51 protein-coding genes, 1 pseudogene and 1 riboswitch (2 of these 53 cut by a window edge) are annotated in these 57,522 nt (G+C 71.4%); of the genes and pseudogenes, 38 read left to right on the top strand and 14 right to left on the bottom strand.

Features of this window, described 5'->3' with window-relative positions:
* The 4 genes from OG607_RS12570 to OG607_RS12555 form a co-directional block, all read left to right on the top strand.
* Window positions 1-584 carry the final stretch of a YifB family Mg chelatase-like AAA ATPase gene (locus OG607_RS12570; RefSeq protein WP_405722571.1) on the top strand. The gene continues 1,024 nt to the left of window position 1, outside the view, so only the last 584 of its 1,608 coding nucleotides appear in the window; its start codon lies off the left edge, out of view; it ends in the stop codon at window positions 582-584.
* Window positions 584-1,828, top strand: a complete 1,245-nt coding sequence (dprA, locus tag OG607_RS12565; protein WP_405722569.1) for a DNA-processing protein DprA — start codon at window positions 584-586, stop codon at window positions 1,826-1,828. Before OG607_RS12570 ends, dprA begins: the two co-directional genes overlap by 1 nt.
* Before the next feature lie 307 nt (window positions 1,829-2,135).
* The gene (gene whiG / locus OG607_RS12560) at window positions 2,136-2,972 is read left to right on the top strand and encodes an RNA polymerase sigma factor WhiG (RefSeq protein ID WP_329311831.1); all 837 of its coding nucleotides are present in this window, start codon (window positions 2,136-2,138) and stop codon (window positions 2,970-2,972) included.
* 86 nt (window positions 2,973-3,058) lie between these two features.
* Complete coding sequence (locus OG607_RS12555; RefSeq protein WP_405736714.1) at window positions 3,059-3,616, top strand: TetR/AcrR family transcriptional regulator; 558 nt, start codon at window positions 3,059-3,061, stop codon at window positions 3,614-3,616.
* On the opposite strand, the gene OG607_RS12550 is transcribed toward OG607_RS12555, so the two are convergent.
* Window positions 3,606-4,196, bottom strand: a complete 591-nt coding sequence (locus tag OG607_RS12550) for a murein hydrolase activator EnvC family protein (RefSeq protein ID WP_405722567.1) — start codon at window positions 4,194-4,196, stop codon at window positions 3,606-3,608. The genes OG607_RS12555 and OG607_RS12550 overlap by 11 nt on opposite strands.
* A 301-nt stretch (window positions 4,197-4,497) precedes the next feature.
* On the opposite strand from OG607_RS12550, the gene rpsB reads away from it, so the two are divergent.
* The 9 genes from rpsB (at window position 4,498) to OG607_RS12505 (ending at window position 12,972) form a co-directional block, all read left to right on the top strand.
* On the top strand, window positions 4,498-5,415 hold the full coding sequence (gene rpsB, locus OG607_RS12545; RefSeq protein WP_405722565.1) for a 30S ribosomal protein S2: 918 nt from the start codon (window positions 4,498-4,500) through the stop codon (window positions 5,413-5,415).
* A gap of 120 nt (window positions 5,416-5,535) precedes the next feature.
* Window positions 5,536-6,372 carry a translation elongation factor Ts gene (gene tsf / locus OG607_RS12540; RefSeq protein WP_405722562.1) on the top strand — a complete coding sequence of 279 codons (837 nt, stop codon included), beginning with the start codon at window positions 5,536-5,538 and terminating at the stop codon, window positions 6,370-6,372.
* A 176-nt stretch (window positions 6,373-6,548) separates the two neighbouring features.
* Complete coding sequence (gene pyrH, locus OG607_RS12535) at window positions 6,549-7,283, top strand: UMP kinase (protein ID WP_329311827.1); 735 nt, start codon at window positions 6,549-6,551, stop codon at window positions 7,281-7,283.
* A 113-nt stretch (window positions 7,284-7,396) separates the two neighbouring features.
* The gene (frr, locus tag OG607_RS12530) at window positions 7,397-7,954 is read left to right on the top strand and encodes a ribosome recycling factor (protein ID WP_329321898.1); all 558 of its coding nucleotides are present in this window, start codon (window positions 7,397-7,399) and stop codon (window positions 7,952-7,954) included.
* Between the two features lie 65 nt (window positions 7,955-8,019).
* Window positions 8,020-9,003, top strand: a complete 984-nt coding sequence (locus OG607_RS12525; RefSeq protein ID WP_405722560.1) for a phosphatidate cytidylyltransferase — start codon at window positions 8,020-8,022, stop codon at window positions 9,001-9,003.
* Window positions 9,004-9,049: 46 nt separating this feature from the next.
* A complete protein-coding gene (rlmN, locus tag OG607_RS12520; RefSeq protein ID WP_405722557.1) occupies window positions 9,050-10,156 on the top strand; it encodes a 23S rRNA (adenine(2503)-C(2))-methyltransferase RlmN in 1,107 nt (368 codons plus the stop codon).
* 49 nt (window positions 10,157-10,205) lie between these two features.
* Window positions 10,206-10,325: riboswitch (TPP riboswitch) on the top strand.
* The gene (locus tag OG607_RS12515; RefSeq protein WP_405722555.1) at window positions 10,318-10,890 is read left to right on the top strand and encodes an ECF transporter S component; all 573 of its coding nucleotides are present in this window, start codon (window positions 10,318-10,320) and stop codon (window positions 10,888-10,890) included. (Overlaps the previous riboswitch by 8 nt.)
* A 13-nt stretch (window positions 10,891-10,903) precedes the next feature.
* Window positions 10,904-12,250: an ABC transporter ATP-binding protein gene (locus OG607_RS12510; RefSeq protein ID WP_405722553.1), complete on the top strand. Its 1,347-nt coding sequence runs from the start codon at window positions 10,904-10,906 to the stop codon at window positions 12,248-12,250.
* Complete coding sequence (locus OG607_RS12505; protein ID WP_405722550.1) at window positions 12,247-12,972, top strand: energy-coupling factor transporter transmembrane component T; 726 nt, start codon at window positions 12,247-12,249, stop codon at window positions 12,970-12,972. The genes OG607_RS12510 and OG607_RS12505 overlap by 4 nt, the downstream gene beginning before the upstream one ends.
* Before the next feature lie 10 nt (window positions 12,973-12,982).
* On the opposite strand, the gene OG607_RS12500 is transcribed toward OG607_RS12505, so the two are convergent.
* From OG607_RS12500 to OG607_RS12485, 4 genes are all read right to left on the bottom strand, one after another.
* Entirely contained in the window at window positions 12,983-14,014 is a 1,032-nt protein-coding gene (locus OG607_RS12500; RefSeq protein WP_405722549.1) for a hypothetical protein, read from the bottom strand.
* Window positions 13,996-14,739: an ABC transporter ATP-binding protein gene (locus OG607_RS12495; RefSeq protein WP_405722547.1), complete on the bottom strand. Its 744-nt coding sequence runs from the start codon at window positions 14,737-14,739 to the stop codon at window positions 13,996-13,998. Before OG607_RS12495 ends, OG607_RS12500 begins: the two co-directional genes overlap by 19 nt.
* Window positions 14,740-14,827: 88 nt before the next feature.
* Window positions 14,828-16,192: an aspartate aminotransferase family protein gene (locus tag OG607_RS12490; protein WP_405722545.1), complete on the bottom strand. Its 1,365-nt coding sequence runs from the start codon at window positions 16,190-16,192 to the stop codon at window positions 14,828-14,830.
* Window positions 16,193-16,194: 2 nt separating this feature from the next.
* Window positions 16,195-16,689: an Lrp/AsnC family transcriptional regulator gene (locus tag OG607_RS12485; RefSeq protein ID WP_405722543.1), complete on the bottom strand. Its 495-nt coding sequence runs from the start codon at window positions 16,687-16,689 to the stop codon at window positions 16,195-16,197.
* Window positions 16,690-16,871: 182 nt separating this feature from the next.
* Between OG607_RS12485 and OG607_RS12480 the strand changes: the two genes are divergently transcribed.
* The 3 genes from OG607_RS12480 to OG607_RS12470 are packed head-to-tail and all read left to right on the top strand — an operon-like array spanning window position 16,872 to window position 19,199.
* Complete coding sequence (locus tag OG607_RS12480; protein WP_405722541.1) at window positions 16,872-18,308, top strand: gamma-aminobutyraldehyde dehydrogenase; 1,437 nt, start codon at window positions 16,872-16,874, stop codon at window positions 18,306-18,308.
* A 32-nt stretch (window positions 18,309-18,340) separates the two neighbouring features.
* Window positions 18,341-18,667 carry a hypothetical protein gene (locus OG607_RS12475; RefSeq protein WP_405722539.1) on the top strand — a complete coding sequence of 109 codons (327 nt, stop codon included), beginning with the start codon at window positions 18,341-18,343 and terminating at the stop codon, window positions 18,665-18,667.
* 43 nt (window positions 18,668-18,710) lie between these two features.
* Window positions 18,711-19,199 carry a hypothetical protein gene (locus OG607_RS12470; RefSeq protein ID WP_405722537.1) on the top strand — a complete coding sequence of 163 codons (489 nt, stop codon included), beginning with the start codon at window positions 18,711-18,713 and terminating at the stop codon, window positions 19,197-19,199.
* Window positions 19,200-19,315: 116 nt separating this feature from the next.
* Here OG607_RS12470 and OG607_RS12465 read toward each other — a convergent pair.
* From OG607_RS12465 to OG607_RS12455, 3 genes and pseudogenes are all read right to left on the bottom strand, one after another.
* Window positions 19,316-20,347, bottom strand: a pseudogene (locus tag OG607_RS12465) (serine hydrolase domain-containing protein); the annotation flags it as partial.
* A gap of 118 nt (window positions 20,348-20,465) precedes the next feature.
* Entirely contained in the window at window positions 20,466-21,131 is a 666-nt protein-coding gene (locus tag OG607_RS12460; RefSeq protein ID WP_405722535.1) for a response regulator, read from the bottom strand.
* Window positions 21,128-22,276: a sensor histidine kinase gene (locus tag OG607_RS12455; protein ID WP_405722533.1), complete on the bottom strand. Its 1,149-nt coding sequence runs from the start codon at window positions 22,274-22,276 to the stop codon at window positions 21,128-21,130. The genes OG607_RS12460 and OG607_RS12455 overlap by 4 nt, the downstream gene beginning before the upstream one ends.
* Before the next feature lie 85 nt (window positions 22,277-22,361).
* On the opposite strand from OG607_RS12455, the gene OG607_RS12450 reads away from it, so the two are divergent.
* A complete protein-coding gene (locus OG607_RS12450; protein WP_405722530.1) occupies window positions 22,362-23,519 on the top strand; it encodes a spermidine/putrescine ABC transporter substrate-binding protein in 1,158 nt (385 codons plus the stop codon).
* Here OG607_RS12450 and OG607_RS12445 read toward each other — a convergent pair.
* Together OG607_RS12445 and OG607_RS12440 are read right to left on the bottom strand one after the other, a co-directional pair.
* On the bottom strand, window positions 23,461-24,204 hold the full coding sequence (locus OG607_RS12445) for a glycerophosphodiester phosphodiesterase (RefSeq protein ID WP_405736711.1): 744 nt from the start codon (window positions 24,202-24,204) through the stop codon (window positions 23,461-23,463). The two genes, OG607_RS12450 and OG607_RS12445, sit on opposite strands and share 59 nt — an antisense overlap.
* Window positions 24,183-25,223 carry an adenosine deaminase gene (locus OG607_RS12440; RefSeq protein ID WP_405722528.1) on the bottom strand — a complete coding sequence of 347 codons (1,041 nt, stop codon included), beginning with the start codon at window positions 25,221-25,223 and terminating at the stop codon, window positions 24,183-24,185. Before OG607_RS12440 ends, OG607_RS12445 begins: the two co-directional genes overlap by 22 nt.
* 125 nt (window positions 25,224-25,348) lie before the next feature.
* On the opposite strand from OG607_RS12440, the gene OG607_RS12435 reads away from it, so the two are divergent.
* The 3 genes from OG607_RS12435 to OG607_RS12425 are packed head-to-tail and all read left to right on the top strand — an operon-like array spanning window position 25,349 to window position 28,648.
* Window positions 25,349-26,539: a DUF4352 domain-containing protein gene (locus OG607_RS12435; RefSeq protein ID WP_405722526.1), complete on the top strand. Its 1,191-nt coding sequence runs from the start codon at window positions 25,349-25,351 to the stop codon at window positions 26,537-26,539.
* Window positions 26,540-26,582: 43 nt separating this feature from the next.
* Window positions 26,583-27,203, top strand: a complete 621-nt coding sequence (locus OG607_RS12430) for a TetR/AcrR family transcriptional regulator (RefSeq protein ID WP_405722524.1) — start codon at window positions 26,583-26,585, stop codon at window positions 27,201-27,203.
* Window positions 27,200-28,648: an MFS transporter gene (locus OG607_RS12425; RefSeq protein WP_405722522.1), complete on the top strand. Its 1,449-nt coding sequence runs from the start codon at window positions 27,200-27,202 to the stop codon at window positions 28,646-28,648. Before OG607_RS12430 ends, OG607_RS12425 begins: the two co-directional genes overlap by 4 nt.
* Here the strand turns inward: OG607_RS12425 and OG607_RS12420 are convergent.
* A complete protein-coding gene (locus tag OG607_RS12420; protein ID WP_405722520.1) occupies window positions 28,585-30,216 on the bottom strand; it encodes a PucR family transcriptional regulator in 1,632 nt (543 codons plus the stop codon). The genes OG607_RS12425 and OG607_RS12420 overlap by 64 nt on opposite strands.
* Window positions 30,217-30,463: 247 nt before the next feature.
* Between OG607_RS12420 and OG607_RS12415 the strand changes: the two genes are divergently transcribed.
* The 8 genes from OG607_RS12415 (at window position 30,464) to OG607_RS12380 (ending at window position 39,821) form a co-directional block, all read left to right on the top strand.
* Window positions 30,464-31,969 (top strand): gamma-aminobutyraldehyde dehydrogenase, encoded by a 1,506-nt coding sequence (locus OG607_RS12415; RefSeq protein WP_405722517.1) that lies wholly within the window; start codon window positions 30,464-30,466, stop codon window positions 31,967-31,969.
* Window positions 31,970-31,989: 20 nt separating this feature from the next.
* A complete protein-coding gene (locus OG607_RS12410; RefSeq protein ID WP_405722515.1) occupies window positions 31,990-33,219 on the top strand; it encodes a spermidine/putrescine ABC transporter substrate-binding protein in 1,230 nt (409 codons plus the stop codon).
* 33 nt (window positions 33,220-33,252) lie between these two features.
* Window positions 33,253-34,434 (top strand): ABC transporter ATP-binding protein, encoded by a 1,182-nt coding sequence (locus OG607_RS12405; RefSeq protein WP_405722514.1) that lies wholly within the window; start codon window positions 33,253-33,255, stop codon window positions 34,432-34,434.
* Window positions 34,434-35,378, top strand: a complete 945-nt coding sequence (locus OG607_RS12400; RefSeq protein WP_405722511.1) for an ABC transporter permease — start codon at window positions 34,434-34,436, stop codon at window positions 35,376-35,378. The genes OG607_RS12405 and OG607_RS12400 overlap by 1 nt, the downstream gene beginning before the upstream one ends.
* Window positions 35,378-36,178, top strand: a complete 801-nt coding sequence (locus OG607_RS12395) for an ABC transporter permease (RefSeq protein ID WP_329311804.1) — start codon at window positions 35,378-35,380, stop codon at window positions 36,176-36,178. Before OG607_RS12400 ends, OG607_RS12395 begins: the two co-directional genes overlap by 1 nt.
* 60 nt (window positions 36,179-36,238) lie before the next feature.
* Window positions 36,239-37,633: an NAD(P)/FAD-dependent oxidoreductase gene (locus tag OG607_RS12390; RefSeq protein ID WP_405722507.1), complete on the top strand. Its 1,395-nt coding sequence runs from the start codon at window positions 36,239-36,241 to the stop codon at window positions 37,631-37,633.
* A gap of 105 nt (window positions 37,634-37,738) precedes the next feature.
* Complete coding sequence (locus tag OG607_RS12385) at window positions 37,739-38,224, top strand: hypothetical protein (RefSeq protein WP_405722504.1); 486 nt, start codon at window positions 37,739-37,741, stop codon at window positions 38,222-38,224.
* Between the two features lie 91 nt (window positions 38,225-38,315).
* On the top strand, window positions 38,316-39,821 hold the full coding sequence (locus OG607_RS12380; protein ID WP_405722501.1) for a CoA-acylating methylmalonate-semialdehyde dehydrogenase: 1,506 nt from the start codon (window positions 38,316-38,318) through the stop codon (window positions 39,819-39,821).
* On the opposite strand, the gene OG607_RS12375 is transcribed toward OG607_RS12380, so the two are convergent.
* Both OG607_RS12375 and gabT read right to left on the bottom strand, forming a co-directional pair.
* Window positions 39,793-40,377, bottom strand: a complete 585-nt coding sequence (locus tag OG607_RS12375) for a phosphatase PAP2 family protein (RefSeq protein ID WP_405722499.1) — start codon at window positions 40,375-40,377, stop codon at window positions 39,793-39,795. The two genes, OG607_RS12380 and OG607_RS12375, sit on opposite strands and share 29 nt — an antisense overlap.
* Window positions 40,378-40,746: 369 nt before the next feature.
* The gene (gabT, locus tag OG607_RS12370; RefSeq protein ID WP_405722496.1) at window positions 40,747-42,078 is read right to left on the bottom strand and encodes a 4-aminobutyrate--2-oxoglutarate transaminase; all 1,332 of its coding nucleotides are present in this window, start codon (window positions 42,076-42,078) and stop codon (window positions 40,747-40,749) included.
* 214 nt (window positions 42,079-42,292) lie between these two features.
* Between gabT and OG607_RS12365 the strand changes: the two genes are divergently transcribed.
* The 10 genes from OG607_RS12365 to OG607_RS12320 all read left to right on the top strand — a co-directional run bounded on the left by OG607_RS12365 (window position 42,293) and on the right by OG607_RS12320 (window position 57,144).
* Window positions 42,293-44,395 (top strand): ATP-binding protein, encoded by a 2,103-nt coding sequence (locus tag OG607_RS12365; RefSeq protein ID WP_405722494.1) that lies wholly within the window; start codon window positions 42,293-42,295, stop codon window positions 44,393-44,395.
* Between the two features lie 251 nt (window positions 44,396-44,646).
* Complete coding sequence (locus OG607_RS12360; protein ID WP_405722492.1) at window positions 44,647-46,173, top strand: PucR family transcriptional regulator; 1,527 nt, start codon at window positions 44,647-44,649, stop codon at window positions 46,171-46,173.
* A gap of 128 nt (window positions 46,174-46,301) precedes the next feature.
* A complete protein-coding gene (locus tag OG607_RS12355; RefSeq protein WP_405736709.1) occupies window positions 46,302-47,762 on the top strand; it encodes an aldehyde dehydrogenase family protein in 1,461 nt (486 codons plus the stop codon).
* Between the two features lie 164 nt (window positions 47,763-47,926).
* A complete protein-coding gene (locus OG607_RS12350; protein WP_405722490.1) occupies window positions 47,927-49,840 on the top strand; it encodes an acyl-CoA dehydrogenase family protein in 1,914 nt (637 codons plus the stop codon).
* Between the two features lie 50 nt (window positions 49,841-49,890).
* The gene (gene dxr / locus OG607_RS12345) at window positions 49,891-51,156 is read left to right on the top strand and encodes a 1-deoxy-D-xylulose-5-phosphate reductoisomerase (protein WP_405722487.1); all 1,266 of its coding nucleotides are present in this window, start codon (window positions 49,891-49,893) and stop codon (window positions 51,154-51,156) included.
* Window positions 51,153-52,478, top strand: a complete 1,326-nt coding sequence (locus OG607_RS12340; RefSeq protein ID WP_405722485.1) for a M50 family metallopeptidase — start codon at window positions 51,153-51,155, stop codon at window positions 52,476-52,478. The genes dxr and OG607_RS12340 overlap by 4 nt, the downstream gene beginning before the upstream one ends.
* A 99-nt stretch (window positions 52,479-52,577) precedes the next feature.
* Window positions 52,578-53,732, top strand: coding sequence for a flavodoxin-dependent (E)-4-hydroxy-3-methylbut-2-enyl-diphosphate synthase (gene ispG / locus OG607_RS12335; protein WP_405722483.1), 1,155 nt, complete (start codon window positions 52,578-52,580; stop codon window positions 53,730-53,732).
* A gap of 257 nt (window positions 53,733-53,989) precedes the next feature.
* Window positions 53,990-54,835: a GNAT family N-acetyltransferase gene (locus tag OG607_RS12330; protein WP_405722481.1), complete on the top strand. Its 846-nt coding sequence runs from the start codon at window positions 53,990-53,992 to the stop codon at window positions 54,833-54,835.
* 14 nt (window positions 54,836-54,849) lie between these two features.
* Window positions 54,850-55,383, top strand: a complete 534-nt coding sequence (locus OG607_RS12325) for a GNAT family N-acetyltransferase (RefSeq protein ID WP_405722479.1) — start codon at window positions 54,850-54,852, stop codon at window positions 55,381-55,383.
* Between the two features lie 72 nt (window positions 55,384-55,455).
* Complete coding sequence (locus OG607_RS12320; RefSeq protein ID WP_405722477.1) at window positions 55,456-57,144, top strand: proline--tRNA ligase; 1,689 nt, start codon at window positions 55,456-55,458, stop codon at window positions 57,142-57,144.
* Window positions 57,145-57,282: 138 nt separating this feature from the next.
* Here the strand turns inward: OG607_RS12320 and OG607_RS12315 are convergent, their stop codons facing one another.
* On the bottom strand, window positions 57,283-57,522 hold the final stretch of the coding sequence (locus OG607_RS12315) for an aminoglycoside phosphotransferase family protein (protein ID WP_405722476.1). The gene runs 672 nt beyond the window's last position; only the last 240 of its 912 coding nucleotides appear in the window; its start codon lies off the right edge, out of view; it ends in the stop codon at window positions 57,283-57,285.

Here is a 57,522-nt window from a genome sequence, read left to right as displayed (position 1 = left end):
AGTCCGGCCATGTGGTCATCGCCCGCTCCGCCGGGGTGGTGCGGCTCCCGGCCCGCTTCCTGCTCTGCCTGGCGGCCAATCCCTGCCCCTGCGGCAGATACGGCTCTCTCGGAGGCGGATGCGACTGTACGCCGAGCATGATCCGCCGCTATCAGGGGCGGTTGTCCGGACCGCTGCTCGACCGGGTCGACCTGCGGGTCGATGTCGAAGCCGTGAGCCGCTCGGAGCTGCTCGGCCACCTCGGGGAGTCGGAATCCACCAGAACCGTCGCGGCCCGGGTGAGGGAGGCCAGGGATCGCTCCGCGGCCCGGTACGAGGGCACCCCGTGGCGGACCAACAGCGAGGTGCCCGGGCATGAGCTCCGGACGCGCTGGCGGATGGCGCCCGGTGCGATGCGGCCCGCTGAGCAGGACATGGAACGAGGCCTGCTCACCGCCCGCGGTCTGGACCGGGTGCTGCGCGTGGCCTGGACGGTCGCGGACCTAGGGGGCCACGACCGGCCGGACGGGGTTGACATGGCACGTGCCCTCGAACTGCGCACCGGAGTGCGGCGGGGTGTGGCGATCGCGATGGGGGACATCTGATGACGGACACGCTGTTCGACCTGTGCGGCGCGGATCGCGGTGCGGATCCCGGCGCGGATCGCGGTGCGGATCCCGGCGCGGATCCGGAACCGGCCGCCGGGCCGCTCTGCGAGGAGGAGCGCCTGGCGCGGGTCGCCGTCACCCGGATCGCCGACCCCGGGGACGAGGTCGTCGGTGCGTGGCTGCGGAAGCACGGGCCGCGGGCGGTCGTACAGGCGCTGACCGAAGGACGGCCGTTGCCCGGCGCGAGCGAGCCCCGGATGGCGGGCTACCGGCTGCGCGGGCAGCGGGTGGACCCCGAGCGTGACCTCGCGGCGGCGGAGGCACTGGGCGGCCGGTTCATCTGCCCCGGCGATCCGGAGTGGCCCACCCAGCTGGACGACCTGGGCGATCAGCGGCCCTACGGCCTGTGGGTGCGCGGGCGGCCCTCCCTGCGGATGTGGGCACTGCGCTCCGTCGCCGTGGTCGGGGCCCGGGCGTGCACGGACTACGGTGCGCACATGGCCGCCCGGCTGGCGGCCGATCTGGCCGAGGCCGGCTGGATCGTCGTCTCGGGCGCCGCCTACGGCATCGACGGCGCCGCCCACCGGGGCGCACTGTCGGTGGGCGGCGCGACGGTCGGCGTCGTGGCCTGCGGGGTCGATGTCCCGTATCCGCCGGGGCACGCGGAACTGATCGGGCGGATCGGCGAACAGGGTCTGCTGATCGGTGAGTTGCCGCCCGGCTCGCATCCGACCCGCAGCCGGTTCGTCATGCGCAACCGGGTGATCGCCGCGCTGACCCGGGGCACGGTTGTGGTCGAGGCCCAGTACCGCAGCGGCTCGCTGATCACGGCCCGCCGGGCGCGGGAGATGGGACGGTCGGTCATGGGCGTCCCCGGCCCCTGCACCTCGGGCCTCTCGCAGGGCGTGCACGAACTGCTGCGCGGGGACGCGGAACTGGTCACCGACGCACGTGACATCGCCGAGCTCGTCGGCAGCATCGGCGACGACCTCGGGCCGGAGCGGCGCGGCCCGGTCCTCGCCCGGGATCTGTTGCCTCCCCGCGCCGCGCGCGTGCTGGAGGCGGTGCCGGCCCAAGGCGGCGCCAGCGGTGGCCGGATCGCCCACGCCGCGGGCATCGCGGTCGACGACACGCTCGGCAGTCTCTACGAGTTGCAGGCCCTCGGATTCGTCGAACGGGAGGGCCATTGCTGGCGGTTGTCGGGTACCAATCGGGCAGATCGGACGGTCGCGGAGGGGTGAACGGCAATGAACACACCATCAGGTGACAGCACGGTTCTTGACCTGGGCCGGTCGGGTGACGAGTTTATGGGGGTGCCCGCAGAACGCGGCATTTTGCGACTCCGTGACGAGAACCGCACAGAACGAAACCTCGTGACCCTCTTGTCCCGGGTCGCACACCGGAACGTCTCTGCCGGGGCCTCGTGCCGAAGTCGTAGCAATCAGCGACACCTTCGTCACGCTACGCTCAACGAGGCTCGACTCCCCGTCCCTTCCGTCCCTGACATGTCCGTCCCCCACGTCACAGCAGAACGGCTCAGAACGACGCATGCCCCAGCACACCCCCGGGCCCGACCGCGCGATGGCGGCTGTCGCCGCCCGCAGCACTCCGCGGCCCGCAGCGCCCACCTCGCTCGACGAGCTGTGGCGGATGTACAAGTCCACGGGGGACGCACGGCTGCGGGAGCAGCTGATCCTGCACTACTCGCCGCTGGTCAAATATGTGGCGGGCCGGGTCAGTGTGGGCCTGCCCGCCAACGTCGAGCAGGCGGACTTCGTCTCCTCCGGTGTCTTCGGGCTCATCGACGCCATCGAGAAGTTCGAGCCCGAGCGGTCGATCAAGTTCGAGACCTACGCGATCACCCGCATCCGCGGCGCCATGATCGACGAACTGCGGGCCCTGGACTGGATTCCGCGCTCCGTACGGCAGAAGGCCCGCGCCGTGGAGCGGGCCTACGCGACCCTTGAGGCCTCGCTGCGGCGCACCCCGAGCGAGCCCGAGGTCGCCGCCGAGATGGGCATCGGCGTCGACGAGCTGCACGGGGTCTTCAGCCAGCTCTCGCTGGCCAATGTCGTCGCCCTCGAAGAGCTGTTGCACGTCGGGGGTGACAGCGGGGGACAGCTCAGCCTGGTGGACACCCTGGAGGACACCGGCGCGGACAATCCGGTCGAGGTCGCCGAGGACCGCGAGCTGCGCCGGCTGCTCGCGCGGGCCATCAACACCCTGCCGGAGCGCGAGAAGACCGTGGTGACGCTGTACTACTACGAGGGGCTCACGCTGGCTGAAATCGGCCAGGTGCTGGGGGTGACCGAGAGCCGGGTGAGCCAGATCCACACCAAGTCCGTGCTGCAGCTGCGCGCGAAACTGGCCGATGTCGGCCGCTGACCGCCCCCGCTGACTGCTGCCGGCTCAGACACAGGCTCTCGTGGTTTCCGTACAGTGGTGCCGTGCCCAAGATTCGAGCGGCCTCGGTGGCCGAGCATCGGTCGATGCAGCGCGACGCCCTGCTGGACGCCGCCCGTTCGCTGCTGTCCGAAGGCGGTACGGAGTCGCTGACCTTCCCGGCGCTCGCCGAGCGCACCGGGCTGGCGCGGTCTTCCGTCTATGAGTACTTCCGCTCGCGTGCGGCCGTCGTCGAGGAGCTGTGCGCGGTCGACTTCCCCGTCTGGGCGGCCGAGGTCGAGGCGGCGATGGCCGCTGTCGCCGATCCCGAAGCCAAGATCGAGGCCTATGTACGCAGCCAGTTGGCGCTGGTCGGCGACCGGCGGCACCGGGCCGTGGTGGCGATCTCCTCCGGTGAACTCGACTCGGGCGCACGGGAGAAGATCCGCGCCGCGCACGGTGTGCTGGTGGCGATGGTCGTCGAGGCGCTGGGCGCGCTGGGGCACTCGGAGCCCCGGCTGAGCGCGATGCTTCTGCAAGGTGTCGTCGACGCGGCCGTGCGCCGCATCGAGCTCGGGGCGGCCGAGGATCCCGACCGCATCATCCAGGCGGCCGTGGACATGGCGCTGCGCGGCGTCAAGGGCTGACCGGCCCCGGCTGACCGGCCTCCCCCGCCGGCGGCAGCGGGACACCGAGGACCGGCAGCAGCCGCGAGGGCCCGGCCCGGAGTATGGACGCGGGCAGCAGGGAGAGCGGGTCGAGGTAGGCGGGCCCGTGCCGCAGCCCCCAGTGGAGGCAGCCGCCGGGGCAGTGCGAGGGGCCGGGCTGGAGGACCCCCACGGTGTCGCCCGCCGCGACGTCGTCCCCGACCGCGACGGAGGCGCGCACGGGCTCGTAGGTGATCCGCAGATCGCCGGGGAGGGCGAGTCGGATCACGAGCACCCCGCGCCCCGCGACCGGTCCGGCGAAGGCCACCCGGCCCGGCGCGGCGGCCCGCACCGGGGTGCCCGGCCCGGCCCGGAGGTCAACGCCGCGGTGCCCGGCACCCCAACGGGACAGCGGCGGGTCGAAGCCGCGCTCCACCACCGGGCGGCGCAGGCCGGGTGCGGACGCGGGCACGGGCCAGGCCCGTCCGCCGTCGCCGTCCGCCGCGTCCGCCGCCCAGGCACCGGGGAGAAGGGCCAGCAGTACTGCCGTGAGCGCGTGCAGCGCGAGGTGTGATGACATGGCACCAACGGTGACGGAACCCGGCCGCCAGAGATGATCTTGCTCTGCGCCTGTGGATAACTCCGTGCGCCCCCTGCGCGAGGACAGCGTGTGTCGCCCCGCGCTCCGGCGGTCCCTTACACTTTCCATGGCGATCCGGGTCACCGGGTCGACTTCGCACGCCCCGCCACCGCTCCCTCACCGGCACGGTGGCCGCGCTCCTCGGTCCCGGAGGATTCCCTTCCGTGGCACGGCGCGTCGGGGTGTCAGGCGCGACCGCCGTCCGGCGGACGCGGAACCGAGAATCTCTAGGAGTACGGCCATGGCCGTCGTCACGATGCGGGAGCTGCTGGAAAGCGGCGTCCACTTCGGTCACCAGACCCGCCGCTGGAACCCGAAGATGAAGCGCTTCATCTTCACGGAGCGCAACGGCATCTACATCATCGACCTGCTCCAGTCGCTGTCGTACATCGACCGCGCCTACGAGTTCGTCAAGGAGACCGTCGCCCACGGCGGTTCCATCATGTTCGTCGGTACGAAGAAGCAGGCCCAGGAGGCCATCGCCGAGCAGGCGTCGCGCGTGGGCATGCCCTACGTCAACCAGCGCTGGCTGGGCGGCATGCTCACCAACTTCTCGACCGTCTACAAGCGCCTGCAGCGCCTGAAGGAGCTCGAGGAGATCGACTTCGAGGATGTGGCCGCCTCCGGCCTCACCAAGAAGGAGCTCCTGGTTCTCTCCCGCGAGAAGGACAAGCTGGAGAAGACCCTCGGTGGTATCCGTGAGATGCAGAAGGTGCCCAGCGCCGTCTGGATCGTGGACACCAAGAAGGAGCACATCGCCGTCGGTGAGGCGCGCAAGCTCCGCATCCCGGTGGTCGCGATCCTCGACACCAACTGCGACCCCGACGAGGTCGACTACAAGATCCCGGGCAACGACGACGCGATCCGCTCCGTCACGCTGCTCACCCGCGTGATCGCCGACGCCGTCGCCGAGGGCCTCATCGCCCGTTCCGGTGTCGCGACCGGTGCCGACAAGACCGAGGCCGAGCCGCTGGCCGCCTGGGAGCGCGAGCTCCTGGAGGGCGACAAGAAGGCTGACGCCGAGGAGGCCCCCGCGGCCGCCGAGGCCGCCGCTGAGGCCCCCGCCGCCGAAGCTGCTGAGGCCCCGGCCGCCGAGGTCACCGAGGCCGCTGCCGAGACCGCCGAGGCGCCCGCCGCCGACGAGGCCGAGCAGGCCTGACCTCAGCCTCCGCTGAGAGAACACGGCTGATGACGGCGGGGGCTCCGGCCCCCGCCGTCAACCCGTACCACCACCGGATTCACCGGTTTCACCGACTTTCCGAGAAGAGACTCACAGACCATGGCGAACTACACCGCCGCCGACGTCAAGAAGCTTCGCGAGCTGACCGCCGCCGGCATGATGGACTGCAAGAACGCGCTCGTAGAGGCCGAGGGCGACTTCGAGAAGGCCGTCGAGCTGCTGCGCATCAAGGGCCAGAAGGGCGTCACCAAGCGCGAGGGCCGCTCGGCCTCGAACGGTGCCGTCGTCTCCCTGATCGCCGCCGACAACTCCGAGGGCGTCCTCGTCGAGCTGAAGTGCGAGACCGACTTCGTCGCCAAGGGTGACAAGTTCGTCGCCGTCGCCGACGCGATCGCCACCCACGTCGCCGCGAGCAAGCCGGCCGACATCGAGGCGCTGCTCGCCTCCGAGATCAACGCGGGCCAGACCGTCCAGGCGTTCGTGGACGAGGCCAACGCCACTCTCGGTGAGAAGATCGTCCTGGACCGCTTCGCGCAGTTCGCCGACGGCTTCGTCGCCTCCTACCTGCACCGCACCAGCCCGGACCTGCCCCCGCAGGTCGGCGTGCTGGTCGAGCTGGACAAGCCCAACCCCGAGGTCGCCAAGGACGTCGCGCAGCACATCGCCGCCTTCGCCCCGACCTTCCTCTCCCGCGAGGAGATCCCCGCCGACGTGCTCGAGAACGAGCGCCGCGTCGCCGAGGCCACCGCGCGCGAGGAGGGCAAGCCGGAGGCCGCGCTCGCCCGCATCGTCGAGGGCCGCGTCACCGGTTACGTCAAGGAGAACGCGGTCCTGGAGCAGTCCTTCGCCAAGGACAGCAAGAAGACCGTCCAGAAGGTCCTGGACGAGGCCGGCGTCACGCTGAAGCGCTTCGCCCGCTTCCGCGTCGGTGTCTGAGACCCGACCCCCGTCGAGTCCCAGGACACCGACAGACCGACGGCCCCTATAGGGTCGTAGCAGTCGGCCGCCGATCCTGCCGACCGCAGTTGTGACGAGGAGGCCATTGCCGTACAGGGAACGATCACGGACCCGAGCGGCAATGGCCTTCTTCGTACGTGCACGAGGAGAACCCCATGGAAGACAGCACCCACCGCCGGTACCTGCTCAAACTGTCCGGTGAGGCCTTCGCCGGAGGAGGGGGACTGGGCGTCGACCCCGACGTCGTGCACACCATGGCCCGGGAGATCGCCGCGGTCGTCCGGGAGGGCTACGAGATCGCCATCGTCATCGGCGGCGGCAACTTCTTCCGCGGCGCCGAGCTGCAGCAGCGCGGCATGGACCGCGCGCGCAGCGACTACATGGGCATGCTCGGCACCGTCATGAACTGCCTCGCCCTCCAGGACTTCCTGGAGAAGGAGGGCATCGAGACCCGGGTGCAGACCGCCATCACCATGGGCCAGGTCGCCGAGCCCTACATCCCGCTGCGCGCGGTACGCCACCTGGAGAAGGGCCGCGTCGTCATCTTCGGCGCGGGCATGGGCATGCCGTACTTCTCCACCGACACCACCGCTGCGCAGCGCGCCCTGGAGATCCACGCGCAGGCGTTGCTGATGGGCAAGAACGGGGTCGACGGGGTGTACGACTCCGACCCGCGCAAGAACCCGGACGCGGTCATGTTCGACGCTCTGGAGTACGGCGACGTCCTGGCGCGCGACCTGCGTGTGGCGGATCTGACGGCGATCACGCTGTGCCAGGACAACAAGCTTCCGATCCTCGTCTTCGAGCTGCTCGCGGAGGGCAACATCGCGCGGGCTGTGAAGGGTGAGAAGATCGGCACGCTCGTCAACGAGCAGGGCTCTCGCGGCTGAGCGAGGGCCGTGACGGCTCGTTACGGGGATGGACAACACGCTGCCGGTCGGACACCGTGCAGGTAAAGACGCGCGCAGGGGCGAGACCCCGCCTTCTGAAAACGGAGCACATGGTGATTGAAGAAACCCTCCTTGAGGCAGAGGAGAAGTTTGAGAAGGCCGTCGTGGTCGCCAAGGATGACTTCGCCGCGATCCGCACCGGCCGTGCCCACCCGGCGATGTTCAACAAGATCGTCGCCGACTACTACGGCGCCCTGACCCCGATCAACCAGCTGGCCTCCTTCGCGGTCCCCGAGCCGCGGATGGCCGTCATCACGCCATTCGACAGTTCCGCGCTGCGCAATATCGAGCAGGCGATCCGCGACTCCGACCTCGGCGTCAACCCGAGCAACGACGGCCGCATCATCCGGGTGGTCTTCCCGCAGCTGACGGAGGAGCGCCGCCGGGACTACATCAAGGTCGCCCGCACCAAGGCCGAGGACGCCAAGATCTCCATCCGCAGCGTGCGCAGGAAGGCCAAGGAGACCCTCGACAAGCTCGTCAAGGACGGCGAGAGCGGTGAGGACGAGGTGCGCCGCGCGGAGAAGGAGCTCGACGACACCACGTCGAAGTACGTTCACCAGGTGGATGAGCTGCTCAAGCACAAGGAAGCCGAGCTGCTCGAAGTCTGATCATCTGCTGTACTCATCTCACGCCCTCTCCTGACGGCCGGAACGAAAACGCGAGGCGAATCTCCGTGAACGACTCTTCCTGGGGAGCTTCGCCACGCGCCGGCTCCTGGGGAGGCGAGAACGAAGGGGCTGCTCAGCTGAGCGGCCCCTTGTTCCGCGACGAGGCCCCCCAGCCCGGGCCCGCCCCCGCCGAGCGCCCCGAGCCGGGGGACGGCGGGCAAGGCCCTGCCAAGAAGAACGCGGGCCGGAACCTGCGGGCGGCGATAGGAGTCGGGGTCGGCCTCGGCGCGGTGATCATCGCCTCGCTCTTCGTCGTCAAGGCGGCCTTCGTCGGCGTCGTGGCCGTGGCCGTCGTCGTCGGCCTCTGGGAGCTCACCTCACGGCTCTCCGAGCGCAAGGAGATCCACGCCCCCATCATCCCGCTCGCCGTCGGCGGCGCCGCCATGGTCGTCGCCGGATACGCGCGCGGCGCCGAGGGCGCCTGGGTGGCGATGGCCCTCACCTCCCTCGCGATCCTGGTGTGGCGGATGACCGACCCGCCCGAGAACTATCTGCGGGACGTCACGGCGGGCGTCTTCGCCGCCTTCTACGTGCCCTTCCTGGCCACCTTCGTCTCGATGATGCTGGCCGCTCACGACGGCGCCTGGCGGGTCTTCGTCTTCCTCGTCCTCACGGTGATCAGCGACACCGGCGCGTACGCGGTCGGCTGGCGCTTCGGCACCCACAAGCTCGCCCCGCGCATCAGCCCCGGCAAGACCCGTGAGGGCCTCGTCGGCGCGGTGACCTTCGCCATGACGGCCGGCGCCCTGCTGATGCACTTCCTCATCGAGGACGGCCAGTGGTGGCAGGGCCTGCTGCTGGGCCTCGCCGTCGCCACCAGTGCGACGCTGGGCGACCTCGGCGAGTCCATGATCAAGCGCGACCTCGGCATCAAGGACATGGGCAAGGTGCTGCCGGGGCACGGGGGCATCATGGACCGCCTCGACTCCCTGCTGCCGACGGCGCCGGTGGTCTGGCTGCTGCTGGTGGTCTTCGTGGGAGCCGGCTGAGCGCCGGGCCGAGCGGTTTCCGGGCTGTGGGAGACTGGTAGGCGTTATGCCTAAGCCCGGAGAACTCACTTTCGTCACGCCGCGCGGTGCCAAGAAGCCCCCGCGGCACCTCGCCGACCTCACTCCCGCAGAGCGCAAGGAGGCGGTCGCCGAGCTCGGCGAGAAGCCGTTCCGCGCGAAGCAGCTCTCGCAGCACTACTTCGCGCGGTACGCGGACGACCCCGCGGCCTGGACCGACATCCCGGCGGCCTCGCGCGACAAACTGGCGAGCGACCTCATGCCCGAGCTGATGTCGGTCGTCCGGCACATCTCGTGCGACGACGACACGACCCGCAAGACGCTGTGGCGACTCTTCGACGGCACGCTCGTCGAGTCCGTGCTGATGCGCTATCCGGACCGGGTCACCATGTGCATCAGCTCGCAGGCCGGCTGCGGCATGAACTGCCCGTTCTGCGCGACCGGCCAGGCGGGCCTGGACCGCAATCTGTCGACGGCCGAGATCGTGCACCAGATCGTGGCCGCCATGCGCGCGCTGCGCGATGGCGAGATCCCTGGTGGGCCCGCCCGGTTGAGCAACATCGTCTTCATGGGCATGGGCGAGCCGCTCGCCAACTACAACCGCGTCGTCGGCTCCATCCGCCGCCTCACCGACCCCGAGCCGGACGGTCTGGGACTGTCGCAGCGCGGCATCACGGTCTCCACGGTCGGCCTGGTCCCGGCGATGCTGCGCTTCGCCGACGAGGGCTTCAAGTGCCGCCTCGCGGTTTCGCTGCATGCGCCTGACGACGAGCTGCGCGACACTCTCGTGCCGGTCAACACCCGCTGGAAGGTACGGGAGGTGCTGGACGCCGCGTGGCACTACGCGGACGTCTCGGGCCGCCGTATCTCCATCGAGTACGCGCTGATCAAGGACATCAACGACCAGGCCTGGCGCGCCGATCTGCTCGGCAGGCTCCTCAAGGGCCACCGGGTGCACGTCAACCTGATTCCGCTCAACCCGACGCCCGGCTCGAAGTGGACGGCGTCGCGTCCGGAGGACGAGCGGGCGTTCGTGGCGGCCCTGGAGTCGCACGGGGTGCCGGTGACGGTCCGGGACACCCGGGGCCAGGAGATCGACGGGGCGTGCGGGCAGCTGGCGGCTTCCGAGCGCTGACCTGCGCTGCTACAGTTCGCAGCGCACGATCGCACAACAGTACAAAAGAACATTCCGACAGGGGAGCGCACACAGCGCTGAGAGTGCGGCGCCGTCATCGAACGGTGGGCCGCAGACCCTCGAACCTGATCCGGGTAATGCCGGCGAAGGGAGTCATCACCATGAGCAGCAATCGCTGGCGGACCGTCGACATCGTCGTCACCGCCGTCCTCGGCGCCGCGTTCGGCGTCATCTTCTGGGCCTGGAACACCCTGTGGGAAGGCGCGGCCAACGCCATACCCCTGCCCGGCCGGGCCGTCCTGTACGGCGTCTGGCTGGTGCCGGCGGTCCTCGGCCCGCTGGTGATCCGCAAGCCCGGCGCCGGCATCTTCTGCGAGGTCGTCGCCGCCACCGTCGCGACCTTCTTCGGCTCCCCGTGGGGCCTGGTCACGCTGCTGTACGGAGTGCTGCAGGGCCTGGCCGGCGAGTTCGGCTTCGCGCTCTCCGCCTATCGCAGCTGGCGCTGGCCCACCGCGCTGGCGGGCGGTGTGCTGGCCGGTGCGGCGGCGGCGCTGCTGGACATCGTGCTCTACTACCCGACGACCGGCACCGGCTGGAAGACCGCGTACGCCGCGCTGGTCATCGCCAGCTCGGCCGTGATCGCCGGGCTCGGCAGCCTCGCGCTGACCAAGTCCCTCGCCCAGACCGGAGCGCTCGACCCGTTCCCGTCCGGGCGGGAGCGCGTCGCGGTCTGAGGCTCTGGCTCGTATGACAGTCGTACGCCTCCGGGGCTTCGGCCACCGGCACGCCGGGCGGCGCCGCTGGGCGCTGCGCGGCGTCGACCTCGACATCGCGCACGGCGAGCGGGTCGCGCTGCTCGGCCCTTCGGGGGCGGGCAAGTCGACGCTGCTTGCCGCGCTCGCGGGGCTGCTGCCGCCGGAGTCGGGCGAACGCGAGGGCACCATCGAGGTCCGGGAGCGGACGGGCATCGTCTTCCAGGACCCGCAGTCCCAGCTCGTCATGGCCCGGGCCGGCGACGACGTGGCCTTCGGACTGGAGAACACCGGCACTCCGGCCGAGCGCATCTGGCCGCTCGTCGACGACGCGCTGCGCAGGGTCGGTTTCCCGTACGGCCGGGACCGGCCGGTCGCCGCGCTCTCCGGCGGCGAGCAGCAGCGGCTCGCGCTCGCGGGCGCCCTCGTGTCCCGGCCCGCACTGCTGCTGCTCGACGAGCCCACCGCCAACCTCGACCCGGACGGCGCACGGCTGGTGCGCGGCGCCCTGGCCGGGCTCGACGGCACCACGATGATCATCGTCGAGCACCGGGTCGCCGAGCTGGTGCCGTTGCTGGACCGGGTGATCGTGCTGGAGCCCGGCGGCGGCATCCGTGCCGACGGACCGCCCGGGCGGATCTTCACCGAGTACGGTGACGAACTGGCCGCGGACGGCGTGTGGGTGCCGGGCCGTCCGCCCGAGCTGCGCATGCCGCGCACCGCGCCCGGCGAAGCGCTGCTGCGCAAGGGCGATATCGAGGTCCGCGCCGCCGAGGCCCTGGCCGTCACCGGCCCCAACGGAGTGGGTAAGACGACCCTCGCCCTCCAGCTGGGCGGTCTGCGCAAGCCGGCCGGCAGCCCGGTCACCGCCACCGCCGCCCTCGCGGGCGCCGACAGCGGCAAGCCGCCGCACAAGTGGCGGGCCCGGGCACTGGCCGGACGCATCGGCTCGGTGTTCCAGAACCCCGCCCACCAATTCGTGACGGCGCGGGTACGGGACGAACTGGCGCTGGGCGCGGCGGATCCGGCGCGCGTGGACGAACTTCTCGTACGGCTGCGCCTCGACGCGCTCGCCGAGGCCAATCCGCACACCCTCTCCGGGGGCGAGCAGCGCCGCCTCAGCGTCGCGACCGCCCTGGCCGCCGCGCCCCGGCTGCTGATCCTCGACGAGCCGACCTTCGGCCAGGACCGGCGTACGTGGACCGAACTCGTCGCCCTCCTGGCCGGCTTGCGAGACGACGGGCACGGCATCGTCGCCGTCACCCACGACCCGGACTTCACCACCGCGATGGGCGCCCGCGAACTACCGCTCGCCACCCGCCCCTTGGAGGCGGTCCAGTGAACCTGGCCTCCCGCAATCCGGCCGCGAAGCTCGCGGCGGCGGCCGTCCTCACCCTCGCCCTGGTGGTCAGCCTGGACCCGGTCGCCCCCGCCGTGGCGCTCGCCGCCGAACTGGCGGTCGTCCCGCTCTTCGGCATCCGGTACACGACGCTGGCACGCCGGGCCTGGCCGCTGATGGTGAGCGTGCTCGGGGCGGTGCTGACACTGTTCCTGTTCGCGCAGGACCGCGAGCACATCGCCATGTCCGCGCTCGCCCTGGCGCTGCGGCTGTTCGCGGTCGCCCTGCCCGGGATCATCGCCTTCGCGACCACCGACCCCACCGACCTCGCCGACGCGCTCATCCAGAACGCCCGCCTCCCAGCGCGCTTCGCCATCGGCACGCTGGCCGCCTGGCGGCTCGTCCCGCTCCTGGGCGAGGAATGGCGGCTCATCACCCTTGCGCGCCGCGCCCGTGGCGTCGAACCGGGCCGTAACCCGGTGGCCCGGCTGCGGCTGTTCGCCTCCGCCGCCTTCACGCTGCTGGTCGGCGCGATCCGGCGCGGCACACGGCTCGCCGTGGCGATGGACGCGCGGGGCTTCGACTCCGGCGCGGTGCGCACGTCGGCCCGGCGCCAGTACTTCCGCCGCGCCGACGCCGCGCTCATCGCCGGCGCGGCGCTGGTCGCGGTGGTGGCGCTGGCGGCCAGCGTCGCCTCGGGAGCGTTCCATCCCCTCTTCGCGTGACCGGATCCGGTCAGGCGCCCAGCCGCAGCCCGGCCAGCTCCGCCACCGCCCACGTCGCCGATACGGCCGCCGCGAGCACGACGCCCGTACGCAGCGCCGCCGCACCCCGCAGCAGCGAGGCCGGGGCGCCGAGCCCGGTGAGGGCGGCGGTCGCGGGCAGTCGGGCCTGGCCGGCCTCGACCACGGCGGTGAGGGCGGCGGCAAGCGCGGCCAGGAGGACCAGGCCGATGCCGAACGCGGTGAGCGGCCCGGCGGGGCGGACGCGGGCGACGGCCCCGGTGGCGTAGAGCGCGGAGGCGACGGCGCACAGCACCCCCAGCGGGCGGCCGATGCGTGGGGCGTCCTCCTGCAGGGCCCGTCCGGCGATCAGCCGCAGCACGCCCGGGCGGCAGGCCGCGAGCAGCCGGCCGCAGACGTGCACTAGCCCGGGCCCGGCGAGCACCAGCCCGGCGGAGGTCAGCGCCCAGCCGCACAGCACGGCGGGCGCGACGCGGCCGAGCCCGCCGGGAAGCGGCACCCCGGGCCCGGAGCCGGCGGAGAACTCCACCGCCACGCCGATCGCGATCAGGGCCGCCCCCCACGGCAGCCCGCCCGGGGCCTTCGCGGGACGCGGCGGCCGCAGGCTCAGGGCCGCCGCGCCGGCGGCCACCACCGGCAGCAGGACCAGCAGCGTCAGTGCCCCCGCCAATGGCACCGGCCCCTGAAAGGCCGTCAGGGCGACCACGCTGCCCAGCGCGCAGCTCAGGGCCGTCGTCGCCGCGCCCAGGGCCCGTACTCTCCCCAGGGCGAGCGGCTGACCGGCGGACAGGCGGCAGCTCGGCTCCGTACGCGCGACCAGCACCGCCAGATACGCGGTGAGCGCGAAGGGGACCACGCACCACGCCAGCCGCAGCGCCGAGCCGCCCGTACGTCCGGGGTGCAAGGCGGCATGTGCGAGCGCGGCCAGCAGCAGGAAGCCGGTGCCCGCAGCGGTCACGGTGACCGCGGCGCGGCGCAGCAGCACCGCGGGCCGCGAGCCCCGCGCTACACGGAGGCTGAGCACGGCGCGGCGCCCTCCCGGTTCTCCTGCTGCGGCAGCCCGGACACCATGCGCCCGTCGGCGAGCATGACGACCCGGTCGGCCTGCGCCACCACCTCCGGGTCGCCGCTGGCCAGCACCACAGTGATGCCGTGCGAGCGCGCGGCGCTGTCCAGCATGCGCAGCACCTGCGCGCGGTCCGCGCGGTGCAGCGGCGCCGTCGGCTCATCGGCGAACACCACCTCGGGCCGGTTCGCCAGTGCCCGCGCGATCGCCACCCGCTGCCGCTCCGCCTGCAGCAGCTGCGCCGGCCGCTTGCGCGCGAGCGCGCCGATGTCCAGCCGCTCCAGCCACTCCTGGGCGGTGTCCTTGGCCTTGCGGTGCGGGGTGCCGCGCAGGAGCAGCGGCAGCGCCGCGTTCTCGCGCACCGTCAGCTCCGGGAGCAGTTGCGCCGTCGCCCCGATCCACCCGAAGCGCTCGCGGCGCAGCCGCTCGCGGGCGGCCCGGCGCAGGGTGTGGACCGGGGCGCTGTTGAACCACACCTCGCCCTGCTCCGCCAGCAGGTGTCCGGCCAGGCAGCGCAGAAGCGTGCTCTTGCCCGCGCCGTGCGGGCCGAGAACGCCCAGGATCTCTCCCTCGCGCACGCCGATCGACACGCCGAGGAGCGCGGGTGAGCCGTTGTACGTGTGCCGCAGGGCGCGGGCCCACAGCACATCGTTGTCCGGTGGGGCCACGGCCGCGGTGTTCACTTTTTCCACACCGGGTGAACGACGGGAACGGGGCCCGGGGCACGCAATGCGTGCCCCGGGCCCCGTTCCCGTCGTTTCGGCGGACCGCTCAGAGCTTGGTCCAGGCCTCCGTGAGCACCGAGCGCAGGATGCCCTCGATCTCGTTGAAGACGGCCTGGTCCGAGATCAGCGGCGGCGCGAGCTGCACGACCGGGTCGCCACGGTCGTCGGCGCGGCAGTACAGGCCGTTGTCGTAGAGGGCCTTGGAGAGGAAACCGTAGAGGACGCGCTCGGTCTCCTCGTCGGTGAAGGTCTCCTTCGTGGCCTTGTCCTTCACCAGCTCGATGCCGTAGAAGAAGCCGTTCCCGCGCACGTCGCCGACGATCGGGAGGTCGTGGAGCTTCTTGAGGGTGTCGAAGAAGGCGCCCTCGTTGTCGAGCACGTGCTGGTTGAGGCCCTCGCGCTCGAAGATGTCGAGGTTGGCGATGCCGACGGCGGCAGAGACCGGGTGGCCGCCGAAGGTGTAGCCGTGCAGGAAGGTGTTCTCGCCCTTGTAGAAGGGCTCGGCGATGCGGTCGGAGATGATGCAGGCGCCGATGGGGGAGTAGCCGGAGGTCATGCCCTTGGCGCAGGTGATCATGTCCGGGACGTAGTCGAACTTGTCGCAGGCGAACATGGTGCCGAGCCGCCCGAAGGCGCAGATGACCTCGTCCGAGACCAGCAGCACGTCGTACTGGTCGCAGATCTCGCGCACCCGCTGGAAGTAGCCGGGCGGCGGCGGGAAGCAGCCGCCGGCGTTCTGCACGGGCTCCAGGAAGACGGCCGCGACGGTCTCGGGGCCCTCGAAGAGGATCTCCTGCTCGATCTGGTCGGCGGCCCAGCGGCCGAAGGCCTCGGGGTCGTCGCCGTGGATCGGGGCGCGGTAGATGTTGGTGTTGGGCACCTTGTGCGCGCCGGGGACCAGCGGCTCGAAGGGGGCCTTGAGAGCCGGCAGGCCGGTGATGGACAGGGCGCCCTGCGGGGTGCCGTGGTAGGCGACGGCCCGGGAGATGACCTTGTACTTGGTGTGCTTGCCGACGAGCTTGAAGTACTGCTTGGCGAGCTTCCAGGCGGTCTCGACGGCCTCGCCGCCGCCGGTGGTGAAGAAGACCTTGTTGAGGTCGCCGGGGGCGTAGTCCGCCAGCCGCGCGGCCAGCTCTACGGCCTTGGGGTGGGCGTAGCTCCACACCGGGAAGAAGGCGAGCTCCTGGGCCTGCTTGTAGGCGGCCTCGGCGAGCTCGTGGCGCCCGTGGCCGGCGTTGACGACGAAGAGGCCGGACAGGCCGTCGACGTAGCGCTTGCCCTTGTCGTCGTAGATGTACGTGCCCTCGCCGCGCACGATGGTCGGCACAGGGGCGTTCTCGTACGACGACATGCGGGTGAAGTGCATCCACAGGTGGTCGTACGCGGTCTTGGAGAGGTCCGCGTTCGTCATGGCTATCTGGTTCCCCAGGTGTAGGTCTGCTTCCGGAGCTTCATGTAGACGAAGCTCTCGGTGGACCGCACGCCGGGCAGCGTGCGGATCCGCTTGTTGATGGTCTCCAGAAGGTGATCGTCGTCCTCGCAGACGACCTCGATCAGCAGATCGAAGGAGCCGGCGGTGACGACGACATAGTCGACCTCCTCCATCTCGGCCAGCGCGTCGGCGACGGGTTCGATGTCGCCCTGGACGTTGACGCCGACCATCGCCTGCCGACGGAACCCCAGGGTGAGGGGGTCGGTGACGGCGACGATCTGCATGACGCCCTGGTCGAGCAGCTTCTGGACGCGCTGTCGCACGGCCGCTTCGGAAAGGCCCACGGCCTTGCCGATGGCGGCGTAGGGACGGCGGCCGTCCTCCTGCAGTTGTTCGATGATCGCCTTGGAGACGGAGTCGATCGCCGGAGCGGTGCCGTTGGCGGTGCTCTTGGGATCCGGAGTGCGAGTGGCCACGTGCCCCACTGTGCATGAGAGGTCGGCCGTCACGCAACCCCCGATCGATGAAATTCGTGGTTAAGAGGGTCCAATGGCGCGGATTCCATTGTTTCGGAGTGGCAGGTATGTCGAATACGGCAGTGTTACGGCTAGGCTGGGGTCTGTCTCACCGATCGGACACAGGACAGGGAGAGGTTGCAGTGAGCGAGCTCCGTAATCTGCGCAACTACATCAACGGAGAATTCCGCGACGCCGCTGACGGGCGGACCACGGATGTGGTCAACCCGGCCACGGGCGAGGTCTACGCGACCGCCCCGCTGTCCGCAGCCGCCGACGTCGACGCGGCGATGGCCGCGGCCGCCGCGGCGTTCCCGGCCTGGCGCGACACCACGCCCTCCGAGCGGCAGAAGGCGCTGCTGAAGATCGCCGACGCGATCGAGGCCCGGGCGGACGAGCTCGTCGCGGTGGAGAGCGAGAACACCGGCAAGCCGCTCGGCCTCACGGCGAGCGAGGAGATCCCGCCGATGGTCGACCAGATCCGCTTCTTCGCCGGCGCCGCCCGCCTGCTGGAGGGCCGCTCCGCCGGCGAGTACATGGAGGGCATGACCTCCATCGTGCGCCGCGAGCCCGTGGGCGTCTGCGCGCAGGTCGCGCCCTGGAACTACCCGATGATGATGGCCGTGTGGAAGTTCGCCCCGGCCATCGCCGCCGGCAACACGGTGGTTCTGAAGCCCTCCGACACCACCCCGGCCTCCACCGTGCTGCTCGCCGAGATCCTCGGCTCCGTTCTGCCGGCCGGCGTCTTCAACGTCATCTGCGGCGACCGCGACACCGGCCGCGCCATGGTCGAGCACCCCACCCCCGCGATGGCCTCCATCACCGGCTCAGTACGCGCCGGCATCCAGGTCGCCGAGTCCGCCTCCAAGGACGTCAAGCGCGTCCACCTGGAGCTCGGCGGCAAGGCCCCGGTCGTCGTCTTCGCCGACACCGACATCGCCAAGGCCGTCGAGGACATCTCCGTGGCCGGTTACTTCAACGCCGGCCAGGACTGCACCGCCGCCACCCGCGTCCTCGTCCAGGACTCCATCCACGACGAGTTCGTCGCCGCCCTCGCCAAGGCCGCCGCCGACACCAAGACCGGCGCCGCCGACGACGAGGACGTCCTGTACGGGCCGCTCAACAACGCCAACCAGCTGGCCCAGGTCACCGGCTTCGTCGAGAGGCTTCCCGCGCACGCCAAGATCGAGTCCGGCGGCCACCGCGTCGGCGAAGTCGGCTACTTCTACGCCCCCACCGTCGTCTCCGGCCTCAAGCAGGACGACGAGATCATCCAGAACGAGGTCTTCGGGCCCGTCATCACCGTCCAGCGCTTCACCGACGAGGACCAGGCGGTGGAGTGGGCCAACGGCGTCGACTACGCCCTCGCCTCCTCGGTGTGGACCAAGGACCACGGGCGCGCGATGCGCATGTCGAAGCGGCTGGACTTCGGGTGTGTGTGGATCAACACCCACATCCCGCTCGTCGCGGAGATGCCCCACGGCGGCTTCAAGAAGTCCGGCTACGGCAAGGACCTGTCGGCGTACGGGTTCGAGGACTACACGCGCATCAAGCACGTCATGACGTCCCTGGACGGCTGATCCGGCAACGCGACGGGGGCCGGGTCACGGACGTGACCCGGCCCCCGGTCGCTTCGTTGGACCACGCGGCTGCGCAGACGCTGACCGACGGGATCGATATGGCCGAGAGCGACATGCTGACTCTGGACGTGCTGTTCGACCGTCTGGAGCAGATGCCGGTCCCCGAGGGCTACAAGGTCGAGATCGTCGGGGGTTCCATCTTCCTGCCGCCGCAATGCAGGCAGCACTGGGACATCATCACCAATCCGGTGGACAGCGAGTACAAGGACGAGGTGACCGTCACCTTCGGCAAGCCGCTCGACCTCACCGACACCGTCGTGGGACTGACCCTGACCACCGACGACTTCGAGGACGACTGACCCGCCCTAAAACCGCCGCGCAGGCGGGCGTACGCTCGCGATCATGGAGGACCGAAGAGCCGCCGCCCTTGAGCGGCGCATACGTGTCTGGCTGGTCGTGTTCGTCGTCTGCCTCGTGCTGAGCGGCCTGACCGCCTTCCCCCTCGTCCACGAAGTGCGCTGGCTGGACGGGATGGGCCTGCCGGCTGGCCTCGGCGACTGGATCTCCCGGGTCAGGGAAGGCCTGGAGGCGACCGACGCCAAGTACCCGTTCGTGCTGTACGGGACGGACTGGCTGGCGTTCGCGCATCTGGTGATCGCGGTGGCGTTCTACGGGGTGTACCGGGATCCGGTCCGCAACATCTGGGTGGTCGAGTTCGGGATGATCGCGTGCGGCGGGATCATCCCGCTGGCGCTGATCTGCGGACCGATCCGGGGGATCCCGTTCTGGTGGACGGTGATCGACATGTCGTTCGGCGTCTTCGGCGTCATCCCGCTGTACGGCCTGCGCAGGATGATCAAGCGCTTGGAGACGTACGGCCTCGCGGCCTGACCCTCCAGCGCGGCGAGGACGATCGGCAGCGTCCGGGGGTTGCCGGTCTTGGACTTTGCGTCGGTCGAGTTGACCGAGAAGACCAGTGTGCGGTCGATACGGCCGTGGGCGTCGAGCGTCGCGGCGACGACCGTGGAGTAGCCCCAGCGCTCACCGGACTTGCCGTAGGCGACCGTGCCGTCGGGGAGCACGATGCGGGACATGCCCATGGTGTAGGCGGCGCCGTCGATGCCGTCCGGGACCTGGAGCATGTGCTGGAACTGGGCCTTGGGGACGATGCGGCCGCTGAAGAGAGCGGTGGTGAAACGCTCCAGGTCGGCGGCGCTGGAGATGATGTTGCCGGCGGCCCAGCCCTCGGTGACATTCCAGTCGGTGACGTCGACCAGGCCGGAGTCGGTGGTCTGGTAGCCGAGGTTGTGCGGGCCGAGGATGCGCGGGTCGTCGCCGGGGAAGTACGTGTCGCGCAGGTGGAGCGGGGTGAGGATGCGCCGCTGGACCTGGTGCTCGTAGGAGGTGCCGGTGAGCTTCTCGATGAGCAGGCCGAGGACCGTGTAGTTGATGTTCAGGTAGTGCTGCGCGGTGCCCGGGGCGAACTCCAGGGGCTTGGCGGCGGCTGAGGCGACCAGTTCCTGAGGTGTGTGGGAGTCGAAGCGGTTGGCGTACCAGTCGGCGAAGGTGTCGCCCGGGATGTCGGCGGGCTGGATGCCACTGGTGTGGTTGAGCAGCTGGGCGACGGTGATGGACGGCCGGTCGGCCGGGAAGAGGCCCGGCAGGTAGTCCTGTACGGGACGGTCGAGGGCGACGCGGTGCTCGGCCACGAGCTGGAGGACGACGGAGGCCGTGAAGACCTTGGTCACGCTGCCCGCGCGGAAGCGGCCGTCGGCGATGGCCTTGCGGCCGGTCGCGATGTCGTGGACGCCGCTGACACCGCGCCAGGTGCCGTCCCGGCCGGAGACCCGGACGACGGCGGCCGTGGCGTCGGCGGCGGGCAGGTCGGCGATGGCCTGCCAGAGGGCGGCGGTGTCCAGGGCCGACGCCGGTGCGGCGGCTGCCCGAGGGGAGGAGGCCAGGGCGGGGACGGCGGGGCCGGTCACCACGGCGAGAGCCAGGGCGGCGGCGAGGGCGGTGCGGCGGGTGCGGGAGCTCATCTGCGGTCTCCGGAGGGGAAGTCGGTGAGTGCTGCTTGCTGACGACTCCCATCCTGTTGATCACCGGGCCGCCGCGGATCGCCGGAGCGAGCGGTCTTCCCGGGCGGGCGGCTCCCTCCTACGGGGGATCTCCGGCGGCGATCAGCCCGGTCTCGTACGCGCAGATCGCCGCCTGTACGCGGTCGCGCAGTCCGAGCTTCGACAGGACGCTGCTGACATGCGTCTTGACGGTGTGTTCGCTCACCACCAGCGCCGCCGCGATCTCCGCGTTGGACAGCCCCCGGCCGAGCAGTTCCAGGGTCTCGCGCTCCCGGGTGGTCAGCACATCGAGCCGGCGGCGGTGGTCGGGGGAGGGGCGCCGGCCGCGCCGGGTGTAGTCGGTGACCAGCCGTCGGGCCACGGAGGGGGCGAGCAGCGAGTCGCCGGCCGCCACGACCCGTACGGCGTGCACGAGATCGTCGCGGCGGACGTCCTTGAGGAGGAAGCCGCTGGCACCCGCGTGCAGCGCCTCGTAGACATACTCGTCGGAGTCGAAGGTGGTCAGCATGACCACACGGCATGCGAACGCGGCGCAGATCGCACGACAGGCCTCGATGCCGTCGGTGCCCGGCATCCGGATGTCGAGCAGGGCGACCTCGGGGGAGTGGCGGCGGACCGCCTCCACCGCCGCCGCGCCGTCGCCCGCCTCGGCGACGACCTCGATGTCCGGCTGTGCGTCCAGGATCATCGCGAAGCCGCTGCGCACCAGTTCCTGGTCGTCGGCCACCACCACACGGATCGTCAACTCCCCACCCCCTGCCGGGATTCTACGAGGGGAATCGACGCCGCGACCTCGAAGCCCTGCCCGCCGGGACCCGGGCCGGTGCGGGCGGTGCCGCCGTGCGCGACGGCGCGTTCGCGGATACCGATCAGACCGTGGCCCGGGACCGCGGCGCCTCCCGCCGGACCGCGGCCGTCGTCCGTGACGGTCAGGGCGAGCACATCCGTGCCGTAGCCGAGGCGGACCGTGATCCGGCTTGCGCATGCATGCCGCACGGCGTTGGTCAGCGCCTCCTGGACGATACGGAAGGCCGTGGCCTGCACATCGAGCGGTAGCGGCCGCACCTCGCCGGTGGTGGCGTACGAGACCGGGGTGCCGCTGCCGGACACCCGCTCCACCAGCGCGGGCAGTTCGGCCAGCAGCGGCTGCGGCTCGCGCGGACCGGGGGCGGAGCCGGGCGCGTCCTCGCGCAGCACGCCGAGGATCCGGCGCAGCTGGGTCATGGCCTCCCGCCCGGTCTCCGAGATCGCTTCGAAGGCGGCCTCGGCCCGCTCCGGTGCGGCCCGCACCGCGATCGGCCCGGCCTCGGCCTGGACCACCATCAGGGCCACGGAGTGGGACAGGATGTCGTGCATCTCCCGGGCGATCCTGGCGCGTTCGCGGGCCGCCGCCTGCTCGGCCTCCACGCGCTGCGCGCGCAGCCTGCTGCGGCCGAGCACGTAGGCGCCGAAGAAGACGAAGAGCGTGAAGAGCAGCTCCCGTACCTCCCCGGTGTTGAGCCGTACCCCGATGGTGATCACAGGCATGGCGATCACCAGCATCGCGAGGCGCGGCCGTGGCGGCGAGAGCACGGCGACGGTGTAGACGGCGATCAGCCCCGCGTACGGCATGGGCTGCCCGGGCCCGTCCAGCACCGCCTTGTAGAGGAACTGGGCCGCCGAGATGGCGGCCAGCACGGTGATGGGCGCCTTCCGCCGCCAGACCAGCGGCAGGACGCCCAGCGTGGTCATGCCGTACGCCGCCCATGACACCGGGGGCAGCTGCGGCGTGCGCGGAATGACGAAGGGCATGGTGACCGCGAGCTGCACCAGCACCGCGATGCCGGTGTCCACGACGCGCGGATCGGCGGTGCGCAGGCGGCGTATGAGATGTCCGGTGTTGTGTCCCACGGCCGACACATTGTCAGAGGCGCGCGGCCGGCGCTGACGGATCGGCGGTTGCACAGGGTGATGTTCAGGCCCCAGGCTTGCGCGCATGGCTGATCTCACTCGACGTACGGCGCTGGTGGGCATGCTCGCGGCGCTGACCGGATGCGGGGTGCCGCCCGCCTACATCGCGGCGAACAGGCGCGCCGCGCAGGACCGGTCGGCCACCGACAAGAGGATCGCCTTCGCGAACTGGCCGCTCTACATCGATGTGGACGAGGACGACGCGAAGCGGCGGCCGACCCTGGAGGCCTTCGAGAAGCACACCGGCATTCAGGTCGAATACACCGAGGAGATCAACGACAACAACGAGTTCTTCGGCAAGATCGGCCCCACCCTGATGACCCACCACGACCCGGGGCGGGATCTGATCGTCATCAGCGACTGGATGTGCGCCCGGTTCGTCGGTCTCGGCTGGGTTCAGCAGATGGACCGGGCCCGGCAGCCGCATGTCACCGAATACCTGGACCCGCTGCTGCGCGATCCGGCCTTCGACCCGGGCCGCAAGTACACCGTGCCGTGGCAGTCCGGCATCACCGGGATCGCGTACAACCGCAAGGCGCTCGGCCGCGAGATCAGGCAGGTGTCCGACCTGTGGGCGGACGACCTGCGCGGGCAGGTGACCCTGCTGTCCGGGATGGACGAGGCCTTCGCGCTGCTCATGCAGGGCAACGGTGTCGACATCCGGCACTGGAAGGTGTCCGACTTCCACAAGGTCATCGACCAGCTGCGGACTCTGGTGAGCGGTAATCACATACGCCGCTTCACCGGCAACGACTACACCAAGGACCTGTCGTCCGGCGATGTGCTGGCCTGCCAGGCCTACTCCGGCGACGTGATCCAGCTCCAGGCGGACAACCCGGACATAGAGTTCGTCGTCCCCGACGAGGGCGCCGAGCTGTGGGCGGACAGCCTCATGATCCCCAACCTGGCCGAGCACAAGCGCAACGCCGAGCGGCTGATCGACTACTACTACGAGCCCGAGGTCGCCGCCGAGCTGGCCGCCTGGGTCAACTACGTCTGCCCGGTCCCTGCGGCCCGCGAGGTGCTCGCCTCCAGCAAGGACAAGGACACGGCGGCGCTGGCCGAGGACCCGCTGATCTTCCCGGACGACAGCATGCGCAAGCGGCTTTTCATCGCCCGCGACATCACCGCCGCCGAGCGCCCGGAGCTGGAGAACGAGTGGGAGCAGCTGGTGGGCCGTTGACGTCGTCGGTCTTGTCCGCGTCGTCCGCCATGAGCTGCCTGCGCAGGACGCCGATCCGGTTGGTGGTGATCGCGTCGACGCCGAGCCGCTCCAGCCTGCGCATGACGCGCCGGGTGTCCACCGTCCACGCCGCCACCAGCAGCCCGTGGCCGTGCGCCCACCCGACCAGTCCGGCGGTCACCAGCCCGAAGCGCGGATTGATCCAGCGCGGCCGCACCTCCGCCAGCAGCAGGGGGGGCAGCGGCGCCGCCGTCTTCCAGGTCAGCGCGATCTCGGCGGCCGGGTCCCGGTCCCGTACCGCGAGCATGGCGTCGGCCTCGCCGCAGTAGTACGTACGCTCCTGGGCCCCGGCATCGCGCACGGCGGCCAGCACCGGGGCCACCGAGGCGGCCTCGGTGAGGTCGAGCAGTGCTCGGGCGCCCTCGGTGGCGGCGAGCGCGGCGTGCAGGGCGGGGATCCCGGCGGGCAGGCGGTCGGCGGTGACCTCGGCGAGTGTGTCCCGGCCGCCCCACAGCCGCTTCAGCGTGGGGTCGTGCAGAAGCACCGGTACGCCGTCGGCGGTGAGGCGTACGTCCATCTCCACCGCGTCCGCCCCCGCGCGCACGGCGCTGCGCAGCGAGGGCAGGGTGTTCTCGCGGTACCGGTACGGATCGCCGCGATGGGCTACGGCCTGGATGACCACGATGCCGTGTACGCGTCGATCTCGGCGGCGAGCCGCGCCTTGCCGGGGGCGTCCAGGAAGGAGGCCTCGACGGCGTTCTTGGCCAGGGCGGCCAGGCCGGTCTCGTCCAGGTCCAGGAGGCGGGCGGCGACCGCGTACTCGGTGTTGAGGTCGGTGCCGAACATCGGCGGGTCGTCGCTGTTGATGGTGACCAGGACGCCGGCCGCGACCATGTCCTTGATCGGGTGCTCGTCCAGCGTGCGCACCGCGCGCGTCGCGATGTTGGAGGTCGGGCAGACCTCCAGGGGGATGCGGTGCTCGGCGAGGTGCTCCAGCAGGCGCGGGTCCTGGGTGGCGCTGGTGCCGTGGCCGATGCGCTCCGCGCGCAGGTGGTTCAGCGCGTCCCAGATCGTCTCCGGTCCGGTGGTCTCGCCCGCGTGGGGCACGCTGCGCAGGCCGGCCGCGATCGCGCGGTCGAAGTGCGGCTTGAACTGGGGGCGCGGGACACCGATCTCGGGCCCGCCGAGGCCGAAGCTCACCAGCCCCTCGGGCCGCAGGTCGACCGCGAGGCGGGCGGTTTCCTCGGCGGCGGTCAGCCCGGCCTCGCCGGGGATGTCGAAGCACCAGCGCAGGACGACGCCGAGCTCGGACTCGGCCGCCTTGCGGGCGTCCTCGATCGCCTCCATGAAGGCGACGTCGGGGATGCCGCGCCGTACCGAGCTGTAGGGGGAGACGGTCAGCTCGGCGTAGCGGATGTTCTGGCGGGCCATGTCGCGGGCGACCTCGTAGGTCAGCAGCCGTACGTCCTCGGCGTCGCGGATCAGGTCGACGACGGAGAGGTAGATCTCGACGAAGTGCGCGAAGTCCTTGAAGGTGAAGTACTCCGCGAGCGCGGCCGGGTCGGCCGGGACCCTGGAGTCCGGGTGCCGGGCGGCCAGTTCGGCGACGATCCGGGGGGAGGCGGAGCCGACGTGGTGGACGTGGAGCTCGGCCTTGGGAAGCCCCGCGATGAAGGGGGCGAGGGCGGTCGCGGTGTCGGGCATGCGGTGATCCTCCTGCGGGCTTCGGCCGGGGCTGCGGCTGCCCGCTCATCGTAATCGCGGAATTGATCGCGCCCGGTGTCAGACGCAGGCCATAGCATTGCCCGACGTAGCAGAGGAAGGCGCAGATGTCCGAGTCCGACGAGCCAGACAAGCCCGATAACCCCGCCCCGCGCGACCCCTGGGCACCCCCGGCGGAGCCCGAGCGGGAGCAGCCCGCGCCGCCGCCCGCGCCGATGCCCGCGGATGCGGCTCCGGTGGCCGCGGCTCCGGCCGACGCCGCGCCGGCCGATGCCGAACCGGCGCCCGCCGCCCAGCCGGTCGGGCTTGCCAAGCCTTCCCCTCTGCCCCCGTCGCCCGGGCTGCCCGAGGCGCCCACCGGCTTCGCCCTGCCCGGTGCCGACGCCCCGGCGGGCGGACCGTCCCCGGCGGGCGGACCGCCCCCGGTCCCCGGTCCGGCCTTCCCTCCCGGGCCGGAGTTCGGATCATCGGCCATGCCCCCGCCCCCGCCGCCGGGCAGCGTTCCCTACGGCCAGCCGATGCCGTATCCGCCCTACGGCGGCTACCCGGGCTACCCCGGCTACCCCATGTCCCCCTACGGCGTCTGGCCCCCGCCGACCGCGCGCAACGGCTTCGGCACCACCGCGATGGTCCTCGGCATCGTGGGTGCCGTCCTCGGCATAGCCTGCTTCGGCGCCGTCCTCGGGCTCCCCCTGGGCATCGCCGCGATCGTCTTCGGCATCATCGGGCTCCGCCTCGCCAACCGCGGCGAGGCCACCAACCGCTCGCAGGCACTCACCGGGCTGATCCTCGGCATCGTGTCCAGCCTCGTCTCGGCCGCGATGATCGCGTTCTTCGTCACCGGCATCATGACCGGCTTCTTCGACGGCCTCGACGAGGGCAGCGGCGACACCATCAGCGCCGACGGCGGCTACTACGACGACCCCCTGCACGAGGGGAGCGGCGCCACCTACGACGACGGTCTCGTGGTCACGGTCACCTCGGTCGAGCCCACTTCCGCCCTGGAGGGCGTCACGGACGGCGGCAGTGCGCTGACCTTCACCGTCACGGTGGTGAACAACGGCGACAGCACCTCGGACCTCGACGGCAGCGAGATCAACGCCTACGCCGACTCCGACGATGACGACCCCCTGCAGGACATGTCCATGGACGACGGTTTCACCGGCGACCTGAAGCCCGACGGAACACTGAGCACCACGGTCGTCGTCATCGTCCCCGACACCGACGACGGCACGATTCAGCTGGAGATAGCCCCGGGGTACGACTACGACTACGCGTACTGGGAAGTCGGCGCCTGACCGGCGCGTAGACACTGTCTACGCGCTCTGGTAGACAGTGCCCATGGATGAGCCGGACACGGGCATGCGCGCCCGCCTGATCGAGGCCGGGGTCGAACTGCTTGGCAGGGAAGGGGCGCAGTCGCTGACTCTGCGCGAGATCGCCCGGCAGGCCGGGGTCTCGCACGGGGCTCCGCGCCGCTACTTCCCGACGCATCTGTCCCTGCTGTCAGCCATCGCGCGGGAGGGCTTCACCGCCCTGACCGCCCAGGTGACGGAGGCGCTCGGCGAAAGCCGAATCGGCGCCGACGCGGACGTCGGCGCCGACGCCGACGTCCGCGGTCAGCTCGCGGCGCTGGGGCGGATCTACCTCCACTTCGCACTGGCCAACCGGGGCATGTTCGAGCTGATGTTCCGTCACGATCTGCTGGAGAGCAACGAGCTCGGCCTGCGCGAAACCAGCCTGCCGCTGTTCACCGTCCTTGTGGACCTCGTCGCCCGGGCACGGCACCTGCCGGGCGACGAGGCGCGGGTGGCAGCCGGCGCGCTGTGGGCGAACCTGCACGGCATCGCCCAGCTGTGGGCCTGGGGCAGCCTCCCGCTCGCGGCGGGGGCCGACGGCGTCGAATCGCTGCTGCGGGCCGCGCTGGACGCGCACCTCGGCGCGGCGCCGGCGCGCTCATGAGCCCAGCAGTCATGAGCCCGGCGCCGCACCGGTGCCTCGTCCTCGCCGGCAGCATCACCGGGGCCGTGATCGTCGCCCTGGACGGCACCGTGCTGACCGTCGCGCAGCCCACCATGCAGCGGGATCTGCACGCCTCGGTCGGGCAGATCCAGTGGACCAGCACCGGATACCTCATCGCCGTGGCGAGCCTGCTCGTCCTCGCCGGCCGTCTCGGCGACCGGTACGGCCACCGGCGGGTGTTCGCCGCCGGGATCCTGGGATTCGGCGTCACCTCCGCTGGCATCGGCCTCGCCCCCGGCGTCGGCTGGGTGATCGGACTGCGCGTCGCACAGGGCGTCTGCGGGGCGCTGCTGCAGCCGGCCACCCTCGGCATGCTGCGCGCCGCGTACCCGCCCGACCGGCTCGGCATGCCCATCGCGCTGCGCACCAGCGCCATCGGGGTGGCGGCCGCGGCGGGCCCCGTCGTCGGCGGGGCGCTGACCGACTGGCTGGGCTGGCGGGCGGTCTTCTTCCTCAACGTCGTGCCCGGGCTCGTGACCGGGCTGCTGGCGCTGGCCGTCGTCCGGGTCCCGGAGCCCGCGCGGGTGAGCGGGGTCCGGCTCGACCTGCCGGGCGCCCTGCTGCTGGCGGTGGCTCTGGTGTGCCTGGTCCACACCCTCGTCGGGATTCCGGAGACCGGGTGGACTACGGCGACCACGCTCGGGCTGGCGGGGGCGGCGGCCGCCGCAGGCGCGTTCGTACGGCATGTGTGGCGCGGCGCGAACCCGCTGGTGCCGCCGAGCGTGCTGCGCTCGGCCGCCGTCACCTCGGCGCTCGGCATCCTGGTGTCCGCCTCGGCCTCGATGTTCGGGACCCTGTTCGTCGGCACATGGTTCCTTCAGGACGTCCTCTCACTGGACCCGTTGCGCAGCGGTCTCCGGGTGCTGCCCCTGGCCGCGATGATGGTGCTCGGCGCCCCGGTCGCCGCCGTACTGCTGCGCCGCCACGGACCGCGCCGCACCGCCATGGCGGGGATGGCTCTGCTCGCCCTGGGCGTCCTGGCGTTCTCCCGTCTCGACCGGGCATCGACGGCCGTGACGATGGGCGGCTGCTTCCTCGTAATGGGTGCGGGCTTCGTCACCGTGATGGTCACCGCGACGGCCGTCATCGTGCGCGAGGCGTCGGAGAACCACGCCGGGGTGGCCGGCGGACTCCAGCAGACAGCCATGAACATCGGCCCGGCGCTGGGCGTGGCCGCCGCGACCATGCTGATGAGGCGCGGCGGAGCCTTCGTCCCCGCGATGGGCCCGGCGCTCGCCGTCCTCGCGGCCGTCGCCGTGTCCGGCGCACTGCTGGCCGCCAGGCTGCCCGGACCCGGACCCGGTTCCGTCACCGGGGCCGCTCAGCGGCGCACCGCGTCCAGCGCCAGCAGCGCCACGTGCAGCGAGAGGCAGGACTCGACCTGATCGAGGTCGACGCCGAGGATCCGCTCCACGCGGTGGAGGCGGTCGTAGAAGGAGGGCCGCGACAGATGGGCGGCATCGGCGGCGGCGGACTTGTTGCGCCCGGCGTCGAGATAGACGGTGAGGATGCGGACGAGGTCGGTGCCGTGCTCGGCGTCATGCGCGAGCAGCGGTCCGAGTTCGCGCTCCACGTACGTCTGGAGGCGGGCGTCGTCCCGCAGCAGGTGGAGCAGCCCGCGCAACCGGACGTCGGGCAGCCGGTAGTACGTACCCGCCTTGCGCCCGCCGTGCAGAGCCGCGTCGGCGACCTGGGCGGCCTCCAGCAGGGTGCGCCGGGCGTCCCGCAGGGAGCCGACCGAGGAACCGGCGGCCATGACGAAGGCGGGCGCCCCGGCGACCGGCTCGGTCAGCCGGTCGAGAGCCGCCGCGAAGCCGTCGAGGGCGGCGTGCTCGTCGTCGGAGGGCCCCAGCGAGACCAGGACCCCGACCGCGCCGTCGTCGAGGGCGCCGGTCAGGGCGCTGAGCCCGCGCTCGCGCACGGCCAGCGCCGCCGTTTCGGTGAAGTCGCGCAGCCGCGCCTGAGCCTCCAGCGCGGCGGAGGCGGGCCCGCCGCGCGGGCGCAGCATGACGCCGACGAGCCGCCGTCCTTCCAGGGGAACCCCCAGCGCCCGCGCGCGCAGGGCGACATCGGACACGGTCAGCGCATGGGTCAGGATCCCGGAGAGCAGGGTGCGGTGGGTCTGCCGCTCCAGCGACTCGCGGTCGCGCTCCAGCAACCGGTTCAGGGCGAGCGTGGCGGCGCCCCGCTCCAGCAGCACGGCATGCGCATGCGGCTCATCGTCGGCGGGCCCGGGCTCGCCGACGATCACGAGGCGGCCCCAGTCGCGCCCGCGCGCACCGACGCCGGTGACGAGCCACCCCGTACGGCTGTCGTGGCCGGTCCGCCCGGCCGGGGTGACACCGCGCGAGCGGCGCTCCCAGCCGTCGAGCAGGGCCTGGGGGTCGCGGCCGGCCGGGTCGAAGGCCAGGACCTGGTAGGAGAGGTTCTCCAGGACGACCGGGGCGCCCGCCATCCGGGCCACCTCGCGGACGACCTCGTCCGGCTCGGCGCCCTCGACGGAGAGCTCGTTGAAGGTCTGGTGCACGGCCTCCGACACGCGCAGCCTGCTGAGCTGGGCATTCACGACATGCGCATGCACGGCTTCGGTGACCGCGACGAACCGCACCTCGGTGCGCAGCACCGCCACCGGCAGCCCGCGCCGCTCGGCGGCCCGCACCAGCGGACGCGGGAGCACCTCCGCGTACCGCCGCCCCAGCTCGACGACGAGCCCGGCCGCGCCGACGTCCGCGAGGTCGTCGATGTAGCGGGCCAGCGCCTCCTTGTCGTCGGGCAGCATCACGCCGGTGGTGAGCACCAGCTCGCCGCCGTGGAGCATGCCCGCGATGTCCGCCAGCTCGCTGATGTGCACCCAGCGCACCGGCCGCTGCAGGCCGGACGCACCGGCCACCACCTGCGGCGCACCGCGCTTCAGTGCGTCGAGTTCCAGGACTTCGGCGACAGTGGGAAACAACGCGTGACCTCCGGTCGGGGCCTGTCCGGCACAGTGTAAAGCTGTTCTCGGCGTAGCTGTCGATGTGTCGGTTGCAGCGCCGCACGGCCTTGGGGCATCGTCCGACGTGCCAGCAAATGAAACACAGATTTCGTCGCTTAACCAAAAGGCAACAACGGAATCCCTTGTTGAGGCACTGCCTCTCTGTCAGGATCAGCCATCAATCCGGTTTTCGGCCACGGGGCCAGCGGATGGCGAGGAGAACACCATGGACCACGGCTTCGACATCGCGGAGCGCTTCGCCGGAGGTGCCCAGTACATCGCCGGTGAGCTGCGCGCGGGCACCTCGGGCGCCCGCCACCGTGTCGTCGCCCCGGCCAGCGGCGAGGCGGTGTACGAGTACGAGCTCGCCGGCCCGGCGGACGTCGACGCCGCCGTGGCCGCCGCGAAGGCCGCCCTGCCCGGCTGGGCCGGGGCCACCCCGGGCGAGCGCTCGGACGCCATGCACCGCTTCGCCACCGTGCTGGCCGGACACGCCGGCGACCTGGCCTACGCCGAGTCGCTGCAGTGCGGCAAGCCGCTCAAGCTCACCACCGAGTTCGACGTCCCCGGGACCATCGACAACACGGCCTTCTTCGCGGGCGCCGCCCGCCACCTGGAGGGCAAGGCCGCGGGCGAGTACTCCGGCGACCACACCTCGTACGTGCGCCGCGAGCCGGTCGGTGTCGTCGGCTCGATCGCACCCTGGAACTATCCGCTCCAGATGGCGGCCTGGAAGATCCTCCCGGCCGTCGCCGCCGGCAACACGATCGTCCTGAAGCCCGCCGAGCTCACCCCGCTCACCTCGCTGATGTTCGCGCAGGCCGCCACCGAGGCCGGGATCCCGCCGGGCGTCATCAACATCGTCAACGGCACCGGCAAGGTGGCGGGCGAGCACCTGGTCGGCCACCCCGATGTCGCGATGACCTCCTTCACCGGCTCGACCGTCGTAGGCAAGCGGGTCGCCGAGGTCGCCACCGCCACCGTCAAGCGGCTCCACCTGGAGCTCGGCGGCAAGGCCCCCTTCGTGGTCTTCGACGACGCCGACCTCGAAGCCGCCGTCCACGGCGCGGTCGCCGGCTCCCTGATCAACACCGGCCAGGACTGCACGGCCGCGACCCGTGCCTACGTCCAGCGGCCCCTCTACGACGCCTTCGTCGCAGGCGTGGCGGAGCTCATGGCCACCGTCCGCGTCGGAGACCCCTTCGACGCCAAGACCGACCTCGGCCCGCTGGTCTCCCACGTCCACCGCGACCGCGTCGCCGCCATCGTCGAGCGGGCCCGCGCCTACGCCACCGTCGTCACCGGCGGCGAGGCCCCGGACTCCCCGGGCGCCTACTACCTGCCGACCGTGATCACCGGCGCCGCCCAGGACAGCGAGATCGTCCAGGCCGAGATCTTCGGCCCGGTACTGGTCGTCCTTCCGTTCGACACAGATGATGAAGGCCTGGCGCTGGCCAACGACACCCCCTACGGCCTGGCCGCGTCCGCCTGGACCCGCGACGTCTTCCGGGCCGGCCGCGCCACCCGCGAGATCCAGGCGGGCTGCGTCTGGGTCAACGACCACATCCCGATCATCAGCGAGATGCCGCACGGCGGCTACAAGGCCTCCGGCTACGGCAAGGACATGTCGGCGTACTCCCTCGACGAGTACACCCAGGTCAAGCACGTCATGTACGACAACACGGCGATCGCGCGCAAGGACTGGCACCGCACCGTCTTCGGTGACCGCTAACCCCAGGAGGACCGCACCCCATGGACCTGTACGAGGGACTGTCCGAGCCAGTCCGTAAAGCGTGGGAGCGCAGCCTCACCAACGGCCGGGCCGCCATGACCCGGCGTCGTCTCCTCGGCGCCGGCCTGGCTGTGGCCGGCGCCGGGGCCCTGGCGTCCTGTGGCATCCCGGCCGCCACCGGCACGCAGAGCGGGGTGAAGACGGACGACCTGTCCGACAAGGACAAGTCACTGATCTTCTCCAACTGGCAGCTCTACATCGACACCAGCGACGACGAGAAGCACATGCCGACGCTGGAGGCATTCGAGAAGCACTACGGCATCAAGGTCAAGTACACCGACGACATCACCGACAACGTCGAGTTCTTCGCCAAGATCAAGCCCCAGCTCGCCGCCGGCCAGTCCACCGGCCGGGACCTCGTGGTCCTCACCGACTGGATGGCCGGCCGGATGATCCGCCTCGGCTGGGCGCAGACCCTGGACCCGCAGTACCTGCCGCACGCGTACACCAACCTGGAGCAACGTTTCCGCAACCCCGACTGGGACCCCGGACGCGCCCACTCCTACCCCTGGGCCGGCATCGCCACCGTCGTCGCGTACAACTCCAAGGTCCTGAAGGGCAAGAAGGTCAGCAGCGTCTCCCAGCTGCTCGACGACCCCGACCTCAAGGGCCGGGTCGCGATGCTCAGCGAGATGCGCGACACCGTCGGCATGACGCTGCTCGACATGGGCAAGAAGCCCGAGTCCTTCACCGCCGACGACTTCGACGCCGCGCTCGCCCGCGTCCAGAAGGCCGTCGACAACAAGCAGATCCGCCAGTTCACCGGCAACGAGTACACCGACGGCCTCGCCTCCGGGAACATCGCCGCGTGTCTGGCCTGGGCCGGTGACCTGGTCCAGCTGCGGGCCGACAACCCCGAGATCGAGTTCGTGATCCCGAAGGCCGGCTATCTGACCTCCACCGACAACATGCTCATCCCGGCCAAGGCCACCCACCGCAAGAACGCCGAGCTGCTCATGGACTGGTACTACCGGCCCGAGATCGCAGCCGAGCTGGCCGCCTGGGTCAACTACATCACCCCCTGCACGGGCGTGAAGGAGGAGCTGCTCAAGATCGACAAGGACGTGGCCAACAACCCGCTGATCATCCCCGACGCGGCGATGACGGCCGGCGCCCACGCCTTCCGATCGCTCAGCTCAACGGAGGAAACCTCCTTCGAGAGCAAGTTCGCCAAGCTCATCGGCGCCTGAAGCCCGTCTGAAGCCACAAGGGACCTGACGACCATGACCCAGCAGACCACCGCTCCCGCAGAGCCCACCGCGGCCACCGCCTCCGGCGGCGCCGTCACACTCACCGGCATCAGCAAGACCTGGGGCGACTTCACCGCCGTCCAGCCGCTCGACCTGACCATCCCCGAGGGCTCCTTCTTCGCCCTCCTCGGCGCCTCCGGCTGCGGCAAGACCACCACCCTGCGCATGATCGCCGGCCTGGAGGAGCCCACCTCCGGCACTGTGCGCATCGGCGACCTGGACGCCACCCAGCTCCCGCCGCACAAGCGCCCGGTCAACACGGTCTTCCAGAACTACGCGCTCTTCCCGCACCTCGACATCTACGAGAACGTGGCCTTCGGCCTGCGCCGGCGCGGCATCAAGTCCGTCAAGAAGCAGGTCGAGGAGATGCTCGAACTCGTCGAGCTCGGCCACCTCGCCCGACGCAAGCCGCACCAGCTCTCCGGCGGCCAGCAGCAGCGCGTGGCCGTCGCCCGCGCCCTCATCAACCGCCCCAAGGTGCTGCTCCTCGACGAGCCGCTGGGCGCCCTCGACCTCAAGCTGCGCCGCCAGATGCAGCTGGAACTCAAGCGCATCCAGACCGAGGTCGGCATCACCTTCGTCCACGTCACGCACGACCAGGAAGAGGCCATGACCATGGCCGACACCATCGCCGTGATGAACGCCGGACGCATCGAGCAGCTCGGCGCCCCCGCCGACCTGTACGAGAACCCCGTCTCCACCTTCGTCGCCAACTTCCTAGGCCAGTCCAACCTCATCGAGGCCACCGTCTCCGGCACCAGCGGCGGCGACCTGCTGCTCAGCGGCATCGGCGAAGGCAGCCTGGCCATGCCGGCCGCCCGCTGCGCCGCCCCCGCCACGTCCGGGGACAAGGTGCTGGCGGGCATCCGCCCCGAGAAGATCTCCATCGTCCACGCGGACGACGCCGCCGAGGTCCCCGACGGCCGCAACCGCCTCACCGGCCGGATCGTGGACGCCAGTTTCATCGGCGTCTCCACCCAGTACGTGGTCAACAGCCCCTGGTGTCCCGAGCTCGCCGTCTTCTCCCAGAACGTCGAGCGCGACTCCCGCCTCGCCCCCGGCGCCGAGGTCGTCCTGCACTGGAACCCCGCCCACACCTTCGGCCTCGACGCCGCCCAGGACATCGACGCGGGCACCGGGGAGGCGGCCGCGTAATGACCGCCATCGCCACTCCCGCCCCCGCTCCCGCCCCGGGCGACGCGCCGCCCGCCGTGTCCCCGCCCGGCCGCGCCGCCCGCCGCCGCAAGCTCGTCCCGTACTGGCTGCTGCTCCCCGGCATCCTCTGGCTGCTGGTCTTCTTCGCCGCGCCGATGGTCTACCAGGCGTCGACCTCCGTACAGACCGGCTCCCTGGAGACCGGCTACCAGGTCACCTGGCACTTCGCCACGTACTGGGACGCCTTCAAGGAATACGACGTCTTCTATCTGCGGTCCCTGATCTACGCGGGCATCGCCACCGTGCTCTGCCTCGCGATCGGCTACCCGCTCGCATACACCATCGCCTTCAAGGCCGGCCGCTGGCGCAACGTCCTGCTGGTGATGGTCATCGCGCCCTTCTTCACCAGCTTCCTGATCCGGACCCTGGCCTGGAAGACCATCCTGGCCGACGACGGCATCGTGGTCTCGGTCCTGGACAAGCTGCACATCCTCAACGCCACCGCCGCCATCGGTCTCACCTCGGGGGACCGCGTGCTGGCCACCCCGCTCGCGGTGGTCTGCGGACTGACGTACAACTTCCTTCCCTTCATGATCCTGCCGCTCTACAGCTCGCTGGAGCGCATCGACCCCAGGCTCCACGAGGCGGCGGGGGACCTGTACGCCAGGCCGTTCACCACCTTCAGGAAGGTCACCTTCCCGATCTCGCTGCCGGGCGTCGTGGCGGGGACGCTGCTCACCTTCATCCCGGCGTCCGGCGACTACATCAACGCGGAGCTGCTCGGCAGCCCCAGCGAGCAGATGATCGGCAATGTCATCCAGTCGAAGTTCCTCACGGTGCTCGACTACCCGACGGCCGCCGCGCTGTCGTTCATCCTCATGGCCGTGATCCTGGTGATCGTGTCCGTCTACATCCGCAAGGCGGGGACGGAGGAACTGGTCTGATGCCCGTTCTCAACTGGATTCGACGCCACCTCGTCGTCTTCGCGGCCATCGCCGCGCTGATCTACATGACGATCCCGAACGTGGTCGTCCTGGTCTTCTCCTTCAACAACCCCAAGGGCCGCTTCAACTACTCCTGGAACACCTTCTCGCTCGACGCCTGGACCAACCCCTGCGGCGTCGGCGACATGTGCACCTCGGTGTCGCTGTCCCTCCAGATCGCCGTCCTCGCCACCATCGGCGCGACGATCCTCGGCACGATGGTCGCCTTCGCGCTCGCCCGCTACCGCTTCCGCGGCCGCGCGCCGGTCACCGGGCTGATCTGGCTGCCGATGGCGATGCCCGAGATCGTCATGGGTGCCTCGCTCGGCACGCTCTTCCTCAACATGCGCATCCAGTTCGGCTTCTGGACCATCCTCATCGCGCACATCATGTTCTGCCTCAGTTTCGTCGTCACGGCGGTCAAGGCACGCGTCATGAGCATGGACCCCAGACTCGAACAGGCAGCCCAGGATCTCTACGCCACCCCAACCCAGACCTTCCTGCGCGTGACGCTCCCCATCGCCGCCCCCGGCATCGCGGCCGGCGCGCTGCTCAGCTTCGCCATCTCCATCGACGACTTCATCATCACCCAGTTCAACGCCGGCCCCTCGACCGTCACCTTCCCCATGTTCGTCTGGGGCGCCGCGCAGAAGGGCCTCCCGGTCCAGGTGAACGTCATCGGCACGCTGATGTTCCTGGTCGCGGTGGTCTGTGTCATCGCCGGGCAGCTGCTGGGCAGCAGGCGCAAGGCCCGCAGCTAGGCCCTGTCCTGACAGTCGGCAAGACGGCCGGCAACCGTAACCGCAAAGGTGTGAAACCCCATGGACCCAGCCCGTTCGCTCGCCGAGGCGCAGCCGACCCCGTACTGGCTGGACGACCCCGGCCGGCCGCAGGCCGCCCCCGCGCTCGTGGGGGACGAGCACTGCGACCTGCTGGTGGTCGGCGGCGGCTACAGCGGTCTGTGGACGGCGCTGATCGCCAAGGAGCGCGACCCGTCCAGGGACGTGGTCCTGATCGAGGCCAAGGAGGTGGGCTGGGCCGCCTCCGGCCGCAACGGCGGCTTCTGCGCGGCCAGCCTCACCCACGGCCTGGCCAACGGACTCGCCCGCTGGCCGGGCGAATTCGCGAAGCTGGAGGAGCTGGGCAGCCGCAACCTCGACGAGATCGAGGCGGCGGTCGCCCGCTACTCCCTGGACTGCGACTTCGAGCGCACCGGCGAGATCGATGTGGCCACCGAGCCCTACCAGCTCGACGAACTGCGTGCCGCCGCCAAGGAGGCCGCCGAACACGGCGTCGACCTCGAATTCCTCGACCGTGACCAGGTCCGCGCCGAGGTCGACTCGCCCACCTTCGCCGGCGGCCTGTACGACCGCACCGGCGTCGCCATGCTGCACCCCGCCAAGCTCGCCTGGGGCCTGAAGCGGGCCGCGGCAGCCCTCGGCGTACGGATCCACGAGCACACCCCCGCCACCGCCCTCACGGGCAACGGCAGCGGCATGGCGGTGCGCACCCCGTACGGCAGGGTCTTCGCGCGCCGGGTCGCGCTCGGCACGAATGTCTTCCCGTCGCTGGTCAGGCGGGTGCGCCCGTACGTCGTCCCGGTGTACGACTACGCGCTGATGACCGAGCCGCTGACCGAGGACCAGCTCGCCTCGATCGGCTGGAAGAACCGCCAGGGACTCGGCGACAGCGCCAACCAGTTCCACTACTTCCGGCTCTCCGCCGACAACCGCATCCTCTGGGGCGGCTACGACGCCATCTACCCCTACAAGGGGCGGCTCTCCCCCGACCGCGACCAGCGCCCCGAGACCAACCTCACCCTGGCCCGGCACTTCTTCCGCTGCTTCCCGCAGCTCGAAGGCCTGTCCTTCACCCACGCCTGGGGCGGCGCCATCGACACCTGCTCCCGCTTCTCCGCCTTCTACGGCACCGCGCACGCCGGCCGGGTCGCCTACGCGGCCGGCTTCACCGGGCTCGGCGTCGGCGCGACCCGCTTCGGCGCGGAGGTGATGCTCGACCTGCTGGCGGGGGAGCGTACCGAGCGCACCGAGCTGGAGATGGTGCGCACCAAGCCGATGCCGTTCCCGCCGGAGCCGTTCGCGTGGGCGGGCATCGGCCTGACCAAGTGGTCGCTGGACCGGGCGGACCGGCGTGCCGGGCGGCGGAACCTTTGGCTGAAGACGATGGACCGGCTGGGCCTGGGCTTCGACAGCTGATGTGATCCAGATCACTACCGACGAGTAGCGGAAACCCGGGTAACCCGCGTAATGAACCGCCCGCAAGCCCCTCTCTTCCGTGTGAGCCCAACTGAAGTGACACGGATGATCGGAGGGCCCGGCATGGCCGGCGCCGGTGCGAAGAGTGCGGTCGAATGGCTGGTTTCCGTAAGTCCCGATCCCGAGACCTGCAGGTGGGAGTGGGAGCGCAGCCCCCTGGGGGTCACACTGCTGCCCGCCGGCCTGCTCTGGGACGTCCTCATCCTCACCGGCGAACTCGGCTATCCCACCCTCGACGTCCTCACCCGGATGCTGGACCGCCCCGGGCCCGTGCTCGCCGACTTCGGCGACTCCCGGATGGGCTTCTTCGTACCGCCCGGCACCGCTGCCCGCTGGATCGGCACCGGCGTGCGCGCGGCCGGTCCCGGCACCTGGATCGTCGTCCCCTACCCGGGCCGGGCCAGTGGCGGGGTGCGCTGGCTGGTGCCGCCGGACGGCACGGGGCACCTCACCGACCCGGTGCTGCTGGAACTGGCGATGCACGAGGCGGCGGCGCGGCTCGCGGGTGAAGAGCAAGCCGACGATCTGTAAAGGCATCACCCGTACCGCCGACAGGTTGGTGCTTGTGACCCCCCTCGCCGCCTGACGAGACTGGCAACAGGCTACGAGAGGAAGGTCTGCCGTGACCGACAAGCACATCACGCACTGGATCGCCGGACAGACGTGGACCGGCACCGCCGAGCGCCGTGGCGACGTTTACGACCCGGCCACCGGCGCCGTGACCGGTCAGGTGGACTTCGCCTCGATCGCGGAGGTCGACCAGGCGGTGGGCGCCGCCGCCACCGCCTTCAAGGACTGGCGCAACGCCTCGATCGCCAAGCGCACCCAGGTGCTCTTCGCCTTCCGCGAGCTGCTCAACGCCAAGCGCGACGAGCTCGCCGCGATCATCGTCTCCGAGCACGGCAAGGTCCACTCCGACGCCCTCGGCGAGATCGCCCGCGGCATCGAGGTCGTCGAGTACGCCTGCGGCATCCCGCAGCTCGTCAAGGGCGGCTTCACCGAGCAGGCCTCCACCGGGATCGACGTCTACTCGATCCGCCAGCCGCTCGGCGTCGTCGGCATCATCTCGCCCTTCAACTTCCCCGCCATGGTCCCGATGTGGTTCTTCCCCATCGCCATCGCGGCGGGCAACACGGTCGTCGTCAAGCCGTCCGAGAAGGACCCGTCGGCCGCCAACTTCCTCGCGGACCTGTGGAAGGAAGCCGGGCTGCCGGACGGTGTCTTCAACGTCGTCCACGGTGACAAGGTCGCCGTCGACCGGATCCTGGAGCACCCCGACGTCAAGTCGGTCTCCTTCGTCGGCTCCACCCCGATCGCCCGCTACGTCTACGAGACCGGCACCAAGTACGGCAAGCGCGTCCAGGCCCTCGGCGGCGCCAAGAACCACATGCTGGTCCTGCCCGACGCCGACCTCGACCTCGCCGCCGACGCCGCCGTCAACGCCGGTTTCGGCGCGGCCGGCGAGCGCTGCATGGCCATCTCCGTACTCGTGGCCGTCGACCCCATCGGCGACGAGCTGATCGACAAGATCAAGGACCGCGTCGCGGGCCTGAAGGTCGGCCCCGGCTGCAACGGCGACTCCGAGATGGGTCCGCTGGTCACCGGCGTCCACCGCGACAAGGTCACCTCCTACCTGGACGCGGGTGTCGCGGACGGCGCCGACCTCGTCATCGACGGCCGCAAGCACCCCATCTCGGGCGAGGGCACCGCCGACGGCTTCTGGCTCGGCCCGACCCTCTTCGACAACGTCAAGCCGGGCCAGTCCATCTACAACGACGAGATCTTCGGCCCGGTCCTGTCCGTGGTGCGGGTCTCCTCCTACGACGAGGGCCTGGAGCTCATCAACTCCAACCCCTACGGCAACGGCACCGCCCTGTTCACCAACGACGGCGGCGCCGCCCGCCGCTTCCAGCACGAGGTCGAGGTCGGCATGGTCGGCATCAACGTCCCGATCCCCGTCCCCGTCGCCTACTACTCCTTCGGCGGCTGGAAGGCCTCCCTCTTCGGCGACACCCACGCCTACGGCGAGGACGGCGTCAAGTTCTTCACCCGTGGCAAGGCGGTCACCCAGCGCTGGCTCGACCCGAGCCACGGCGGCATCAACCTCGGCTTCCCCACCAACAGCTGAGGGCCGACGCCCCGCCCAGCAGGGCCCCGCACAGCAGCCAGCTCCCGACCACATCCAGTGGCCAGTGATAGCCGCAGTACACAAGAGCGACACCCACCCCAGCGTTGAGCAGCACGGCGGCCGCGACCAGCAGCCGCCGTGCTGCTTTTCCCGTCACGTACGGCAGCACCAGCAGCGCGGCCGCCCCGTACCCCAGCGCGGCCGTCGCCGCGTGCCCCGACGGAAAGAGCCCCGCGTGGTCCGGCACCCGGATCAGGGCACCGCCGGTGCGGTCGACGGCGGTCTTCAGGGGAGCGACGATCGCGGGCACGGCCGCCATGGCGACCGCGTACGCGGCGAGGGGCACCCAGTGCCGGCTCCGCCACCACGCGTAGGCCATGGCGGCGACCAGGACGGGCCCCGCCGCGTACCAGTTGCCGAGGGCGGCGAAGTAGTGGCCCAAGGGCGGGATGCGGCCGGGGGGTGACGGCCCGGCGACGGCGGAGCGCAGAGGCTCGTCGAGGCGGAGCACCGGTCCGTGCGCGGCCTCCTGCCAGGTGAGCAGCCCGAAGAGCACCAGGCACAGGAGGGGGAGGAGAAGGAAGAGGAAAGTCAGCCGCCCCGGAACAGGGGGGAGAGTTCCGGGGCGGCCAAGGCGATCGCCGCACCGCTCGTCCCGGGGGGTTTGGGACGGGCGGCCGACCGATCGGCGAGGAGTGCCGAGGCTTGCGGCTTCGGCGCTGTTGTGCGCGAGGGCACTGCGGTGCCGATGATGGGGAGTCACCGGCAAAGTGTCGCCTGCGAGCTTCCGCAGACGGGGTGTTTCTTCCATCTGACGAAACCGTACGTCACCAAAGTGGCCCCCGGGAGGGTTTGCGCGGGTCCGCCATCAGGCCCGCACACCTTCTTCACCGCCCCTGAGATTCACTCATAGTGACTGCCTCCGTCACAGTCCGGCGAAGGCGCTCTCGAGGATGTCCAGGCCCTCGTTGAGCAGGTCCTCGCCGATCACCAGCGGCGGCAGGAAGCGCAGCACATTGCCGTACGTACCGGCCGTGAGGACCACCAGACCCTCGGCGTGGCAGGCCTTGGCGAGCGCGCCGGCGGCCGCCGCGTTCGGGGTCTTCGTGCCGGGCTCGACGAGCTCGACGGCGATCATCGCGCCACGGCCGCGCACATCGCCGACGATCTCGTACTTCTCCTGGATCGCCCGCAGCCGGCCGAGCATGATCTCGCCGATCCGCCGAGCCTTGGCGGGCAGGTCCAGCTCCTTCATGGTCTCGATCGCGCCGAGCGCGGCCGCGCAGGCCACCGGGTTTCCGCCGTACGTGCCACCGAGCCCGCCCGCGTGGGCGGCGTCCATGATCTCGGCGCGGCCCGTGACGGCGGCGAGCGGCAGGCCGCCCGCGATGCCCTTGGCGGTCGTGATCAGGTCCGGGACGACGCCCTCGTCCTCGCACGCGAACCACTGGCCGGTGCGGCAGAAGCCGGTCTGGATCTCGTCCGCGACGAAGACGATGCCGTTGTCCTTCGCGAACCGCGCGATCGCGGGCAGGAAGCCCTTCGCGGGCTCGATGAAGCCGCCCTCGCCCGCGATGGGCTCGATGACGATCGCGGCGACGTTGTGCGCGCCGACCTGCTTGTTGATCTGGTCGATCGCCTGCGCGGCGGCCTCCTCGGCGCAGTTCTCGGCGCCGGTCAGCCAGCGGTACGGGTAGGCCAGCGGGACCCGGTAGACCTCGGGGGCGAAGGGGCCGAAGCCCTCCTTGTACGGCATGTTCTTGGCGGTGAGCGCCATGGTGAGGTTCGTACGGCCGTGGTAGCCGTGGTCGAAGACGACGACGGCCGTGCGCTTGGTGTAGGAGCGGGCGATCTTCACCGCGTTCTCCACCGCCTCGGCGCCGGAGTTGAACAGCGCGGACTTCTTGGCGTGGTCACCCGGCGTGAGCTCGGCCAGGGCCTCGGCGACCTCCACGTACGACTCGTACGGGGTCACCATGAAACAGGTGTGGGTGAAGTCCGCCAGCTGGGCGGAGGCACGGCGCACGACCGCCGCCGCGCTGTTGCCGACCGAGGTCACGGCGATGCCGGAGCCGAAGTCGATGAGGGAGTTGCCGTCCACGTCCTCCACCACGCCGCCGCCCGCTCGGGTGACGAAGACCGGGAGGGTCACGCCGACGCCGTTCGCGACCGCCGCCGACTTGCGGGCCAGCAGCGCTTGCGACTTCGGGCCGGGGATGGACGTGACGAGTCGGCGCTCCTGGGCCAGTTCGCTCATGGCGGGCGTACTCCTTCTCCTTAGAAACCGTGGGCTCTTGTCTCCGCAGGCTAAGCGGACCTCCGGCAGACCCGCACACTCCGTTAGGGCGCAGTGGTGAACCCGTCTTCGACGCGGCGGACAGTGCGGTGCCCGCCCGGCGGCCGAACTCGTGGCCGGTCCACTACATTGAGTGTCGGCGCGTGAGTGTGCGAATGCGAGGGGCAGCGGGCGAATGGACGTTGACGGCAGGTACGGCGGCGAGCCGTCGCGCAAGACAGCCCCGGCCACTCCGGCCATCCCCGCCGTCCCAGCGGTGCCCCCGCGCCCGCCGGGCATCCCCCTGCAGGCGGCCGCCCCGCCCGCCGCGCTCGCGACCTGGCTGCGCACCCCCCGGCAGCGCCCCGCGCCCGGCATCTACGCGTACGGCCATGTGCCGCGGCCCCCGCAGGACCCGAACCGGCTGCCGGGGCGGCGGCTGATCGGCGGGGCGATTGGCACCTTCCTGCTGGGGCTGCTGGTGTGGTCGCTGTGCTGGAACGGTTACTTCACGTTCTGGACGAAGCCGGTGTTCTGGTTCACGCCCGACTCCTGGTCCGTCGCAACGTCCAATGGGCGGCTGCCGTCGCCCGCCGTCTTCGACATCTATTACGTCATCTTCACCGCCCTGCTGGTCTGGATCTTCGGGCGCCTCGGCAACTGGCTGGAGGTCATCCGCCGTTACGTCGCCCCCCTCCTGCGCGGCGCCGTCACCGACCCCGCCCCGCACGAAGGACCCGCCCCGCAGGAGCAGGACCCTGCTGAGTGGCCCGAGCTGCGCGCGGCCGGGCAGCCGGCGGCCGCCGACCGGCTCGCGGCGGAGATCCGCGCCGAGCGGCTCGGGGACGTGGACTACGCGCGGCTGCGCCGGGCCTGGCAGGCCGTGCCGCGGGAGGTCTTCACCGACGTCGTGCTGCGGCAGGGCGCCGCCGCCTTCGCGCACCCCTCCGGCGCCCGCGACCTGCCGGTCCGGGCGGCCCGGCACGACCTGCTCACCTCGCAGGTACGGATCGGGCTCGCGCTCGCCGACGACCGCAACCCCTACCAGCACCAGGGCGCCGGGCTGGCCCTCGACCCGACACTGCTCGGCACCGGGCTGCTCGCCGTGGGCCCGCCCGGCTCCGGCAAGACCCGGTACCTCGTGCGGCCGGTCGTGGAATCCCTGTGCCTGCAGGCGCTGTCCGGCACGGCCGCGGTCGTCGCCGTCGGGGCGGCGGGCACGGATCCGGTCCCGGCCGACGCGTACGACGTCGTCATCTCGCTCGGCGACCCCTCCTCCGCGTACGACCTCGACCTGTACGGCGGCTCCACCGACCCCGACGAGGCCGCCGCCATGCTCGCCGAGGCACTGGTGGACGACCACGACAGCCGGGCCCGCACCGCCCTCAGCCAGCTGCTCGGCCCTTACCGCGCCGCCCACGGCCGCTTCCCGTCCGTCACCGAGCTGCGCGAGCTGCTCGACGCCAGCCCGACCGCGTACGCCACCCTGCGCGACGCGCTCGACGCTGCCGGCGCGCACGGTTACGTCCGCGACCTCGACGCCCGCGAGCGGCAGTCCGGCCGCCCCGGCGACGTCGGCCCGCTGCTCGCCGACCGCATCGCCCTGCTCGACCGGCAGGCCTTCGCCGGCTTCTTCGACGTCACCGGGCGCGGCTCCGGAGCCCGCCCCTTCTCCCTGCGCGCGCTCGAACACCCGCTCCGCGTGCGCATCGACCTCCCCGAGCGCGCCCACGCCGAGGCCTCGCGCATCCTCGCCCGCCTCGTCCTCGCCCAGTTCACCGCCGCCGTCAGCAGCCGCGCCGACCGCTCCCTCTTCGCCTGCCTCGTCCTCGACGACGCCGCCCACACGATCACGGCCGAGGCCGTCCGCGGTCTCGGCCGGCTCCGCTCCGCCAACGCCGGCGCCGTACTCACCCTGCGCACGCTGGACGACATCCCCGAGGCACTGCGCAGCGCCCTCCTGGGCGCCGTCGGCTGCCGGATGGCCTTCTCCGGCGTCACCACCTGGGACGGCAAACGCTTCGCCGAAGCCTGGGGCACCACCTGGGTCGAGGCCCGGGACGTCACGCGCACGCCCGATCAGTCCGGCGGCCTCTTCCGCCGCCTCACACGCGGCGTGCGCAAGCTCTTCACCGGTGAGGCGGTCACCACCGAGTCCGTGACGGTGCGAAAGGTCGAGCGCGAGCGCTGGTCCGCCTCCGACCTTGCGCATGCGGTGCCCGCCGGGCACGCGGTCGTGTCATTGACCGCGACCGACGGCGAACACGCACCGCCGATACTGGCCGACCTGCGCGCCTAGGCCCTGTCCGGGCGATCATGGCCGGGTCCGCGACACCTGACACGGCACCTCGCGGCGTTGCCGAAAAGCCCACAGACAAACCAGTCTGCGGGCATTCCGGCGCCTTGCGATGCACCGCCCGCCGCGCCAGCGGCTGATGTCACTGCGACGCCCCGGCCTATCCGACCCTGATCGCCCGGACAGGGCCTAGCTACCGCCTGTACGGTGAGGCAGAATCGGGACGGACCCCACTCCACCCTGGAGAAAACGCCGTGCCCCCCACCCTCGCCTCCCTGCTGCGCAGCCCGGCGCTCAAGCTGACCGTCCTCGCCGGAGGCGACCGGCTTCAGGCGCCCGTCCGCTGGGTGCACACCAGCGAGCTGGACGACCCGGGTCCGTACCTCGAGGGCGGCGAGCTGCTGCTGACGACCGGGATGAAGCTGGAGGCCGAGGACGCGGCCGGGCTGGACGCGTACGTACGCAGGCTCTCGGGCGCCGGGGTCGTCGGCCTGGGCTTCGGGGTCGGGGTGAGCCACGACGCCGTACCGGGGCCACTGGTCGCCGCGGCGGCCGAGCACGGGCTGCCGTTGCTGGAGGTGCCGCGCCGGACGCCGTTCATCGCCATCAGCAAGGCCGTGTCGGCGGCCATCGCGGCCGAGGACTACCACGCGGTGACCGCGGGCTTCGAGGCGCAGCGCGACCTGACCAGGGCGGCGCTCGCGCCGGACGGCACGGGCGCCCTGCTGGCCCGGCTCGCGGCCCACCTGGACGGCTGGGCGGCCCTGTACGACCCGTCCGGGGCGGTGCTGGTCTCGGCGCCGGAGTGGGCGGGGCGGCGGGCGGCCCGGCTGGCCGGGGAGATCGACCGGCTGCGCGACAAGCCAGCCCCGGCGAGCGCGGCCGTGGCGGGACCGGCGGGGACGGAGGACCGGGTCGAGCTGCAGTCGCTGGGCACGGGCCGCCGCCCGCGCGGCTATCTGGCCGTCGGGACCGAGGAGCGGCTCGACACGCAGGCCCGCTACATCGTGCACGCCGCCGTGGCCCTGCTCACGCTCTCGCTGGAGCAGTCGCGCGCGCAGCAGGACACCGGGCAGCGGCTGGGCGCGGCGCTGCTGCGCATGCTGCTCGCCGGTGAGCCCGAGCACGCCCGCTCGGTCGCGGGACGCCTGTACGGGGACCTGCTGGACGTCCCGGTCCGGATCCTGGTCGCGGAGGGGGCCGCCGAGACGGTCACCCTTCTCGCGGAACGCGTGGACACGGCTGCCGCGCGCGCCGCCGAGCCCGTCCTCGCCGTCCGCGACGGCGACCGTCTCACCATCCTCGCCGCCGAGGCCGGCGCGGTCCTCCCCGTGTGCGCGGACCTCGCCGAGACCGACGAAGCCCTCTTCGCGGGCCTGTCCGCCGCGGCCCCCGGACCCGGCGACGTACCGGCCGCCCATGCGCAGGCCGAGCGCGCCCTCGCGGTCGCCCGCCGCGGCGGGCGCAGCCTGGTCGAGTACGACGAGGTCGGCTCCGGCTCCGTCCTGCCCCTCCTCGGCGACGACGCCGTCCGCGCATTCGCCGAGGGCCTGCTGCGCCCCCTGCGCGAGCACGACGCCCACGCCCGCGGCGACCTCGTCGCCTCCCTCCAGGCCTGGCTCTCCCGCCACGGCCAGTGGGACGCGGCCGCCGCCGACCTCGGGGTCCACCGGCACACGCTGCGCTACCGGATTCGGCGGGTCGAGGAGATCCTCGGCCGTTCGCTGGACGACCCGGATGTGCGGATGGAGCTGTGGCTGGCCCTGAAGGCCACCGGCTGAGCTGGCCAATTCGTAGCGGAACGCCGGTACGTCACTCCGCCGTGGACAACAGCCCGCGCGGGCGGCACGACCTACCGTGGTGCCGACGCAGCGCATGAGCAGGGACGACCAGGAAGGGCGTGACCCCCGTGACCACCGCCACCCCCACCCCCACCGCGTTTTGGCTGGCCGGCCGGCCGGCCACCGGCGAGGACAGCTTCGACGTCACGAACGCGTGGGACGGCCGGGTCGTCGCCGCCGTCAGCGTGCCGACCGACGCGCAGGTGGAGGAGGCCGTGGCGGCCGCCCGGGCCGCCGAGGCCGCGTTCGCGGCGACCCCGGCGCACGTACGGTCCGCCGCGCTGGACCATGTGGCGAAGCGGCTCGGCGAGCGGGCCGAGGAGATCGCGCGGCTGATCAGCGCCGAGAACGGCAAGCCGGTGAAGTGGGCGCGCGGCGAGGTCGGGCGCGCGGTGTCGGTGTTCCGGTGGGCGTCGGAGGAGGCCCGGCGGTTCAACAGCGGTGAGGCGCAGAGGCTGGACACCGACGCGGGCGGGGTGGGCCGGCTGGCGCTGACCCGGCGGTTCCCGCGCGGCAGTGTGCTGGGCATCGCGCCGTTCAACTTCCCGCTGAACCTGGTGGCGCACAAGGTCGCCCCGGCGATCGCGGTCGGCGCGCCGATCATCCTCAAGCCCGCCCCGGCGACGCCGCTGTCGGCACTGGTCCTCGGCGAGATCCTCGCGGAGACCGAGGGCCTTCCGGCCGGCTCGTGGAGCGTGCTGCCGGTGCCGAACGACCGGATGCCCGCCCTCGTACAGGACGAGCGGCTGCCGGTGATCTCCTTCACGGGCTCGGACAAGGTCGGCTACTCGATCATGGATTCCGTGCCGCGCAAGCACGTCACCCTGGAACTGGGCGGCAACGCCGCGGCCGTCGTCCTGGCCGACTGGTCCTCCGAGGAGGACCTGGAGTGGGCCGCGACCCGCATCGCGACCTTCGCCAACTACCAGGGCGGCCAGTCCTGCATCTCCGTGCAGCGGGTGATCGCCGACGCGTCCGTCTACGACCGCCTCGCCGAGAAGGTCGTCGCCAAGGTGCGCGCCCAGGTCACCGGCGACCCGGCCGACGACGCCACCGATGTCGGCCCGCTGGTCGACGTCCGCGCCGCCGAGCGGGTCGAGTCCTGGGTCGACGACGCCGTCACCAAGGGCGCCAAGCTCCTCACCGGCGGCACCCGCGAGGGCGCCTCCTACGCGCCCACCGTCCTCGCCGAGGTCCCGGGCGACGCGATCGTGGCCACCGAGGAGGTCTTCGGCCCGGTGCTGTCCCTTCAGAAGGTGGACGGCACGGACGAGGCGTTCGCCGCCGTCAACGAGTCCCGCTTCGGCCTGCAGAGCGGCGTGTTCACCCACGACCTGCAGACCGCCTTCCGCGCGCACCGCGAGCTCCAGGTCGGCGGCGTCATCATCGGCGACGCCCCCTCCTACCGCGCCGACCAGATGCCGTACGGCGGCGTCAAGGACTCCGGCGTCGGCCGCGAGGGCGTGAAGTACGCGATGGAGGACTACACGTACGAGCGGGTGCTGGTCCTGACGGGCCTGGCGCTGTAGGAACACCCAGCCACCCTCACCGGCGGCCGGGCGCATGTGCGGTGCGCCCGGCCGCGTCCTTCCGGTTTCCGGCCTGCGCGTGCGCGAAGTCTGGCGGACCTGCCTGATACGGGGTACATACGGACAAGTAGCACCGACCGGTAGCCGGAAAGGTGGCTCTCTTCATGTCCACGCCTGCCCCCACCCCCCAGCAGGTCTCCGCGAGCGAGGCGCGCGCGGTCGCCGAGGCAGCCCGAGAACAGGACTGGCGCAAGCCCAGCTTCGCCAAGGAACTGTTCCTGGGCCGCTTCCGGCTCGACCTGATCCACCCGCACCCCATGCCCGCGCCGGACGACGTCGAGCGCGGTGAGGCCTTCCTGGCCAAGCTGCGTGACTTCTGCGAGACGATCGACACCGCCCGCATCGAGCGCGAGGCGAAGATCCCCGACGAGGTCGTCAACGGGCTCAAGAAGCTCGGCGCCCTCGGCATGAAGATCGACACCAAGTACGGGGGTCTCGGCCTCACCCAGGTGTACTACAACAAGGCCCTGGCCCTGGTCGGCTCCGCGAACCCCGCTCTCGGCGCGCTGCTGTCCGCCCATCAGTCGATCGGCGTACCGCAGCCGCTCAAGCTTTTCGGCACCCCGGAGCAGAAGGAGAAGTTCCTGCCGCGCTGCGCGCGCACGGACATCTCCGCCTTCCTGCTCACCGAGCCCGACGTCGGCTCCGACCCGGCCCGCCTGGCCACCTCCGCGGTCCCGACCGAGGACGGCTCGGAGTACGTCCTGGACGGCGTCAAGCTCTGGACCACCAACGGCGTGGTCGCCGACCTCCTCGTCGTCATGGCCAGGGTCCCCAAGTCAGAGGGCCACAAGGGCGGCATCACCGCCTTCGTCGTCGAGAGCGACGCGGACGGCGTCACCGTGGAGAACCGCAACGCCTTCATGGGCCTGCGCGGCCTGGAGAACGGCGTCACCCGCTTCCACCAGGTCCGGGTCCCGGCCGACAACCGCATCGGTCCCGAGGGCGCGGGGCTGAAGATCGCGCTCACCACCCTCAACACCGGCCGCCTGTCGCTCCCGGCGATGTGTGTCGGCGCGGGCAAGTGGTGCCTGAAGATCGCCCGTGAGTGGTCCGCCGTACGCGAGCAGTGGGGTGCGCCGATCGCGAAGCACGAGGCCGTCGGCTCCAAGATCGCCTTCATCGCGGCCACCACCTTCGCCCTCGAAGCCGTCCTCGACCTCTCCTCCCAGATGGCCGACGAGAACCGCAACGACATCCGTATCGAGGCCGCCCTCGCCAAGCTCTACGGCAGCGAGATGGCCTGGCTCATGGCGGACGAGCTGGTCCAGATCCGCGGCGGCCGCGGCTTCGAGACAGCCGAATCCCTCGCCGCGCGCGGCGAGCGCGCCGTCCCGGCCGAGCAGATCCTGCGCGACCTGCGCATCAACCGCATCTTCGAGGGCTCCACCGAGATCATGCACTTGCTCATCGCCCGCGAGGCCGTCGACGCCCACCTCTCCGTCGCCGGCGACCTCATCGACCCCGCCAAATCGCTCGGCGACAAGGCCCGCGCCGGCGCCAAGGCAGGCGGCTTCTACGCCCGCTGGCTGCCCAAGCTCGTCGCCGGCCCCGGCCAGCTCCCGCGCTCCTACGCCGAGTTCGGCGACCTCGCCGGCCATCTGCGCTACGTGGAACGCGGCTCGCGCAAGCTGGCCCGCTCCACCTTCTACGCGATGTCCCGGTGGCAGGGCCGCATGGAGACCAAGCAGGGCTTCCTCGGCCGCATCGTCGACATCGGCGCCGAGCTCTTCGCCATGAGCGCCGCCTGCGTACGCGCCGACATGCTCGGCACACCGGCCGCCCGCCGGCTCGCCGATGCCTTCTGCCGCCAGTCCCGGATCCGCGTCGAGGAACTCTTCGGCCGCCTGTGGACCAACACCGACGCCATCGACGCCCGCGTCGTGGACGGCGTCCTCGGCGGTGCCTACACCTGGCTCGAAGAGGGCATCGTCGATCCCTCCGGCGAGGGGCCGTGGATCGCGGACGCCACGCCAGGGCCGTCCAAGGCGGAGAACGTCCACCGGCCCATCCGCTGAGCGACGACCCGGCCGGTCCCGCCGCCAGCGGGACCGGCCACAATGGAGGGATGACGGACTCTCTCGCCGACCCGCATCTCCGCCTCCCCGGTCACACCCCGACCGACGGCCGCCGGGACATAGTGATCCTCGGCTCGACCGGATCGATCGGCACCCAGGCCATCGACGTCGTGCTGCGCAACCCCGACCGCTTCCGGGTGGTGGCCCTGTCCGCCGCCGGCGGCCGCGTCGGGCTGCTCGCCGAGCAGGCGCACAGGCTGGGCGTACGGGCCGTGGGAGTCGCCGACGAGCAGGCGGCCGGGCCGCTGCGCGAGGCACTCACGGCGCGGTACGGAAGCGAGCCGCTGCCGGAGATCCTGGCCGGGCCGGACGCGGCGACGGAGCTGGCGCGGTCGCAGTGTCACTCGGTGCTCAACGGGATCACCGGGTCGATCGGACTGCGGCCGACGCTGGCGGCGCTGGAGGCGGACCGGATCCTGATCCTGGCCAACAAGGAGTCGCTGATCGTCGGCGGGCCGCTGGTGAAGGCCGTGGCGAAGCCCGGGCAGATCGTGCCGGTGGACTCCGAGCACTCGGCGCTGTTCCAGGCGCTGATGGGCGGCACCCGCAGCGAGGTCCGCAAGCTGGTGGTCACCGCCTCCGGGGGCCCCTTCCGGGGGCGTACCAAGGAGGAGCTGGCCGGGGTCACCCCGGAGCAGGCGCTCGCGCACCCGACCTGGGACATGGGGCCGGTGGTCACGATCAACTCGGCGACGCTGGTGAACAAGGGCCTGGAGGTCATCGAGGCCCATCTGCTCTACGACATTCCCTTCGATCGCATTGAGGTCGTCGTCCATCCGCAGTCGTATATCCACTCGATGGTGGAATTCACTGACGGCTCCACGCTGGCCCAGGTCAGCCCGCCCGACATGCGGATGCCGATCGCGCTGGGCCTCGGCTGGCCCGAGCGTGTGCCGGACGCCGCACCGGGCTGCGACTGGACCAAGGCCGCGACCTGGACCTTCTTCCCGCTCGACGACGAGGCCTTCCCGTCGGTGGCGCTCGCCCGCCATGTCGGTAGCCTCGGGGGCACCGCGCCCGCGGTGTTCAACGCGGCCAACGAGGAGTGCGTCGACGCGTTCCTGAACGGCCGCTTGCCGTTCACCGGGATCGTGGACACCGTCGCGGCGGTGGTGGAGGAGCATGGCACGCCGGTGGCGGGAACTCCGCTCACCGTCGAGGACGTCCTCGAAGCGGAGACCTGGGCACGGGCACGGGCACGCGAACTGGCAGCACAGCAGGCACAGCAGGCGACTACGGAGGCTGCAGGCGTATGACGGCACTCATGACGGTTATCGGGATCGTCGTATTCTTCTTCGGCCTCCTGATCTCCATCGCCTGGCACGAGCTCGGCCACCTCTCCACCGCCAAGCTCTTCAAGATCCGCGTGCCGCAGTACATGGTCGGCTTCGGCCCGACCCTGTGGTCCCGGCACAAGGGGGAGACCGAGTACGGCGTCAAGTGGATCCCGCTCGGCGGCTACATCCGCATGATCGGGATGTTCCCGCCCGGGGACGACGGCCGGGTGACGGCACGGTCCACCTCGCCCTGGCGCGGCATGATCGAGGACGCCCGCGCGGCGTCGTACGAGGAGATCAAGCCGGGCGACGAGGACCGGCTGTTCTACACGCGCAAGCCGTGGAAGCGCGTCATCGTCATGTTCGCCGGGCCGTTCATGAACCTGATCCTGGCCTTCGTGCTGTTCCTGCTGGTCCTGATGGGCTTCGGCCAGGCGACCCAGACCACCACCGTCAGCCAGGTCTCGGACTGCGTCATCTCGCAGTCCGACGAGGCGGCGCTGAAGGCCAAGAACCCCTGCGCCAGCAACAAGTACGCCGAGTCGCCGGCCAAGAAGGCCGGACTGCTGGCGGGCGACCGGATCATCTCCTTCAACGGCACTTCGGTCGACATCACCCAGTGGTCCGTGCTCCAGGAGCAGATCCGCAAGACCACCGGCCCGGCGACCATCACCGTCCTGCGCAAGGGGCAGACGGTGACCCTGCACGCCGACCTGATCAAGAACAAGGTCACCAAGACCGACGGCAACGGCGGCTACGCCGAGGGCGAGTACGTGACGGCCGGGTTCCTCGGCTTCACCCCCGCCAACGAGGTCGTACAGCTCGGATTCGGCCAGTCCATCGACCGGATGGGCGACATGGCCCAAAGCGGCGTCGAATCGCTCGCCGCCCTGCCGTCCAAGGTCCCCGACCTGTGGAACGCGGTCTTCAACGGCGCCGAGCGCAAACAGGACTCCCCGGTCGGCATGATCGGCGCGGCCCGCATCGGCGGCGACGTCCTGGCCATGCACATCCCGGCCACCCAGCGGATCGCCTTCTTCCTGAGCCTGCTCGCCGGGATCAACCTCTCCCTCTTCCTGTTCAACATGCTCCCGCTGCTCCCGCTCGACGGCGGGCACATCGCGGGCGCGCTGTGGGAGTCCGTACGCCGCAACATCGCCAAGGTCTTCCGGCGGCCCGACCCCGGCCCCTTCGACGTGGCCAAGCTGATGCCGGTCGCCTATGTCATCGCCGGAATTTTCATCTGCTTCACCGCCCTGGTGATGGCCGCGGATCTCATCAATCCGGTGCGTTTGACCTAGCCGTGGGTCAGGTGCGTGGGCCGGGTGCCGTAATCTCGGTAAGCGGAGCCCGCCCACGCCGCCGGGACCTCGATCCACACTCTTGGGGACTGCACGCACATGACCGCGATTTCGCTCGGGATCCCGTCCGTTCCGATCAAGCTCGCCGACCGCCGACCGAGCCGCAAGATCCAGGTCGGATCGGTGGCCGTCGGCGGCGACGCACCGGTCTCCGTCCAGTCCATGACCACGACCGTCACCGCGGACATCGGCGCCACCCTCCAGCAGATCGCCGAGCTCACCGCCTCCGGCTGCCAGATCGTGCGCGTCGCCTGCCCGACGCAGGACGACGCGGACGCGCTCGCCACAATCGCCAGGAAGTCGCAGATCCCGGTGATCGCGGACATCCACTTCCAGCCGAAGTACGTCTTCGCCGCGATCGACGCGGGCTGCGCGGCGGTCCGGGTCAACCCCGGCAACATCAAGCAGTTCGACGACAAGGTCAAGGAGATCGCGAAGGCCGCCGCCGCGGCCGGCACCCCGATCCGGATCGGCGTCAACGCCGGCTCCCTGGACAAGCGGCTGCTCGCGAAGTACGGCAAGGCCACCCCCGAGGCGCTGGTGGAGTCCGCGCTGTGGGAGTGCTCACTGTTCGAGGAGCACGGCTTCCGCGACATCAAGATCTCCGTCAAGCACAACGACCCGGTCGTCATGGTCAACGCCTACCGGCAGCTCGCCGCCCAGTGCGACTACCCGCTGCACCTGGGCGTCACCGAGGCCGGTCCCGCCTTCCAGGGCACCATCAAGTCGGCCGTCGCCTTCGGCGCGCTGCTCAGCGAGGGCATCGGCGACACGATCCGGGTCTCGCTGTCCGCCCCTCCGGCGGAGGAGGTCAAGGTGGGCCTGCAGATCCTGGAGTCCCTCAACCTCAAGCAGCGCCGCCTGGAGATCGTCTCCTGCCCGTCGTGCGGGCGGGCCCAGGTCGACGTCTACAAGCTCGCCGACCAGGTCACCGCCGGTCTGGAGGGCATGGAGGTCCCGCTGCGCGTCGCCGTCATGGGCTGCGTCGTCAACGGCCCCGGCGAGGCCCGCGAGGCCGACCTCGGCGTCGCCTCCGGCAACGGCAAGGGCCAGATCTTCGTCAAGGGCGAGGTCATCAAGACCGTCCCCGAGTCCAAGATCGTCGAGACGCTCATCGAAGAGGCCATGAAGCTCGCCGAGCAGATGGAAGCGGATGGCGTCATGTCCGGCGAGCCCCAGGTCAGCATCAGCTAGGCGCTCGGTCCGAGCCCGGTGCCCACGGCGCGCGCCCGTGGTGGGCTGGTCGCGCAGTTCCCCGCGCCCCTGATGGCCTCGTTCGCGGTTCGCCCGCGCCCGAAGGGGCGCGGGGAACTGCGCGACCAGCCACAGGCGGCCCGCAGATGCAGGCGACCACGGCGGGGACGGGGCAACGGGGGCGCGCGGTCCGCCCCCGCGGAGGTAAAGTGCGGGGACTTGCTACCGCTGCGGCCCGTACGGTGAGGCGCCCAACCGTGTTGACGACGACCACCACGAGAGTCCTGGAGCCCGGCGATCTCGAAGCCGCCCTGGAGGTGCTGGGCCGCGACCCGGTCGCCAACGCCTTCGTCGCGTCGCGGGTGAACGTGGCGGGCCTGGACCCGTGGCGGCTCGGCGGTGAGATGTGGGGCTGGTACGCGGGCGGACGGCTGACCTCGCTCTGCTACGCCGGGGCCAACCTCGTCCCCATCTGCGCCGTGCCCGAGGCGATCCGGGCCTTCGCCGAGCGCGCCCGCCGTACCGGCCGCCGCTGCTCGTCCATCGTCGGCCCGGCCGGGCCCACCGCCGAGCTGTGGTCCCTGCTGGAGCCGAGCTGGGGCCCGGCCCGCGAAGTCCGCGCCCGCCAGCCGCTGATGGTCACCCGCTCGCTCCCCGCCGACATAGCGCCCGACCCGCACGTCCGCCGGGTCCGGCGCGACGAGATCGACGTGATCATGCCGGCCTGCGTCGCGATGTTCACCGAAGAGGTCGGCGTGTCCCCGCTCGCCGGCGACGGCGGCCTGCTCTACCAGGCCCGCGTCGCCGAACTCGTCACCACCGGGCGGTCCTTCGCCCGCATAGAGGACGGCCGGGTGGTCTTCAAGGCCGAGATCGGTGCGGTCACCCGGCACGCCTGCCAGATCCAGGGCGTCTGGGTCGCCCCCGAACACCGCGGCCGGGGCCTGAGCGAGACCGGGATGTCCGCGGTACTCCACTACGCGCTGCGCGACGTCGCGCCGGTCGTCAGCCTCTACGTCAACGACTACAACACCCCGGCCCGCGCCGCGTATCACCGCGTCGGCTTCACCGAGGTCGGCGCGTTCATGAGCGTGCTGTTCTAGTAGTGTCCCCGCCCATGGATGACGTGGTGATCGCCCCGGTCGATCTCGCCGCCCGGGTCGACGACGCCCTGGCCGTGCAGGCCGTCGCCTTCGGGCTCGGCGACGACGAGATCGCCATCCGCCGCCAGATCGTGCTCCGGCACCTCACCTACCCCGGCGTACGCGCCCTGGCCGCCATCGCGCCCGGCGACCGGCTGGTCGGCTTCGTCTACGGGATGCCCAACAGCCGCTCCCACTGGTGGTCGACCGTAGTCGAGCCCTACATGCGCCGGACCGGCACCGACGACTGGCTCGACGACTCCTTCACCATCACCGAGCTCCACGTCCACCCCCGCTTCCAGGGCCGCGGCCTCGGCCGCGGGCTGATCACCACCATCACCGACGCCGCCGCCCAGCCGCGCAGCATCCTGTCCGCCATCGACACCGAGAGCCGCGCCCGCCGCCTCTACCGGGCGCTCGGCTACGCCGACCTGGCCCGCCCCGTGCACTTCCCGAGCGCCGCGAGCCCGTACGCGGTGATGGGCGCCGTACTGCCGCTGCGCCGGTAACGGATAGGCTTTCCGGCAATCCCCCGGCACCTACCTGGCACCGCCAACTGGCACCGCCCCCTGGAGAACACCATGGTCCTGCGCATGTCCCGTCTGATGCTCAAGACGCTGCGCGACGACCCGGCCGACGCCGAGACCGCGAGCCACAAGCTCCTGGTCCGCGCCGGGTACGTCCGCCGCACCTCCGCGGGGATGTGGGCCTGGCTGCCGCTGGGCAAGCGGGTGCTGGAGAACGTCTCGCGCGTCATCCGCGAGGAGATGGACGCCATCGGCGGCCAGGAGGTCCTGCTGCCCGCGCTGCTGCCGCGCGAGCCCTACGAGGCGACGGGCCGCTGGTCGGAGTACGGCGATCTGCTGTTCCGCCTGACCGACCGCAAGGGCGCGGACTATCTGCTCGGGCCGACGCACGAGGAGATCTTCACCCTGACGGTCAAGGACCAGTGCTCGTCCTACAAGGACCTGCCGGTGATCCTCTACCAGATCCAGACCAAGTTCCGCGACGAGGCCCGGCCCCGCTCCGGCGTGCTGCGCGGCCGCGAGTTCCAGATGAAGGACTCGTACTCCTTCGACACCACGGACGAGGGCCTCGCCGAGGCCTACCGCCTCCACCGCGAGGCCTACATCCGGATTTTCCGGCGGCTCGGCTTCGACTTCCGGATCGTCTCCGCCGTCTCCGGCGCGATGGGCGGCTCCGCGTCCGAGGAGTTCCTCGCCCCGGCCGGGGCGGGCGAGGACACCTTCGCCGACTGCCCGGCCTGCGACTTCGCGGCCAACACGGAGGCGGTCACGACCGCCGTGGTGGCGGCCGACGGCTCCGCGCACGGCCCCGTCGAGATCCTCGACACCCCCGACACCCCGACGATCGAGACGCTCGCCGCGCACCTGGGCGTCCCGGCCTCGGCCACCCTGAAGAACCTGCTGGTGAAGATCGACGGCAAGATCACCGCTGTCGGTGTCCCCGGCGACCGCGAGGTCGACCTCGGCAAGCTCGGCGAGCACCTCGCCCCGGCCGTCGTCGAGTTGGTCACCGCCGAGGACTTCGCAGCGCGGCCCGACCTCGTCAAGGGCTACGTCGGCCCCCAGGGACTGTCCGGCGTCCCCTTCATCGCCGACCCGCGCATCGCCCCCGGCACGGCCTGGATCACCGGGGCCAACGCCCCCGGCAAGCACGCCCGCAGTGTCGTCGCCGGCCGGGACTTCGAGGTCGACCGCCACCTGGACGTCGTCGTCGTCCGCCCCGGTGACCCCTGCCCCGTCTGCGGCGCGGGTCTGCGGCTCGACCGCGCCATCGAGGTCGGCCACATCTTCCAGCTCGGACGTAAATATGCGGACGCCTTCGAGCTCGATGTCCTCGGCCAGAACGGCAAGCCGGTGCGGGTCACGATGGGTTCGTACGGCATCGGGGTCTCCCGCGCCGTCGCCGCTCTCGCCGAGCAGACGCACGACGCCCAGGGCCTGTGCTGGCCGCGCGAGATCGCCCCGGCGGACGTGCACGTGGTCGCGGCCGGCAAGGCCCTCCAGACCGAACTCGCCCTCGAACTCGCGGACAAGCTGCACGCGGCCGGCGTACGGGTGCTCGTCGACGACCGCGCCGGGGTCTCGCCCGGCGTCAAGTTCACCGACGCCGAGCTCATCGGGGTCCCGACGATCCTCGTCGTCGGCCGCCGGGCCGCCGAGGGCGTCGTCGAGCTCAAGGACCGCCGCACCGGCGAGCGCGAGGACCTGCCGGTCGACGAGGCCCTGGCCCGGCTGGCCCGCTGACCCGTGGGTTGGGGGCAGTCGTCCCGCTGGGCGGGACGCCTGCCCCCAACCCGGGCCTGCGGTACCCCCGGCACGACGGACGGAGTCCGGCGCAGCGGCTCGAAGCCAGCGAAGCGCCCGCGAGAGGCGCGTCAAGGATCAGAGCCAGCCGGCGAATTCGAGCAGGAGTTCCGCCGGGGCGTGGTCGCCTACGGACAGGCTCCAGACGCCGGCTTCGACGGCTCGGAAGAGGGCCCAGGCGCGGAGGCGCTCGCGGTCGAGGTCGAGGGAGTCGGCGAGCTTGGTGACGCGGCGGCGGGCGGCGGACTCGGCGCCGGGGGAGGCGGCGAGGGTGTCGAGGCGGTCGCGGACGAGCCAGGCGAGGTCGTAGGCGGGGTC

This window comes from Streptomyces sp. NBC_01537 (assembly GCF_045040445.1).
Lineage (GTDB): Bacteria > Actinomycetota > Actinomycetes > Streptomycetales > Streptomycetaceae > Actinacidiphila.
The sequence above is the reverse complement of the archived record's forward strand: the minus strand, read 5'-3'. Positions and strand labels throughout refer to the sequence as shown.

Bases quoted from the DNA above. Each gene is read 5' to 3' on its own strand.
- dprA (WP_405722569.1), top strand. From the start codon at position 584: ATGACGGACACGCTGTTCGACCTGTGCGGCGCGGATCGCGGTGCGGAT.
- whiG (WP_329311831.1), top strand. From the start codon at position 2,136: ATGCCCCAGCACACCCCCGGGCCCGACCGCGCGATGGCGGCTGTCGCC.
- OG607_RS12550 (WP_405722567.1), bottom strand. From the start codon at position 4,196: ATGTCATCACACCTCGCGCTGCACGCGCTCACGGCAGTACTGCTGGCC.
- rpsB (WP_405722565.1), top strand. From the start codon at position 4,498: ATGGCCGTCGTCACGATGCGGGAGCTGCTGGAAAGCGGCGTCCACTTC.
- tsf (WP_405722562.1), top strand. From the start codon at position 5,536: ATGGCGAACTACACCGCCGCCGACGTCAAGAAGCTTCGCGAGCTGACC.
- pyrH (WP_329311827.1), top strand. From the start codon at position 6,549: ATGGAAGACAGCACCCACCGCCGGTACCTGCTCAAACTGTCCGGTGAG.
- rlmN (WP_405722557.1), top strand. From the start codon at position 9,050: ATGCCTAAGCCCGGAGAACTCACTTTCGTCACGCCGCGCGGTGCCAAG.
- OG607_RS12515 (WP_405722555.1), top strand. From the start codon at position 10,318: ATGAGCAGCAATCGCTGGCGGACCGTCGACATCGTCGTCACCGCCGTC.
- OG607_RS12510 (WP_405722553.1), top strand. From the start codon at position 10,904: ATGACAGTCGTACGCCTCCGGGGCTTCGGCCACCGGCACGCCGGGCGG.
- OG607_RS12490 (WP_405722545.1), bottom strand. From the start codon at position 16,192: ATGACGAACGCGGACCTCTCCAAGACCGCGTACGACCACCTGTGGATG.
- OG607_RS12470 (WP_405722537.1), top strand. From the start codon at position 18,711: ATGGAGGACCGAAGAGCCGCCGCCCTTGAGCGGCGCATACGTGTCTGG.
- OG607_RS12450 (WP_405722530.1), top strand. From the start codon at position 22,362: ATGGCTGATCTCACTCGACGTACGGCGCTGGTGGGCATGCTCGCGGCG.
- OG607_RS12440 (WP_405722528.1), bottom strand. From the start codon at position 25,223: ATGCCCGACACCGCGACCGCCCTCGCCCCCTTCATCGCGGGGCTTCCC.
- OG607_RS12435 (WP_405722526.1), top strand. From the start codon at position 25,349: ATGTCCGAGTCCGACGAGCCAGACAAGCCCGATAACCCCGCCCCGCGC.
- OG607_RS12430 (WP_405722524.1), top strand. From the start codon at position 26,583: ATGGATGAGCCGGACACGGGCATGCGCGCCCGCCTGATCGAGGCCGGG.
- OG607_RS12425 (WP_405722522.1), top strand. From the start codon at position 27,200: ATGAGCCCAGCAGTCATGAGCCCGGCGCCGCACCGGTGCCTCGTCCTC.
- OG607_RS12415 (WP_405722517.1), top strand. From the start codon at position 30,464: ATGGACCACGGCTTCGACATCGCGGAGCGCTTCGCCGGAGGTGCCCAG.
- OG607_RS12410 (WP_405722515.1), top strand. From the start codon at position 31,990: ATGGACCTGTACGAGGGACTGTCCGAGCCAGTCCGTAAAGCGTGGGAG.
- OG607_RS12405 (WP_405722514.1), top strand. From the start codon at position 33,253: ATGACCCAGCAGACCACCGCTCCCGCAGAGCCCACCGCGGCCACCGCC.
- OG607_RS12400 (WP_405722511.1), top strand. From the start codon at position 34,434: ATGACCGCCATCGCCACTCCCGCCCCCGCTCCCGCCCCGGGCGACGCG.
- OG607_RS12395 (WP_329311804.1), top strand. From the start codon at position 35,378: ATGCCCGTTCTCAACTGGATTCGACGCCACCTCGTCGTCTTCGCGGCC.
- OG607_RS12390 (WP_405722507.1), top strand. From the start codon at position 36,239: ATGGACCCAGCCCGTTCGCTCGCCGAGGCGCAGCCGACCCCGTACTGG.
- OG607_RS12385 (WP_405722504.1), top strand. From the start codon at position 37,739: ATGATCGGAGGGCCCGGCATGGCCGGCGCCGGTGCGAAGAGTGCGGTC.
- gabT (WP_405722496.1), bottom strand. From the start codon at position 42,078: ATGAGCGAACTGGCCCAGGAGCGCCGACTCGTCACGTCCATCCCCGGC.
- OG607_RS12365 (WP_405722494.1), top strand. From the start codon at position 42,293: ATGGACGTTGACGGCAGGTACGGCGGCGAGCCGTCGCGCAAGACAGCC.
- OG607_RS12350 (WP_405722490.1), top strand. From the start codon at position 47,927: ATGTCCACGCCTGCCCCCACCCCCCAGCAGGTCTCCGCGAGCGAGGCG.
- dxr (WP_405722487.1), top strand. From the start codon at position 49,891: ATGACGGACTCTCTCGCCGACCCGCATCTCCGCCTCCCCGGTCACACC.
- OG607_RS12340 (WP_405722485.1), top strand. From the start codon at position 51,153: ATGACGGCACTCATGACGGTTATCGGGATCGTCGTATTCTTCTTCGGC.
- ispG (WP_405722483.1), top strand. From the start codon at position 52,578: ATGACCGCGATTTCGCTCGGGATCCCGTCCGTTCCGATCAAGCTCGCC.
- OG607_RS12325 (WP_405722479.1), top strand. From the start codon at position 54,850: ATGGATGACGTGGTGATCGCCCCGGTCGATCTCGCCGCCCGGGTCGAC.
- OG607_RS12320 (WP_405722477.1), top strand. From the start codon at position 55,456: ATGGTCCTGCGCATGTCCCGTCTGATGCTCAAGACGCTGCGCGACGAC.